At 64.1% G+C, this 56,530-nt stretch carries 53 protein-coding genes, 3 tRNA genes and 2 pseudogenes (1 of these 58 cut by a window edge); 38 read left to right on the top strand and 20 right to left on the bottom strand.

Annotated elements, in window-relative coordinates; translation table 11 throughout:
* Positions 1 to 291: 291 nt before the first annotated feature.
* The gene (locus tag BVH06_RS15810) at positions 292 to 585 is read left to right on the top strand and encodes a hypothetical protein (RefSeq protein WP_075934723.1); all 294 of its coding nucleotides are present in this window, start codon (positions 292 to 294) and stop codon (positions 583 to 585) included.
* A 5-nt stretch (positions 586 to 590) separates the two neighbouring features.
* Here BVH06_RS15810 and BVH06_RS15815 read toward each other — a convergent pair whose 3' ends face one another.
* Positions 591 to 1,478 carry a transglutaminase family protein gene (locus tag BVH06_RS15815; protein WP_075931788.1) on the bottom strand — a complete coding sequence of 296 codons (888 nt, stop codon included), beginning with the start codon at positions 1,476 to 1,478 and terminating at the stop codon, positions 591 to 593.
* A complete protein-coding gene (locus BVH06_RS15820) occupies positions 1,475 to 3,955 on the bottom strand; it encodes a circularly permuted type 2 ATP-grasp protein (protein WP_075934724.1) in 2,481 nt (826 codons plus the stop codon). Before BVH06_RS15820 ends, BVH06_RS15815 begins: the two co-directional genes overlap by 4 nt.
* Positions 3,956 to 4,142: 187 nt before the next feature.
* Between BVH06_RS15820 and BVH06_RS25480 the strand changes: the two genes are divergently transcribed.
* From BVH06_RS25480 to BVH06_RS15885, 14 genes are all read left to right on the top strand, one after another.
* A complete protein-coding gene (locus BVH06_RS25480; RefSeq protein ID WP_042556252.1) occupies positions 4,143 to 4,319 on the top strand; it encodes a hypothetical protein in 177 nt (58 codons plus the stop codon).
* A 51-nt stretch (positions 4,320 to 4,370) separates the two neighbouring features.
* On the top strand, positions 4,371 to 7,325 hold the full coding sequence (locus BVH06_RS15825; protein ID WP_168172917.1) for a sensor histidine kinase: 2,955 nt from the start codon (positions 4,371 to 4,373) through the stop codon (positions 7,323 to 7,325).
* Positions 7,326 to 7,419: 94 nt separating this feature from the next.
* On the top strand, positions 7,420 to 8,841 hold the full coding sequence (locus BVH06_RS15830; protein WP_075931790.1) for a sigma-54 dependent transcriptional regulator: 1,422 nt from the start codon (positions 7,420 to 7,422) through the stop codon (positions 8,839 to 8,841).
* Positions 8,842 to 9,487: 646 nt separating this feature from the next.
* The gene (locus BVH06_RS15835) at positions 9,488 to 10,885 is read left to right on the top strand and encodes a polynucleotide adenylyltransferase PcnB (protein WP_075934725.1); all 1,398 of its coding nucleotides are present in this window, start codon (positions 9,488 to 9,490) and stop codon (positions 10,883 to 10,885) included.
* A gap of 3 nt (positions 10,886 to 10,888) precedes the next feature.
* Positions 10,889 to 11,371, top strand: a complete 483-nt coding sequence (gene folK / locus BVH06_RS15840) for a 2-amino-4-hydroxy-6-hydroxymethyldihydropteridine diphosphokinase (RefSeq protein WP_075931792.1) — start codon at positions 10,889 to 10,891, stop codon at positions 11,369 to 11,371.
* Between the two features lie 209 nt (positions 11,372 to 11,580).
* Positions 11,581 to 12,381, top strand: a complete 801-nt coding sequence (gene panB, locus BVH06_RS15845) for a 3-methyl-2-oxobutanoate hydroxymethyltransferase (protein WP_075934726.1) — start codon at positions 11,581 to 11,583, stop codon at positions 12,379 to 12,381.
* Positions 12,378 to 13,238, top strand: a complete 861-nt coding sequence (panC, locus tag BVH06_RS15850) for a pantoate--beta-alanine ligase (RefSeq protein ID WP_075934727.1) — start codon at positions 12,378 to 12,380, stop codon at positions 13,236 to 13,238. Before panB ends, panC begins: the two co-directional genes overlap by 4 nt.
* Positions 13,239 to 13,334: 96 nt before the next feature.
* Positions 13,335 to 14,999, top strand: coding sequence for a glucose-6-phosphate isomerase (pgi, locus tag BVH06_RS15855; RefSeq protein ID WP_075934728.1), 1,665 nt, complete (start codon positions 13,335 to 13,337; stop codon positions 14,997 to 14,999).
* A gap of 255 nt (positions 15,000 to 15,254) precedes the next feature.
* On the top strand, positions 15,255 to 17,192 hold the full coding sequence (gene acs, locus BVH06_RS15860; RefSeq protein ID WP_075934729.1) for an acetate--CoA ligase: 1,938 nt from the start codon (positions 15,255 to 15,257) through the stop codon (positions 17,190 to 17,192).
* Between the two features lie 142 nt (positions 17,193 to 17,334).
* On the top strand, positions 17,335 to 18,210 hold the full coding sequence (locus tag BVH06_RS15865; RefSeq protein ID WP_075934730.1) for an oxygenase MpaB family protein: 876 nt from the start codon (positions 17,335 to 17,337) through the stop codon (positions 18,208 to 18,210).
* A 121-nt stretch (positions 18,211 to 18,331) separates the two neighbouring features.
* Positions 18,332 to 19,348, top strand: a complete 1,017-nt coding sequence (locus BVH06_RS15870) for a class I SAM-dependent rRNA methyltransferase (protein ID WP_075934731.1) — start codon at positions 18,332 to 18,334, stop codon at positions 19,346 to 19,348.
* 81 nt (positions 19,349 to 19,429) lie between these two features.
* The gene (locus tag BVH06_RS15875; RefSeq protein WP_075934732.1) at positions 19,430 to 22,375 is read left to right on the top strand and encodes a DUF748 domain-containing protein; all 2,946 of its coding nucleotides are present in this window, start codon (positions 19,430 to 19,432) and stop codon (positions 22,373 to 22,375) included.
* 5 nt (positions 22,376 to 22,380) lie between these two features.
* Positions 22,381 to 22,671, top strand: a complete 291-nt coding sequence (locus BVH06_RS15880; RefSeq protein WP_075934733.1) for a DUF2845 domain-containing protein — start codon at positions 22,381 to 22,383, stop codon at positions 22,669 to 22,671.
* A 2-nt stretch (positions 22,672 to 22,673) separates the two neighbouring features.
* Entirely contained in the window at positions 22,674 to 22,976 is a 303-nt protein-coding gene (locus BVH06_RS15885) for a DUF2845 domain-containing protein (RefSeq protein ID WP_256575192.1), read from the top strand.
* Positions 22,977 to 23,276: 300 nt separating this feature from the next.
* Here the strand turns inward: BVH06_RS15885 and BVH06_RS15890 are convergent, their stop codons facing one another.
* On the bottom strand, positions 23,277 to 23,564 hold the full coding sequence (locus tag BVH06_RS15890) for a PA4642 family protein (protein WP_075934735.1): 288 nt from the start codon (positions 23,562 to 23,564) through the stop codon (positions 23,277 to 23,279).
* Between the two features lie 182 nt (positions 23,565 to 23,746).
* On the opposite strand from BVH06_RS15890, the gene dauA reads away from it, so the two are divergent.
* A complete protein-coding gene (gene dauA, locus BVH06_RS15895; RefSeq protein WP_075934736.1) occupies positions 23,747 to 25,453 on the top strand; it encodes a C4-dicarboxylic acid transporter DauA in 1,707 nt (568 codons plus the stop codon).
* A gap of 269 nt (positions 25,454 to 25,722) precedes the next feature.
* Here the strand turns inward: dauA and BVH06_RS15900 are convergent, their stop codons facing one another.
* The gene (locus BVH06_RS15900) at positions 25,723 to 26,280 is read right to left on the bottom strand and encodes a hypoxanthine-guanine phosphoribosyltransferase (RefSeq protein ID WP_075931803.1); all 558 of its coding nucleotides are present in this window, start codon (positions 26,278 to 26,280) and stop codon (positions 25,723 to 25,725) included.
* Between the two features lie 251 nt (positions 26,281 to 26,531).
* Here BVH06_RS15900 and upp point away from each other — a divergent pair, with 251 nt between their 5' ends.
* Together upp and BVH06_RS15910 are read left to right on the top strand one after the other, a co-directional pair.
* The gene (gene upp, locus BVH06_RS15905) at positions 26,532 to 27,170 is read left to right on the top strand and encodes a uracil phosphoribosyltransferase (RefSeq protein WP_075931804.1); all 639 of its coding nucleotides are present in this window, start codon (positions 26,532 to 26,534) and stop codon (positions 27,168 to 27,170) included.
* A 3-nt stretch (positions 27,171 to 27,173) separates the two neighbouring features.
* Complete coding sequence (locus BVH06_RS15910) at positions 27,174 to 28,451, top strand: uracil-xanthine permease family protein (protein ID WP_075931805.1); 1,278 nt, start codon at positions 27,174 to 27,176, stop codon at positions 28,449 to 28,451.
* A gap of 35 nt (positions 28,452 to 28,486) precedes the next feature.
* Here the strand turns inward: BVH06_RS15910 and hemH are convergent, their stop codons facing one another.
* The gene (gene hemH / locus BVH06_RS15915; RefSeq protein WP_075934737.1) at positions 28,487 to 29,509 is read right to left on the bottom strand and encodes a ferrochelatase; all 1,023 of its coding nucleotides are present in this window, start codon (positions 29,507 to 29,509) and stop codon (positions 28,487 to 28,489) included.
* Positions 29,510 to 29,563: 54 nt separating this feature from the next.
* Positions 29,564 to 30,463, bottom strand: a complete 900-nt coding sequence (locus tag BVH06_RS15920) for a TIGR01777 family oxidoreductase (RefSeq protein ID WP_075934738.1) — start codon at positions 30,461 to 30,463, stop codon at positions 29,564 to 29,566.
* A gap of 269 nt (positions 30,464 to 30,732) precedes the next feature.
* Here BVH06_RS15920 and BVH06_RS15925 point away from each other — a divergent pair, with 269 nt between their 5' ends.
* The 8 genes from BVH06_RS15925 (at position 30,733) to BVH06_RS15960 (ending at position 37,151) form a co-directional block, all read left to right on the top strand.
* Positions 30,733 to 31,725, top strand: a complete 993-nt coding sequence (locus BVH06_RS15925; protein WP_075934739.1) for an NAD(P)/FAD-dependent oxidoreductase — start codon at positions 30,733 to 30,735, stop codon at positions 31,723 to 31,725.
* Positions 31,722 to 31,949, top strand: coding sequence for a TIGR02450 family Trp-rich protein (locus BVH06_RS15930; RefSeq protein ID WP_075931809.1), 228 nt, complete (start codon positions 31,722 to 31,724; stop codon positions 31,947 to 31,949). Before BVH06_RS15925 ends, BVH06_RS15930 begins: the two co-directional genes overlap by 4 nt.
* Before the next feature lie 131 nt (positions 31,950 to 32,080).
* Positions 32,081 to 33,049: a DUF523 and DUF1722 domain-containing protein gene (locus BVH06_RS15935; RefSeq protein ID WP_075934740.1), complete on the top strand. Its 969-nt coding sequence runs from the start codon at positions 32,081 to 32,083 to the stop codon at positions 33,047 to 33,049.
* Complete coding sequence (locus BVH06_RS15940; RefSeq protein WP_075934741.1) at positions 33,046 to 33,990, top strand: MerR family transcriptional regulator; 945 nt, start codon at positions 33,046 to 33,048, stop codon at positions 33,988 to 33,990. Before BVH06_RS15935 ends, BVH06_RS15940 begins: the two co-directional genes overlap by 4 nt.
* Before the next feature lie 11 nt (positions 33,991 to 34,001).
* Positions 34,002 to 35,450 (top strand): deoxyribodipyrimidine photo-lyase, encoded by a 1,449-nt coding sequence (gene phrB / locus BVH06_RS15945; protein ID WP_075934773.1) that lies wholly within the window; start codon positions 34,002 to 34,004, stop codon positions 35,448 to 35,450.
* Positions 35,447 to 36,217 (top strand): SDR family oxidoreductase, encoded by a 771-nt coding sequence (locus tag BVH06_RS15950; RefSeq protein WP_075934742.1) that lies wholly within the window; start codon positions 35,447 to 35,449, stop codon positions 36,215 to 36,217. The genes phrB and BVH06_RS15950 overlap by 4 nt, the downstream gene beginning before the upstream one ends.
* A 78-nt stretch (positions 36,218 to 36,295) precedes the next feature.
* On the top strand, positions 36,296 to 36,793 hold the full coding sequence (locus BVH06_RS15955) for a DUF2878 domain-containing protein (RefSeq protein ID WP_075934743.1): 498 nt from the start codon (positions 36,296 to 36,298) through the stop codon (positions 36,791 to 36,793).
* Between the two features lie 40 nt (positions 36,794 to 36,833).
* The gene (locus tag BVH06_RS15960) at positions 36,834 to 37,151 is read left to right on the top strand and encodes a YkgJ family cysteine cluster protein (RefSeq protein ID WP_075934744.1); all 318 of its coding nucleotides are present in this window, start codon (positions 36,834 to 36,836) and stop codon (positions 37,149 to 37,151) included.
* Between the two features lie 72 nt (positions 37,152 to 37,223).
* On the opposite strand, the gene BVH06_RS15965 is transcribed toward BVH06_RS15960, so the two are convergent.
* The 6 genes from BVH06_RS15965 to hemA form a co-directional block, all read right to left on the bottom strand.
* Positions 37,224 to 37,742: an acyloxyacyl hydrolase gene (locus tag BVH06_RS15965; RefSeq protein WP_075934745.1), complete on the bottom strand. Its 519-nt coding sequence runs from the start codon at positions 37,740 to 37,742 to the stop codon at positions 37,224 to 37,226.
* Between the two features lie 117 nt (positions 37,743 to 37,859).
* Positions 37,860 to 38,657: a glutamate racemase gene (gene murI, locus BVH06_RS15970; protein ID WP_075934746.1), complete on the bottom strand. Its 798-nt coding sequence runs from the start codon at positions 38,655 to 38,657 to the stop codon at positions 37,860 to 37,862.
* Complete coding sequence (locus BVH06_RS15975) at positions 38,650 to 39,417, bottom strand: molybdopterin-synthase adenylyltransferase MoeB (protein WP_075934747.1); 768 nt, start codon at positions 39,415 to 39,417, stop codon at positions 38,650 to 38,652. Before BVH06_RS15975 ends, murI begins: the two co-directional genes overlap by 8 nt.
* Positions 39,410 to 40,243 (bottom strand): peptide chain release factor N(5)-glutamine methyltransferase, encoded by an 834-nt coding sequence (gene prmC, locus BVH06_RS15980; protein ID WP_075934748.1) that lies wholly within the window; start codon positions 40,241 to 40,243, stop codon positions 39,410 to 39,412. Before prmC ends, BVH06_RS15975 begins: the two co-directional genes overlap by 8 nt.
* A gap of 87 nt (positions 40,244 to 40,330) precedes the next feature.
* Positions 40,331 to 41,413: a peptide chain release factor 1 gene (gene prfA, locus BVH06_RS15985; protein ID WP_075934749.1), complete on the bottom strand. Its 1,083-nt coding sequence runs from the start codon at positions 41,411 to 41,413 to the stop codon at positions 40,331 to 40,333.
* 10 nt (positions 41,414 to 41,423) lie between these two features.
* Complete coding sequence (gene hemA / locus BVH06_RS15990) at positions 41,424 to 42,704, bottom strand: glutamyl-tRNA reductase (RefSeq protein WP_075931820.1); 1,281 nt, start codon at positions 42,702 to 42,704, stop codon at positions 41,424 to 41,426.
* A gap of 275 nt (positions 42,705 to 42,979) precedes the next feature.
* Between hemA and BVH06_RS15995 the strand changes: the two genes are divergently transcribed.
* From BVH06_RS15995 to BVH06_RS16045, 11 genes are all read left to right on the top strand, one after another.
* Complete coding sequence (locus BVH06_RS15995) at positions 42,980 to 44,710, top strand: lipopolysaccharide assembly protein LapB (RefSeq protein ID WP_075934750.1); 1,731 nt, start codon at positions 42,980 to 42,982, stop codon at positions 44,708 to 44,710.
* Positions 44,710 to 45,330 (top strand): lipoprotein insertase outer membrane protein LolB, encoded by a 621-nt coding sequence (lolB, locus tag BVH06_RS16000; protein ID WP_075934751.1) that lies wholly within the window; start codon positions 44,710 to 44,712, stop codon positions 45,328 to 45,330. The genes BVH06_RS15995 and lolB overlap by 1 nt, the downstream gene beginning before the upstream one ends.
* 168 nt (positions 45,331 to 45,498) lie before the next feature.
* Positions 45,499 to 46,374 (top strand): 4-(cytidine 5'-diphospho)-2-C-methyl-D-erythritol kinase, encoded by an 876-nt coding sequence (ispE, locus tag BVH06_RS16005; RefSeq protein WP_075934752.1) that lies wholly within the window; start codon positions 45,499 to 45,501, stop codon positions 46,372 to 46,374.
* 25 nt (positions 46,375 to 46,399) lie between these two features.
* Positions 46,400 to 46,474 (top strand) — tRNA-Gln (locus tag BVH06_RS16010).
* Between the two features lie 59 nt (positions 46,475 to 46,533).
* Positions 46,534 to 46,608 (top strand) — tRNA-Gln (locus BVH06_RS16015).
* 44 nt (positions 46,609 to 46,652) lie between these two features.
* Entirely contained in the window at positions 46,653 to 47,594 is a 942-nt protein-coding gene (locus tag BVH06_RS16020) for a ribose-phosphate pyrophosphokinase (RefSeq protein ID WP_027906044.1), read from the top strand.
* Positions 47,595 to 47,706: 112 nt separating this feature from the next.
* Positions 47,707 to 48,333, top strand: coding sequence for a 50S ribosomal protein L25/general stress protein Ctc (locus BVH06_RS16025; protein WP_075931824.1), 627 nt, complete (start codon positions 47,707 to 47,709; stop codon positions 48,331 to 48,333).
* A 39-nt stretch (positions 48,334 to 48,372) separates the two neighbouring features.
* Positions 48,373 to 48,963 (top strand): aminoacyl-tRNA hydrolase, encoded by a 591-nt coding sequence (gene pth, locus BVH06_RS16030; protein WP_075934753.1) that lies wholly within the window; start codon positions 48,373 to 48,375, stop codon positions 48,961 to 48,963.
* Positions 48,964 to 48,997: 34 nt separating this feature from the next.
* Positions 48,998 to 50,098 (top strand): redox-regulated ATPase YchF, encoded by a 1,101-nt coding sequence (gene ychF, locus BVH06_RS16035; RefSeq protein WP_075931826.1) that lies wholly within the window; start codon positions 48,998 to 49,000, stop codon positions 50,096 to 50,098.
* A gap of 166 nt (positions 50,099 to 50,264) precedes the next feature.
* Entirely contained in the window at positions 50,265 to 51,977 is a 1,713-nt protein-coding gene (locus BVH06_RS16040; protein WP_075934754.1) for a sensor domain-containing diguanylate cyclase, read from the top strand.
* A 116-nt stretch (positions 51,978 to 52,093) separates the two neighbouring features.
* Positions 52,094 to 52,170: transfer RNA gene (locus tag BVH06_RS16045), tRNA-Met, on the top strand.
* Positions 52,171 to 52,254: 84 nt separating this feature from the next.
* On the opposite strand, the gene BVH06_RS16050 is transcribed toward BVH06_RS16045, so the two are convergent.
* The 8 genes and pseudogenes from BVH06_RS16050 to BVH06_RS16085 form a co-directional block, all read right to left on the bottom strand.
* Positions 52,255 to 52,560 (bottom strand): HigA family addiction module antitoxin, encoded by a 306-nt coding sequence (locus BVH06_RS16050; RefSeq protein WP_070881183.1) that lies wholly within the window; start codon positions 52,558 to 52,560, stop codon positions 52,255 to 52,257.
* A 12-nt stretch (positions 52,561 to 52,572) separates the two neighbouring features.
* Positions 52,573 to 52,851: a type II toxin-antitoxin system RelE/ParE family toxin gene (locus BVH06_RS16055; protein ID WP_075934755.1), complete on the bottom strand. Its 279-nt coding sequence runs from the start codon at positions 52,849 to 52,851 to the stop codon at positions 52,573 to 52,575.
* A gap of 55 nt (positions 52,852 to 52,906) precedes the next feature.
* A pseudogene (locus BVH06_RS16060) lies at positions 52,907 to 53,896 on the bottom strand (tyrosine-type recombinase/integrase).
* Between the two features lie 50 nt (positions 53,897 to 53,946).
* Entirely contained in the window at positions 53,947 to 54,366 is a 420-nt protein-coding gene (locus tag BVH06_RS16065; protein ID WP_075934756.1) for a type II toxin-antitoxin system VapC family toxin, read from the bottom strand.
* On the bottom strand, positions 54,363 to 54,608 hold the full coding sequence (locus BVH06_RS16070; RefSeq protein WP_075934757.1) for a plasmid stabilization protein: 246 nt from the start codon (positions 54,606 to 54,608) through the stop codon (positions 54,363 to 54,365). Before BVH06_RS16070 ends, BVH06_RS16065 begins: the two co-directional genes overlap by 4 nt.
* An 85-nt stretch (positions 54,609 to 54,693) precedes the next feature.
* Positions 54,694 to 55,294 (bottom strand): annotated as a pseudogene (locus BVH06_RS16075) (tyrosine-type recombinase/integrase); the annotation flags it as partial.
* A gap of 122 nt (positions 55,295 to 55,416) precedes the next feature.
* Entirely contained in the window at positions 55,417 to 55,782 is a 366-nt protein-coding gene (locus BVH06_RS16080) for an excalibur calcium-binding domain-containing protein (protein ID WP_075932138.1), read from the bottom strand.
* Positions 55,783 to 55,927: 145 nt separating this feature from the next.
* Complete coding sequence (locus tag BVH06_RS16085) at positions 55,928 to 56,203, bottom strand: hypothetical protein (protein ID WP_075932139.1); 276 nt, start codon at positions 56,201 to 56,203, stop codon at positions 55,928 to 55,930.
* Positions 56,204 to 56,483: 280 nt separating this feature from the next.
* Here BVH06_RS16085 and BVH06_RS16090 point away from each other — a divergent pair, with 280 nt between their 5' ends.
* On the top strand, positions 56,484 to 56,530 hold the 5' end (the start) of the coding sequence (locus tag BVH06_RS16090) for a sensor histidine kinase (RefSeq protein ID WP_075934758.1). The gene runs 2,911 nt beyond the window's last position; 47 of the gene's 2,958 nt are visible here — the first part of the coding sequence; it begins with the start codon at positions 56,484 to 56,486; its stop codon lies beyond the right edge, outside the window.

Raw genomic sequence — 56,530 nt, forward strand, 5'->3', positions numbered from 1 at the left:
GCGGCGAATCGCTCAGGCACCGCCGAAATAGGCAGTCAGGCTGCAATCGTTTCGCCCCGAGGTCGGGGCTCCCACAGGTTGGTTTGAGTGTCTGCTCCTGCCTTGTAGTTGCCGCTTCATGCGCAGATAAGACTTTGAACAGGCTCTAAAAGCCTGCTTACGATCCGCCCCGTGAAAGCTGGCTCCGGCCGGGCGCCCTCGCGCCGGCGTTACTTTGTAACAGCCTACTGCCCAGGCATGCGCCTTTCCTTATACTGCGCTCCCTTCTTCTAGCCTGTGGAGCTTGACCCCGTGAACTTCTCGTCCTGGACACCCAAGGAGCGTCTGATTTGCGCAGCGTTCTTCGCCGTGGCCATTGCTTGCCTGCTGTACGGTTTCGCCTCGGGCGTTGCGCCGATGAGCAGCGAGTTCTTTTCGATGTTCGCCGTGGTTTCGCTAATCATCGGCCTGGCCCTGACCCCACACTTCATGCTGCAACCGCTGAGCGAGAGCCTCGGCAGCAACCTGTCCACCCCGCTGCGCATCGCGCTCGGCTTCTTCTGCGCCTTCCAACTGGTCGCGGTCATCCGTGTGCTTGCAAGCTGAGCAGACTAAAGCGGCGTGACCGTCACCTGCACATCAGGGTCATGATGGCCGCCGCCGAGAATCACCCCGCGCAGGGGTGACACGTCCCCGAAATCACGTCCCCAGGCCAGGGTGATGTGCTCCAGTGCCGGCAGCAGGTTGTTGGTGGGGTCGAAATCCACCCAGCCGTTGTCCGGGCAATACACCGATACCCAGGCGTGGGAAGCATCGGCACCGACCAGCCGCGCCTGCCCCGGCGGTGGCTGGGTCAGCAGGTAGCCGCTGACATAGCGGGCGGCGAGCCCCCGCGAGCGCAGACAGGCGAGCATCAGATGAGCGAAGTCCTGGCACACCCCGCGCCGCTGCTCGAGCACGCTCGCCAGCGGCGTCGCCACCAGGGTGGCGCTGGCGTCGAAGGTGAACTCGCCGTGGATCTTCTGCATCAGCGCCTGCACCGCCTCCAGCAGTGGGCGCTCGGCTGGGAAGCAGTCGGCCGCGAAGGCTTCGAAAGCCGGTTCCAGGCCCACGTAGGGCGAGGCGAATCGGTAGCGCAGCGCCTCCAGCGCCTCTGTAGCCCAGGCGCGTCGCTGGTAGCGCAGGGCCTGGCGTACGGTGGTCCAGGATGGCGAGCCGTGCAGGTCGACCGGACGGCGCGGCAGCACTTCGACGGTCAATTGCGCCCGTACGTGCAGAGCGTCGTGGGGCCGCTCGAAGGCCAGGCGGGTCAGCGGGTTACCGAACACATCGACGCCATCGTGACGCTGGCAGGGCTGCGGACCGACCTGCAGGTCGTGCATCAGGCAGCGCTGCCACGGACAGTCGCGCGGCCACAGATGCGCCAGCTGCTGGGCCAGGGAAACCGGCGCCGCATAGCGGTAATGGGTGTCGTGCAGCACCTGATAACGGCGACTCATGACGACTGGGTTCCCTGGCTGGCAGCCACGTGGGCGAAGAAGCGCAGGCTCAGTTGCTCGGAAACCGCTCCGGCGGCCTGGCCGATGGCATCGAGCAGCCCGACCAGTCCTTCGAGCACCGCGCGAATGCCGCCGCTGCCGAACAACGGGTTCTCCAGGCTGTGGAGATCGAAGGCGCTCAGGCGACGTTCGAGTTGCGCGAGCTCGGGATTGGCCGGGATGTCGAAGCCCTGGGCGAGGCGTTTCAGGGCACGCAGCAGCAGGCGCAGCTGATACAGCACGGCGTGCGGGTTGCGCTCATCGAGCAGCAGCAGGTCGAGCACTGGAATCAGCTGCGCGCTGGCCATGTAGCGCGTGCGGTAAGTGATCGAGCTGTTGCCCAGTTCCAGCAGCCAGTCCAGTGCCGAAGCGTCGTCGCTGGCGCCGATGCGCAGGAAGCCACCGATGCTGTCGCAAAGAAACTGCAGGCGCTCGATACAGCGGCCGATCATCAGGAAGCGCCAGCCGTCATCACGGGTCATGTCATCGAGGGCGAACCCGGACAGCGCAGCCAGCGAGATCATCAGCCGATTGAGTACATCCAGTAGTTGCCCGAGGTCGCCTTCACGGCCCTCCAGGCGTTGCAGGTCGCGCTGCAACTCCACCATGGCCTGCCAGTTGGCCTGGGACAGCTTGCCGCGCACGCTGCCGGCCGTCCATTGCAGGCGCTGCAGGTTGACGCGCACGCTGGCTGGCCACTCGGTGCCGAGCAGCGCCTCACGCAGACGCGCCTCCACGCTGCCGTGAGCTTCATCGGGCAGGGTGCCGAGCTTTTCGGCGAGCTGGAACATCGCCTGCAGCGCACGCGGGTCGTCGTCGTCATCGACGTAGCGCGCCAGCATGATGCGCAACAGCCGCGCATTGTCCTCGCAGCGCTCGCTGTAGCGCCCGAACCAGAACAGGTTTTCCACCACCCGCGACGGGAGGTAGGGATCGCTGCGCACCAGATCGGCAGCGCCCAGGGCGCGCGTGCCCTGCCATTGCTCACTCGGCGCCTGGCGCTCGCCCAACACCCAGGTGTCCTTGCTGACGCCGCCGCGCTGCATCGACACCACCTCGGTATCGGCGGCCACGGCCACCCGGGTCAGGCCGCCAGGCATCACCCGATAGCCGTCGCCGCTGGCCACGGCGAACACGCGCATGCCGATGGTGCGCGGCTGCATGCCCTGCTCGCCGAGCCACACCGGCGCCTGGGACAGTTGCACGGGCGCCTGGACCACATAGGCCTCGGGCTGCTGACGCAGGCGGCTGGCCAGTTGTTCGGCATCAGGGCTGCCGCCGTGCCCAGGCGTCAGACGCTGGGCCGCCGAACAGGGGCGAATCAGCCAGTTCGGCAGGTCTTCGAGCACCTGGGCCAGTACCGGCGCCTCCCCGCACCAGGCACTGGTAATGCCAGGCAACGACAGCGGCTCGCCGAGCCATCGCTCGCTGATCGCCGGCAGGAATGCACTCAAGCCCGGTGCCTCCAGCAGGCCGCAGCCCAGGGCATTGGCCATCAGCACGCGACCCTGGCGTACCACTTCCAGCAACCCGGGCACGCCGAGCGCCGAATCGCTGCGCAGCTCCAGGGGGTCGCAGAAATCGTCATCGAGGCGGCGCAGCACAGCATGCACCCGCTGCAACCCCGCGAGCGTCTTCAGGTAGAGCGTGGCGTCGCGCACGGTCAGGTCGCTGCCTTCCACCAGCGGGTAGCCGAGCTGGCGCGCCAGGTACAGGTGCTCGAAGTAGCTCTCGTTGAAACGCCCGGCGGTCAGCACAACCACCAGCGGCGTGTCGTTGCCGGCCGGCGCCTGGCTGGTCAGGGTGTCCTGCAGAGTGCGAAAGAAACTGGCCAGGTGCTGCACGCCAAGATCGCGATACAGCTCGGGAAAGGCCCGCGAGATGATCTGCCGGTTTTCAAGGGCGAAACCGGCACCGGCCGGCGCCTGGGTGCGATCGGCAATCACCCGCCACTGGCCGTCCGCCGAGCGGGCCAGGTCCACCGCGTACAGATGCAGGTAAGTGCTGCCGGGCGGCTGCACACCCTGGCACGGCCACAGAAAGCTTTCATGGCCGAACACCAGTTCCGGCGGCAGCAACCCATCGGCGAGCAACTGCTGAGGGCCATAAAGGTCGGCCAGCACCTTGTCGAGCAGGCCCGCGCGCTGCGCCACGCCCGCAGCAATGGCCTGCCATTCGGCCGCCGGAATCAGATTGGGCAGCAGGTCCAGCTCCCAGGGCCGATCGGCGCCATCGGGATCGGCGTAGACGTTGTAGGTGACGCCGTTGGCCTGGATCTGCCGGGTGACCATGGCCTGACGCTGCTGCAACTGCGCGGGCGTATTGCGCCGCAGTTGGCTCAGCACAGGCCGCCAGTGCGCGCGCGGCTGCCCGTGGCGGTCGAGCAGTTCGTCATAGGCCGCCTCGTCAGGCAGGTAACAGGCAAGCAGATCAGGCATGAAGATTCCAGTGCAGTGCATCGATGGCGCGGCAACTTCTCGCGCCGTGAAAGCGTAGCCGCTGTGGGCGTCGATCGGCCAGCAAGATATGCGCCAGCGCACTGCCACGCCCCAGCGCCGCACGATGCCCCTTCGCCAGCGCCCTGCGCTTCCGTTACCATCGACACATCCAGTAGCGAGACGCGGCATGTATATCTATCGATTGGTTCTGATTCTGGTAGTCGGCATCTACCTGTTCTCGCCTGCCATCATGGACTGGTGGATCGATCCCAACGGTGCCTGGTACCGCCCCTACATGCTGTGGCTGATCCTCATCGTGGTGACCTTCATCCTGCAGAGCCAGCGCGATGCCGACGAGCTCTGACCCGATGCGCCAGCCAAAACCCGCCGCCGCCCCTGACTCGCCGAGCCGTGAATGCCGATGAACTTTAGCCTCGGTGGGCTGATGCTGATCAGCGCCGCCTACCTGCTGGTGCTTTTCGCCGTCGCCTGGTGCGCCGACCGCGGCCTGATTCCGCGCCGCTTCATCCGTCACCCACTGACCTACACCCTGTCGTTGGGTGTGTACGCCAGCGCCTGGGCCTTCTATGGCAGTGTCGGCCTGGCCTATCAGTACGGCTACGGCTTCCTGGCCAGTTACCTGGGCGTGACCGGCGCCTTCCTGCTCGCCCCGGTGCTGCTCTACCCCATCCTGCGCATCACCCGCACCTATCAGTTGTCGTCGCTGGCCGACCTGTTCGCCTTCCGTTTCCGTAGTACCTGGGCCGGTGCGCTGAGCACCCTGTGCATGCTGATAGCCGTGCTGCCGCTGCTGGCCCTGCAGATCCAGGCGGTGACCGATGCCATCGGCATCCTCACCCGCGAGGCGGTGCAGCCACAGGTCGCCCTGGCGTTCTGCGGGCTGTTCATCCTGGTGACCATCCTGTTCGGTGCGCGTCACCTGGCCACCCGGGAAAAACACGAAGGCCTGGTGTTCGCCATCGCCTTCGAGTCGGTGGTCAAGCTGCTGGCCATGTGCGCCATCGGCCTTTACGCCCTGTATGCGGTATTCGACGGCCCCCGCGAGCTGGAGCAATGGCTGGTGCTCAACCAGGCTGCCCTGGCCAGCCTGCACACGCCCCTGCAGGAAGGCCCATGGCGCACCCTGCTGCTGGTGTTCTTCGCTTCGGCGATCGTCATGCCGCACATGTACCACATGACCTTTACCGAGAACCTCAACCCACGCGCCCTGGTCAGCGCCAGTTGGGGCCTGCCACTGTTCCTGCTGCTGATGAGCCTGGCGGTGCCCCTGGTGCTGTGGGCCGGACTAAGGCTGGGCTCGACCACCAGCCCGGAATATTTCACCCTCGGCCTGGGCATCGCCGTGGACAGCCCAGCGCTCGCGCTGATCGCCTACATCGGCGGCCTTTCGGCTTCCAGCGGGCTGATCATCGTCACCACCCTGGCGCTGTCCGGCATGCTGCTCAACCACGTGGTGCTACCGCTCTATCAGCCGCCAGCCGAAGGCAACATATACCGCTGGCTGAAGTGGACGCGCCGCGCGCTGATCGTCGCCATCATTCTGGCCAGCTACGCCTTCTACAACCTGCTCGACGCCCAGCAGGACCTGGCCAACCTGGGCATCGTCTCCTTCGTCGCCACCCTGCAGTTCCTGCCTGGCGTGCTCTCGGTGCTGTACTGGCCGACCGCCAATCGCCGCGGTTTCATTGCAGGATTGCTGGCCGGTATCGCGGTGTGGGGCGTGAGCATGCTGCTGCCACTGCTCGGCACGCTGCCGGGCCTGTACGTGCCGGTGCTGGATCTGGTCTACGTGCTCGATGACAGCAGCTGGCACCTGGCGGCCATCGCCTCGCTGGCCATCAACGTGCTGGTGTTCACCCTGGTCTCGGTATTCACCGACTCCAGCCCCGAGGAAGACAGCGCCGCCGAAGCCTGCGCAGTGGACAACGTACGCCGCCCGCAACGCCGTGAGCTGCTGGCCCTGTCACCCCAGGAATTCGCCGCCCAGCTGGCCAAACCGCTGGGCGCCAAGACCGCCCAGCGCGAGGTCGAACAGGCCCTGCGCGACCTGCATCTGCCCTTCGACGAGAGCCGACCCTACGCGCTGCGCCGCCTGCGTGATCGCCTGGAGGCCAACCTGTCCGGCCTGATGGGCCCCAGCGTGGCCCAGGACATAATCGAATCCTTCCTGCCCTACAAATCCGGCAGCGAAGGCTATGTGACCGAGGACATCCACTTCATCGAGAGCCGCCTGGAGGATTACCACTCGCGCCTCACCGGCCTTGCCGCCGAGCTCGATGCCCTGCGCCGCTACCACCGCCAGACCCTGCAGGAGTTGCCCATGGGCGTGTGTTCGCTGGCCAAGGATCACGAGATCCTGATGTGGAACAAGGCCATGGAAGAACTCACCGAGATTCCCGCCCAGCGCATCGTCGGCTCGCGCCTGTCGACCCTCGCCGAGCCGTGGCGGGAGTTGCTGCAGAGTTTCACCGAGATTCCCGACGAGCACCTGCACAAACAGCGCCTGGCCCTCGACGGCCAGACCCGCTGGCTGAACCTGCACAAGGCGGCCATCGACGAGCCTCTGGCGCCCGGTAACAGCGGGCTGGTCCTGCTGGTCGAGGACCTCACCGATACGCAGATGCTCGAAGACAAGCTGGTGCACTCCGAGCGCCTGGCCAGCATCGGCCGCCTGGCCGCAGGGGTGGCCCACGAAATCGGCAACCCGATTACCGGCATCGCCTGCCTGGCGCAGAACCTGCGCGAGGAACGCGAGGGCGATCCGGAGCTCACCGAGATCAGCGGGCAGATCCTCGAACAGACCAAACGGGTCACGCGCATCGTTCACTCGCTGATGAACTTCGCCCACTCCGGTAACCACCAGCAGGCGGACGAGCCGGTGTGCCTGGCCGAAGTCGCCCAGGAAGCCATCGGCCTGCTGGCCCTCAACCGGCGCAGCGTCGACGTGCAGTTCTTCAACCTGTGCGACCCCGCACACCGCGCCGGAGGCGACCCCCAGCGCCTGGCCCAGGTGCTCATCAACCTGCTCAGCAATGCCCGCGACGCCTCGCCCGAAGGCGGCGCGATCCGCGTGCGCAGCGAAGCGTCGGAACACACCGTCGACCTGATCGTCGAGGATGAAGGCAGCGGTATTCCCAAAGGTGTGATGGACCGGCTGTTCGAGCCGTTCTTTACCACCAAGGACCCCGGAAAAGGAACCGGACTCGGCCTCGCGCTGGTCTATTCCATCGTGGAAGAGCATTATGGCCAGATAACAATCGACAGCCCGATCGACCCCGAGCAGCAACGTGGCACCCGTATCCGGGTGACGCTGCCGCGGCACATCGAGGCAATGCCACTGGCGAACTAAATTCCGAAGAACCGCATTCACGGGGATGCGCGTGGCCCATCTTGGCCGCAGCACCGGGAAGCAGGTTCCGAGACCGTCGAGAGAATTCGTTTAAATGCCTCATATCCTGATCGTCGAAGACGAAACCATCATCCGCTCCGCCCTGCGTCGCCTACTCGAACGCAATCAGTACCAGGTCAGCGAAGCCGGTTCGGTACAGGAAGCCCAGGAACGTTTCGATATTCCCGGCTTCGATCTGGTGGTCAGTGACCTGCGCCTGCCTGGCGCACCGGGCACCGAACTGATCAAGCTGGCCCAGGGCGCGCCGGTGCTGATCATGACCAGCTATGCGAGCCTGCGCTCGGCGGTCGACTCGATGAAAATGGGCGCCGTCGACTACATCGCCAAGCCCTTCGACCACGACGAAATGCTCCAGGCCGTAGCGCGCATCCTGCGTGATCGCGAAGCGCGCAGCCAGGCCGCCGGCGCACCTGCCGCGGCACGCAGCGCTGACAAGGGCGACAAGGCGGCCACTGGCGAAATCGGCATCATCGGCTCCAGCCCGGCCATGCTGGAGCTGTACAGCAAGATCCGCAAAGTGGCGCCCACCGACTCCAACGTGCTGGTGCAGGGCGAGTCCGGCACCGGCAAGGAGCTGGTCGCCCGCGCCCTGCACAACCTGTCCAAGCGTGCCAAGGCGCCGCTGATTTCGGTCAACTGTGCGGCGATTCCGGAAACCCTGATCGAGTCCGAGCTGTTCGGCCACGAGAAAGGCGCCTTCACTGGGGCCAGCGCCAGCCGCGCCGGCCTGGTGGAAGCGGCCGACGGCGGCACCCTGTTTCTCGACGAAATCGGCGAGCTGCCCCTGGAAGCCCAGGCGCGCCTGCTGCGCGTGCTGCAGGAGGGTGAGATCCGCCGGGTCGGCTCGGTGCAATCGCAAAAGGTCGATGTGCGCCTGATCGCCGCGACCCACCGTGACCTGAAAACCCTTTCGAAGACCGGCCAGTTCCGTGAAGACCTTTACTACCGCCTGCACGTCATCGCCCTGAAGCTGCCGCCGTTGCGCGAGCGCGGCGCCGACGTGCTCGAGATCGCCCGCGCCTTCCTGGCCCGCCAGTCGGCGCGCATGGGCCGCACCGACCTGCACTTCGGCCCGGACGCGGAGCAGGCCATTCATCATTACAGCTGGCCAGGCAACGTGCGTGAACTGGAGAACGCCATCGAGCGTTCGGTGATCCTCTGCGACGGCAGCACCATCAACGCCGACCTGCTGGGTATCGACATCGAGCTGGAGGATCTGGACGAAGACGTGTTCATGGGCCTGGCAACGCAGAGCGCCGCAGTGAATGCGACCAGCCAGGACCCCAGCGAAGACCTGTCACTGGAAGACTACTTCCAGCACTTCGTACTCGAGCATCAGGACCATATGACCGAGACCGAGCTGGCCCGCAAGCTGGGCATCAGCCGCAAATGCCTGTGGGAACGCCGTCAGCGCCTGGGCATTCCGCGCCGCAAATCGGGCGCCGCCAGCGAATAGAGCACCGCGCGGCGCTCTAGAGTGGGTGTTACCGCCGATCATGACAACACGTAACAAAGCCGGGGTTTACGGTAACGGAATCCCGGCTTTTTTCTGCCCATGGAAATGACAAAAATATTAAGATATTGATTTTAAAGGAAAAATAAAAACTGGCACGCTGAATGCTTTATCTCTGGCACAACAACAATAACAAGCATGACCCACGATAATAAAAATAAGACGTAACGACTTCAGCACAATAAGAACAAGATCGCAGAAGGCGCAGCTAACTGATTATTTTGGAGAGGATCGCCTCTCGGCTCCACAGCCAGACAGATAACAACAATAAATGTCGACGGGCATCACCCCTGGGTGAGGTCTCGGGCCTGAGGTAGCGTCAGCATCCAAAATAATCCGTTCGCTCTTGCTCCCACTCGGGAGGTACTCCGGACTCGATCCGGAACAGGCACCCAACAAGAACAACAGCCTGCATAACAAGAACGACGTAACGCACTACTTGAGGGGAGCTTCGGCTCCCCTTGTCGTTTCCCGCCCCGGCCTGCCCCGCCACCCTGCTTACGCCTCTGAGCCACCTGATGCTAGAATCCGCGCTATTTCTGCGCCTTTCCTTTATTCTGGCCGCTCAATTCGTCATACAGTGCCCTCCATGCTGAAAAAGCTGTTCAAGTCCTTTCGCTCGCCGCTGCGCCGTGCGCACCAGCCCCACAGCACACCGCACGTGCTGAACACCAACCAGCACCCGATCCAGCGCGGGCAGATCAGCCGTCACGCCATCAGCGTGGTCGAGCGCCTTCAGAACGCAGGCTACGAGGCTTATCTGGTTGGCGGCTGCGTGCGCGACCTGCTGCTGGGCATCGAGCCCAAGGATTTCGACGTCGCCACCAGCGCCACGCCGGAGCAGGTACGGGCCGAGTTCCGCAATGCCCGGGTGATCGGTCGCCGCTTCAAGCTGGTGCATGTGCACTTCGGCCGCGAGATCATCGAAACCGCCACCTTCCGCGCCAACCATCCGGAAGGCGACGAGCCGGAAAACAGCAACCAGTCCTCGCGCAACGAGAGCGGCCGCATCCTGCGCGACAACGTGTACGGCACCCTGGAAGACGACGCCCAGCGCCGCGATTTCACCATCAATGCGCTTTACTACGATCCGGTTTCCGAGCGGATTCTCGACTACGCCAACGGCATGCACGACATCCGTAACAATCTGGTGCGGCTTATCGGCAACCCGACCCAGCGCTATCAGGAAGACCCGGTGCGCATGCTGCGCGCCGTGCGTTTCGCCGCCAAGCTGGACTTCGACATCGAGAAGCACAGCGCCGACCCGATCCACGACCTGGCGCACCTGCTGGGTGGCATCCCGGCCGCGCGTCTGTTCGATGAAGTGCTCAAGCTGTTCCTCAGCGGCTACGCCATCTACACCTACGATCTGCTGGTCGATTACGGCCTGTTCGGCCAACTGTTCCCGGCCAGTGCCGCGGCGCTGCGCCAGAACCCCGAATACACCGACACGCTGATTCGCAACGCTCTGGACAACACCGACCTGCGCATCCATCAGGGCAAGCCGGTGACTCCGGCCTTCCTGTTCGCTGCCCTGCTCTGGCCCGCTCTGCCTGCGCGGGTGATCCGCCTGCAGGAGCGTGGCATGCCGGCCATCCCGGCCATGCAGGAAGCCGCCCACGAGCTGATCGCCGAGCAGTGCCAGCGCATTGCCGTACCGAAACGTTTCACCTTGCCTATCCGCGAGATCTGGGACATGCAGGAACGCCTGCCACGGCGCAGCGGCAAGCGCGCCGACCTGCTGCTGGAAAACCCGCGCTTTCGAGCCGGTTACGACTTCCTGCTGCTGCGCGAAAGCGCCGGCGAGGAAACCGGCGGCCTGGGCGAGTGGTGGACCGAGTATCAGGACGCCAGTGACAGCGACCGCCGGGTGATGATCCGCAACCTGTCCAGCAAGGACGAGCCCGGCAGCGCGCCGCGCAAACGTCGTCGCAGCGGTGGCGCCAAGCGCAAGCGCGCACCTCAGAACGGCGGCGCCAGCGAGTAAGTGATGGAACGCGTCTATATCGGCCTGGGCAGCAACCTGGCCGACCCCGCCGAACAACTGCGCCAGGCACTGGTGGCACTCGAGCAGTTGCCGCACACGCGCCTGGCCGCAACGTCCTCTTTCTACGCCAGCGACTCGCTGTTGCCCGGCCAGCCCCGTTACACCAATGCCGTCGCGGCGCTGGATACCGGGTTGCAACCGCTGCAGCTACTCGACGCGCTACAGGCCATCGAGCTGGATCAGGGCCGTGAACGCGGCGAGCGCTGGGGGCCGCGCACCCTGGATCTGGACATCGTGCTGTTCGGCCAAAGGCTGATCGACGAGCCGCGCCTGCGCGTGCCGCACTACCACATGCATGCCCGCGCGTTCGTGCTCTATCCCCTGGCGGAGATCGCCAGCGAAGACTTGCAGTTGCCCGACGGCCGCCCACTGAGCGAGCTACTGGCAGCCTGTCCATTCGAGGGCCTGGAGCGCCTGCTGCCCTGATACGCCGAGCACCCGGCCAGCGGTAACGGCGTAACAGCGCGGTAACACATTCGATTGACTTGCGCCCTTGCCATCGGGACTATAGCCACCCATTGCCCCTGCCGGGGCCACATTGAAGCAGCGTCGCTGCCCCTTCGATGCCAACGTGAACCTGCTCCACGAGAGCCTGCCCGAACAGGCCCGCACAGGTTCCGAGTGAGGATACCTTCATGCCTGATGTAACCCTGACCACCCTTCAAGCGCTCAAGCAAAAGGGTGAGAAAATCACCATGCTGACCTGTTACGACGCCACCTTCGCCGATGCCTGCTGCAAGGCGGGCGTCGAAGTGCTGCTGGTCGGTGATTCGCTGGGCATGGTGCTGCAGGGGCACGACAGCACCCTGCCGGTGAGCATGGCCGATTGCGTCTACCACACGGCCAGCGTCAAGCGCGGCAACGCCGGTGCACTGATCGTCGCCGACCTGCCGTTCATGGCCAACGCCACCCTGGAACAGACCCTGCACAACTCGGGCCTGCTGATGCAGGCCGGCGCTCACATGGTCAAGGTCGAAGGCGCCGCGTGGCTGGCCGAGTCGATCACCAAACTGGCTGAACGTGGCGTGCCGGTGTGCGCGCACATGGGCCTGACCCCCCAGGCGGTGAACATCCTTGGTGGCTACAAGGTGCAGGGCCGTGAGCACAACCAGGCACGCCAGATGGTCGCCGATGCCATCGCCCTGGAGCAGGCCGGCGCCGCCATGCTGCTGCTCGAATGCGTTCCGAGCGACCTGGCTGGCGAGATCAGTCGTGCGGTCAAGGTGCCGGTGATCGGCATCGGCGCCGGCCCGCAAACCGACGGCCAGGTGCTGGTGCTGCACGACATGCTCGGTCTTTCACTGAGCGGCCGGGTGGCCAAGTTCGTGAAGAACTTCATGAGCGGCCAGGCGAGCATCCAGGACGCCCTCGCCGCCTACGTCAACGAGGTCAAGGCGGTCAGCTTCCCGGCCGCCGAGCACGGATTCTCCGCATGAACACCGTCAAGACCGTGCGCGAGCTGCGCGCCGCCGTGGCCCAGGCCCGCCAGGAAGGCAAGCAGATCGGCCTGGTGCCGACCATGGGCAACCTGCATGCCGGCCACGCCGCCCTGGTGGAAAAAGCCGCCCAGCGCACCGATTTCGTGGTCGCCAGCATCTTCGTCAACCCGATGCAGTTTGGCCCGGCCGAGGATCTCGACAAGTACCCGCGCACCCTGCAGGCCGACCAGCAGCGCCTGATCGACGCCGGCTGCCACCTGCTGTTTCATCCTGACGTCGAGGAGATGTACCCCGGCGGCATGGGCGAGCAGACGCGCGTCAGCGTGCCCGGCGTTTCCGAAGGCCTGTGCGGCGCCAGTCGCCCGGGGCACTTCGAAGGCGTGGCCACGGTGGTCACCAAGCTGTTCAACATGGTGCAACCGGACCTGGCGGTGTTCGGTCAGAAGGACTTCCAGCAACTGGCGGTGATCCGCACGATGGTGCGCGACCTGAACATGCCGATCCAGATCATCGGCGAGCCGACGGTACGCGCCGAAAGCGGCCTGGCGCTTTCCTCGCGCAACGGCTACCTCAGCGACGAGCAGCGCGACGTCGCCAGCGTGCTCTATCGCTCGCTCAAGCACATCGCCGGGGCCATCCAGGGCGGCGAGCGCGAGCTACCCGAACTGCTTGCCGACGCCCAGCGTCAGCACGCCGCTGCAGGCCTGCGCGCCGATTACCTGGAAGTGCGCGAGGCCCAGAGCCTGCGCGCGGTCAGCCCTGGCGACCGCGAGCTGGTGGTGCTGGTGGCGGCCTACCTGGGTAACACCCGGCTGATCGACAACCTGAGTTTCACCTTGGATCAGGGCTACTGAAATCCCTCTACACGCGTACACTGAAAAGCCCGGACGATCTGCCGGGCTTTTTAATGCCTGAATCACCGCCAACCGAAGCCTCAACAAGGAAGCCCCATGGCGTACCACCGTCAGCCGCTCGATGTTCTCGCTCTTCCCACCTGGCAGGCGCTGCAACAGCACCGCCAGGCCATGCAGCACTTCAGCATGCGCGATGCCTTCGCTGGCAATGCGCGGCGTTTCGAGCAGTTCTCGCTGAGCAGTTGCGGGCTGTTTCTCGACTATTCGAAAAACCTCGCCAGCGACGAGACCATCGCCCTGCTGATGGCCCTGGCCCGTGAAGTCGGCCTGGAGCAGTCGATCCGCGCCATGTTCGACGGCGAGAAACTCAACGCCTCGGAAGGCCGCCCCGCGCTGCACACCGCACTGCGCCGGCCATTGGGCGACAAGGTGCTGGTCGATGGTGTGGACGTGATGCCCCAGGTGCAGCGCGTACTGCAGCAGATGACCGAGCTGGTCGGGCGTATCCACAGCGGCCTGTGGCGCGGTTTCACCGAAAAACCGATCACCGACGTGGTCAATATCGGCATCGGCGGCTCCTTCCTCGGCCCACAGCTGGTCTCCGAGGCGCTGCTGCCGTTCGCCCAGCGCGGCGTGCGCTGCCATTACCTGGCCAATATCGACGGTAGCGAATTCCATGAGCTGTCGGCCAAGTTGCAGGCCGAAACCACCCTGTTCATCGTTTCGTCGAAATCCTTCGGCACCCTGGAAACCCTCAAGAACGCCCAGGCCGCGCGCGGCTGGTACCTGGCCCAGGGCGGTTCGGAAGCCGAGCTGTACCGGCACTTCATCGCCGTGTCGAGCAACCGCGAAGCGGCGGTGGGTTTCGGCATCCGTGAGGAAAACATCTTCCCGATGTGGGACTGGGTCGGCGGGCGTTATTCGCTGTGGTCGGCCATCGGCTTGCCGATCGCCCTGTCCATCGGCATGTCCAACTTCAAAGAGCTGCTGGCCGGGGCCTACAGCATGGACATGCACTTCAAGACCGCGCCGTTCGAGCAGAACATGCCGGTGCTGATGGCCTTGCTGGGCATCTGGTACGGCAATTTCTGGGATGCCCAAAGCCAGGCGATCCTGCCGTACGATCACTACCTGCGCAACATCACCAAGCACCTGCAGCAGCTGGACATGGAATCCAACGGCAAGAGCGTGCGCCAGGACGGCAGCCCGGTCAGCGGCGCCACCGGCCCGGTGATTTGGGGCGGCGTAGGCTGCAACGGCCAGCACGCCTATCATCAGTTGCTGCACCAGGGCACCCAGCTGATCCCGGCGGATTTCATCGTGCCGGTGGTCAGCTTCAACCCGGTCGCCGATCACCACCAGTGGCTGTACGCCAATTGCCTGTCGCAGAGCCAGGCACTGATGCTCGGCAAGTCCCGCGAGGAAGCGCAAGCCGAGCTACGCGCCAAGGGCATGGGCGAGGACGACGTGCAGCGCCTGGCGCCGCACAAGGTGATTCCCGGCAACCGGCCGAGCAACACCCTGGTGCTGGAGCGCATCAGCCCGCGCCGCCTCGGCGCACTGGTGGCGCTGTACGAGCACAAGGTGTTCGCCCAGAGCGCCATCTGGGGCATCAACGCCTTCGACCAGTGGGGTGTGGAGCTCGGCAAAGAGCTGGGCAAGGGCGTCTACTCGCGCATGGTCGGTAGCGAGCCGAGCGCCGCGGAAGACGGCTCGACCCAGGGCCTGATCAACTACTTCCGCGGGCGCCACCGCGGTTGACCAGGATTGCAGGCGCCCGGCGACGGGCGCCTGCAATACGTTGCGCCCTCGCCCTAAAACTTGGCTGCTACCCTTAGTGTCGATTGGGTGTCTCTAAAAACGTTGGCGAGGCAGTCAGCGCAAGGCAAAAACAGGCGAAAAAGCGGAGTGTACGAGCTGTACATGAGCATTTTGAGCCTGTTTTTAACGCCGCGCTGACAACGCAGGTAGTTTTTAGAGGCGCCCATGCGGATATAACAACAAAGGGTACCCGCCATGTCTCTCCCTCACCGCTACCCCGTCAGCGACACCGCCCGCCAGCGTACGCACCTCGACGACGCCGCCTACCAACGCCTCTACCGCCAGTCGGTCGACGACCCGCAGACCTTCTGGGGTGAGCAGGCCAAGGCTTTTCTCGACTGGTTCAAACCCTGGAACGAAGTCTGCAGTGGCAGCCTGAGCAAAGGTGACATCCGCTGGTTCTCCGGCGGCCAGCTGAACATCAGCCACAACTGCATCGACCGCCACCTGGCCAAGCGCGGCGACCAGGTTGCGCTGATCTGGGAAGGCGACGATCCGAGGGATTCGGCCTCCATCACCTACAAGCAGCTGCACGAGCAGGTCTGCCGTCTGGCCAACGTGCTCAAGAAGCGCGGCGTGAAGAAAGGCGACCGGGTGTGCATCTACATGCCGATGGTGCCCGAGGCGGCCTACGCCATGCTCGCCTGCACGCGCATCGGCGCCGTGCATTCGGTGGTATTCGGCGGCTTCTCGCCGGACGCGCTGCGCGACCGCATTCTCGACGCCGACTGCCGTACGGTGATCACCGCCGATGAAGCGGTACGCGGCGGCAAGCTGATCCCGCTCAAGAGCAACGTCGACAAGGCCATGGCGAGCTGCCCCAACGTGTCCACCGTGCTGGTGGTGAAGCGCACCGGAAACGCAGTTGGCTGGGATGAAAAGCGCGACCTCTGGTACGGCGAGGCCGTGCAGCAGGTAGACGCCGACTGCCCCGCCGAGCCGATGGACGCCGAGGATCCGCTGTTCATCCTCTACACCTCGGGCAGCACCGGCAAACCCAAGGGCGTGCTGCACAGTACCGCCGGCTACCTGTTGCAGGCAGCGATGACCCACAAGTACGTGTTCGACTACCACGACGGTGACATCTACTGGTGCACTGCCGATGTCGGCTGGGTAACCGGGCACAGCTACATCGTCTACGGCCCGCTGGCCAACGGCGCCACCAGCCTGATTTTCGAGGGCGTGCCCAACTACCCGGATACCTCGCGCTTCTGGCAGGTGATCGACAAGCATCAGGTGAACATTTTCTACACTGCGCCGACCGCCCTGCGCGCACTGATGCGTGAAGGCGAAGCGCCAGTGAAGAAAACCTCGCGCAGCAGCCTGCGCCTGCTCGGCAGCGTCGGCGAGCCAATCAACCCGGAGGCCTGGGAGTGGTACTTCAAGGTGGTCGGCGAGCAGCGCTGCCCCATCGTCGACACCTGGTGGCAGACCGAAACCGGCGCCATCATGATCACCCCGCTGCCCGGTGCCACCGACCTCAAGCCGGGCTCGGCGACGCGGCCGTTCTTCGGCGTGCAGCCGGTATTGCTCGACGAACAGGGCAAGGAGATCGACGGCCCGGGCGCCGGCGTGCTGGCGATCAAGGCCAGCTGGCCGAGCCAGATCCGCAGCGTGTACGGCGACCACCAGCGCATGCTGGAAACCTACTTCACCGCCTACCCCGGCTACTACTTCAGCGGTGACGGCGCGCGCCGCGACGAGGATGGCTACTGGTGGATAACCGGGCGCATCGACGATGTGATCAACGTCTCCGGCCACCGCATCGGTACCGCCGAGGTGGAAAGCGCCCTGGTGCTGCACGACGCCGTGGCCGAGGCCGCCGTGGTCGGTTACCCCCATGACGTCAAAGGCCAGGGCATCTACGCCTTCGTCACCACCATGAACGGCGTGGAGCCGAGCGATGAACTGAAGAAAGACTTGCTCAGCCTGGTCGGCAAGGAAATCGGCAGCTTCGCCAAGCCGGAGCTGATCCAGTGGGCGCCGGGCCTGCCGAAGACCCGCTCGGGCAAGATCATGCGCCGCATCTTGCGCAAGATCGCCTGCAACGAGCTGGACACCCTGGGCGACACCTCGACCCTGGCCGATCCGGCGGTGGTCGACAGCCTGGTGGCCGAGCGACTCAACACCTGACCAACGCGCCCCGGTATCGCCGCGCTCGTCCACAGGCTACGTCCATCGGTGCTGTAGCCAAGCGGCGAACCCGGTGATAACCGGGGCACTCTCAAACCAACCCTGGCTTGTGGCCGGCATTCGCGCGCATTAGGCTCGCGCCATGGAAATTATCCGCCGCCGTATCGAACGCCAGGTGCTCAGTCTCAGTGGCATCTCCCTCGGCCAGATCGACTTCGAAAACCCCAAGGGCGACCCCGGCCTGTTCGGCCCGGAGGCCGTGTGCTGGCGCATCCATGGTGACTTCACCAGCATGCTGATCGGCGGTATCACCGCCCTGCTGCTGCAAGCCCTGCACCCGCTGGCGCTGGCCGGCGTGTGGGATCACTCCAATTTCCGCGAAGACCTGCTCGGCCGTCTGCGCCGCACCGGCCAGTTCGTATCCGGCACCACCTTCGCCAGCCGAGCCGACGCCGACTGGCTGATCGACAAGGTCAGGCGCATCCACCTGCACGTGGTCGGCACCGCGCCGGATGGCCGCCCGTACAGCGCCAGCGATCCCGAACTGCTGACCTGGGTGCACGTGGCCGAGGTGCACAGCTTTTTGCAGGCCCACCTGCGTTACCTCAACCCGCAAATGAGCGGCGCCGATCAGGATCGCTACTACGCCGAGATCGCCCTGGTGGCCGAGCGGCTGGGCGCGCGCGGCGTACCTCGCAACCGGGTGCAGATGGACAGCTACCTGCAGCGCATGCGAGGCCAGTTGCTGTGCGACGAACGTTCGCGGGAAATCCTGCGCATCCTGCTGGCAGCACCCGCACCCAGCCGGCTGGCCGCACCGGTGGGCAAGCTGTTCATGCAGGCCGGCATCGACTTGCTGCCTGACTGGGCCCAGCAGATGCTCGATCAACCCATGACGCCGCTGCGCAGCCGCCTGGTACGCAGCAGCGTGCATGGCATCGCGCCGATCATTCGCTGGGCGGTGCGCAGTGGTTCGCTGCACCGGTCGCGTGTTCGTATGGGCCTGCCGCCGTATTGAGAATTCGCTCGATGCCCGGCACGCCAGTCAGGCAATCGACACCGCAGCGCCGACGCTCAGCGGGCCTTTAAGCGATTGCGAGGGTGGTAGACTGCGCGCCCCTTTTCTACGAGTCGCTGCCATGCCGTCTCTCGACCAGGCAGTGCGCGCCGCACTCGCCAATCGCCACGCTCTGATCGCCGAGTTGCACGCACAGAGCACCGACTGCTATCGCCTGTTCCATGGCAGCCAGGAAGGCGCCGGCGGCCTGACCGTCGACCGCTACGGCCCGCAACTGATGGTGCAGAGCTTTCACCAGACGCTCGGCCGCGACGAGTTGCTGGCCCTGCACGCGCTCGTCGACGAATTCCTTGGACTGCAGACGGCGCTGGTCTACAACGACCGCTCCAAGGGCAACTCGCGCATCGACCGCAGTGACCCGGTCTACGTCGCCGAAGACGCGGCGCTGGTCGACCTGGTCGGCCAGGAATGGGGCCTCAACTACCGGGTGCGCGGCCGCCACGCAGGGCAGGACCCACTGTTGTTTCTCGACCTGCGCAACGCCCGTGGCTGGGTGCAGCGCCACAGCGCGGGCAAGAGCGTGCTCAACCTGTTCGCCTACACCTGTGGCGTAGGCCTGAATGCCGCCGCAGGCGGTGCGCGCGACGTGGTGAACCTCGACTTCGCCGAAGGCAACCTGGCGGTCGGCCGCGAAAATGGCGCGCTCAACCCGGCTCTGCCGGCCATGCAGTTCGTGCAATCGGATTACTTCCCGGCAATCCGGCAGTGGGCCGGGCTGCCCATCGCCGCGCGCCGTGGCCAGAAGCTGCCGAGCTACCCGCGCCTGGAACAACGCCAGTTCGACCTGGTGTTTCTCGACCCGCCCGCCTGGGCCAAGAGCGCCTTCGGTACCGTCGACCTGCTGCGCGATTACCAGAGCCTGCTCAAGCCGGCGATTCTCGCCACGGCCGAGAACGGCACCCTGGTGTGCTGCAACAACCTGGCGAAAGTGCCCATGGATGAATGGCGTGAACAGGTGCTGCGCTGCGCCAGCAAGCTCGGCCGCCCGGTACGCGAGCACGAGCAGCTGCCACCGGCGACGGACTTTCCCTCTAACGATGGCAATCCTCCGCTAAAGACCCTGGTTCTGCATTTCTGACAGGCCCGCCCCCCCTTCCCGCGGAACCTAGGCTCCATGCCATAATCCAAGGCACTCCCGCCAGGAAGATGAAGCGAAACCATGCCCAAAGGATTGCGCCGCGCCGCCACTGCCCTGTTGATCGCCCTGGGGCTGTATAGCCTGATCGGCTTCCTGATCCTGCCCGGTGTTGCCCTGCGCATCGCCAATCAGCAACTGGAGAACTATGCCACCCAGCCGGCGCGGCTGGATCGCCTGCAGCTCAACCCCTTCACCCTGGAACTGAAATTGTGGGGCCTGCACCTGGGTGAGCCCGGCAAGGAACAGGTGGCCTTCGAACACCTGGCGGTCGACCTGCAGCTGGACAGCCTGTGGAGCGGCGCCCTGCACCTGGCGAACGTCAGCCTGGTCAAGCCGCACACCGAGGTGCGCTTCGACAAGGACGGCACCCTCAACCTGGCGCAGCTGTTCAAGCTGCCGCCCAGCGAGCCCAAGCCCGATGAGCCGAGCGAGCCGTTCCCGCTACGCATCGACCGTATCGAACTGCTGGGCGGCAACCTGCGCTTTCAGGACCTGCGCCCGCAGGATGCGATCGACATCCACTACGACGACCTGAACCTCGAGCTGCACAACCTCAGCACCCTGCCCGACGACAACGCCGACATGACCCTCGTGGCCACCGGCCCGGCTGGCGGGCGCATCGACTGGAGCGGCGAGCTGAGCCTCAGCCCGTTCAGCTCCAGCGGCACCCTGAAGATCACCGACGAGCCCATGCAGGCATTCTGGCCGTACGTACGCGACGCCGTGCCGCTGGTGCTCGAACAGGGCGTGGTCAACCTCAGCACCGACTATCGGCTGGACCTGCGCAAGGGCACCGAGCTGACCCTCAGCAACGCACGCATCAAAGCCGCACCGTTCGCCATGAAAACGCCGGACGGCAAGCCGCTGGTCAAGCTGCAATCGCTGGAGGTCAGCGAAGCCTCGCTGGATCTGGCCAAGCAGCAGGTGGTCATCGGCAAGGTTCGCGGGCAAACGCTGGAAGCCTGGGCGAACCGAGAAAAGGATGGCGAGCTGGACTGGCAGAAGCTGTTCGCCGGCGAGCCACGGCCAGCGCCAGCGCAGGCACCAACGGACGACGGCAAACGACCGAGTGCCGGCGAAAGCGACAGCCAAGCCCAGCCGGCCACCAAGCAGCCGGCCAAGCCCTGGCAGGTGCAGGTCAAGGACGTGCAACTGCGCGACTACCACGCTCACCTGGTGGACCGCGTGCCGGACGAGGAATTGGCCGTCGAACTTGGCCCGCTCGATCTGGACATGCAGAACTTCGACAGCCTGGGCACCTCGCCCTTCACGCTCAAACTGGATACCGGGGTCGGCAAACAGGGCAAGCTGCAGGCCGAGGGCCAGGTGCAACCGAGCCCGACTACCGCCAGCCTGAAGGTCGCCACCCGCAATATCGACATGCGCACGGCCCAGGCTTATATCAGCCCCTTCGTGCACCTGGAGCTGCGCAGCGGCCTGTTGAGCAGCGACCTCGACGTCGCCCTCACCGGCACCGAACCACTGGCGCTGCGCGTACAGGGCAAGGCGCAAGTGACCCAGCTGCATACTCTCGACACCCTCAAGGAACGCGACCTGCTGCGCTGGAAGCAGCTGGATCTGGGTGGCATCGACTACCGCCATGGCGAGCGCCTGGACATCGAGCGGGTGGACCTGGAACAGCCCTACGCGCGCTTCATCATCAACGAAGACCTGACCACCAACGTCAACGAGCTGATCATCAAGCAACCAGCCGGCAATGCCTCGCAGGCGAAGGCGTCTGCAGATGCCTCTGCGGACAAGCCACTGGCGATCCGCATTGGCGAGGTCAGCCTGAAAGATGGCTCGGCCAACTTCGCCGATTTCAGCCTCCGGCCCAACTTCGCCACCGCCGTGCAGCAGCTCAACGGCCGCATCGGCACCCTCGACAGCACCGCCAACAAGGCCGCACCGGTGAACATCACCGGCAAGGTGGATCGCTACGCGCCGGTCAGCATCAAGGGCAGCCTGACGCCGTTCGACCCGCTGCAAAGCCTGGACATCGCCACCCAGTTCCGCCAGGTCGAGCTGACCACCCTGACGCCCTACTCCGGCAAATTCGCCGGCTACCGCATCCGCAAGGGCCGCCTGAACCTGGATCTGCACTACCGCATCAACGACGGCAAGCTCAACGCCGATAACAAGGTGTTGGTCGAGCAATTGCAGTTGGGCGAGAAGGTCGACAGCCCAGACGCCGTCGACCTGCCGATCCGCCTGGCCGTGGCCCTGCTCAAGGACACCCAGGGGCGCATCTCCCTGGAACTGCCGCTGCAGGGCAACCTCAACGACCCGCAGTTCAGCGTCATGCCGATCGTCTGGCAGACCCTGCGCAACCTGGTGCTGCGCGCCGCCCAGGCGCCGTTCAAGTTCATCGGCGGGCTGGTCAGCGGCGGCAGCGACATGGACCTGAGTACCGTGCTGTTCGCCCCCGGTAGCGCCGAGCTGGACGGCCAGGCGCGCCAGGCCCTGGACACCCTGGCCAGCGCCCTGCGGGAGCGCCCGGCCCTGCGCCTGGAAATCGAAGGCGCCGCCGCCCAGAGCAGCGATGGCCCGCTGCTCGCCGAACGGCGGTTGGAGCGCGAGTATCAGAACTACCTGTACCGCATCATGCAGCGCCGCGGTGACCAGGTGCCAGCCAACGCCGAGGCGCTGGTGGTGCCGGATGACGAAAAAGCCCCGCTGCTCGAAGGCATCTATCGCGCGCGTCTCAAGCAGCAGCCACCGGCCGAATGGGCCACACTGGACGATGAGGAGCGCACCGCCAAACTGCACGCGGCGGTGCTCGCCTCCTGGAGCGACAGCCGCGGCCTGCAGCGCCTACTGGCGCAGCAGCGCGCGGCGGCGATCAAGGATTATCTGGTGGACCACGACAAACTGGCGGACGAGCGCATCTATCTGCTCGACGTCAACCTCGGCCAGGCCGAACCCGATGGCCGCGTGGCCACTCCCCTACACTTGGGCAGCGAGTGATAAGCATGAAACGACTGGGCCTGTTGCTGGCGCTTTGCGCCAGCCCGCTGCTAAGCCACGCCGACACGTTGCGCTGCGGCAGCAAGCTGGTGAACCTTGGTGATCGCACCTTCGAAGTGATGCAGAAATGCGGCGAGCCGGCGTTCCGCGACCCCGTCGGCTACACGGTCGGCCCTTACAACCGGCGCGAAACCAGTATCGAGGAATGGGCTTACGAGCCCAGCAACGGCATGTTCACCATCCTGACTTTCGAGGGCAATCGGCTAACACGCATCGAGCGCAAGCGCCGGCAATGACCATGATCAAGACACTGATTTCCTGCGCCCTGCTGGTGCTGCTGGCTGGCACCGCCAATGCCGCGACCTGGCGCTGCGGCAGCGCGATCGCCAGCACTGGCGATACCACCGCCGAAGTACAGGCCAAATGCGGCGAGCCGAACAACCGCGACTTCGTCGGCTACAAAGACCAGACCGACCGCTACGGCTTCACCCATGAGGTGCAGGTCGAGGAATGGAACTACGGCCCACGCAACGGCATGAACTACTTCTTGCGCTTCGAAGGCAATCGCCTGGAGCGGATCGACAGCAAGCGCGGCGATTAGCTTGCTGCTCTGATCAGCGAGGCGATGACGGGAGGTCGCCGCCGGAGAATTCCTGGAACCGGTTCAAAGTCCTCGAGCCCAGGTTCGTCGATTTTGGCAGCTAAGCGTGGCGGGAGCGGCCGTTATCCGATCCATTGTGTGCCGCGACCTCGCGGCGAATCGCTCAGGCACCGCCGAAATAGGCAGTCAGGCTGCAATCGTTTCGCCCCGAGGTCGGGGCTCCCACAGGTTGGTTTGAGTGTCTGCTCCTGCCTTATAGCAGCCTGTTTCATATCGCCTGAGAAGATCCTGAACAGGTTCTTAACCGCGAGCAGCGTTGACTGCCGCGATGTAGGCCTCGGCATTGCGCTGATCCTGGATCAGGGCGATGAAGTCATTGCCGTCGGCGTCCTTGGCCTCGAGGTCATAACCGGCCTCGATGAAGAAACCCAGGAAACGCTCGAAGTCGTGATCACGCAGGCCGCGGTAGGCTTTCACCAGTTTGTGCAGCGACGGCGGCGTGGCATCGGCCGGTTCCACGGCGAGAAACAGTTTGATCTGCTCATCGCTGATGTCGTCGCCAATCACCTGCTTCTTGTCTTTGCGCATCGCTCACTCCAGCTAACCACTTCACGGGGCCGGCAGTGTAACTCCGGCGCTGCACGCACTCAACGAAGGGCGCAGCCGGCGCCTGTAGCATCCACCCCGTGCAAGCGGTACGCGACCTAAGTCAACACCCAGGCTCCAATCGTCGCTCTATACTGGCGGCATTCCTTCCAGGAAGCGCCGCCATGCCCACCCTGTTCGCCGCCTGCCGCCAGAGCCTGCGTAGTGGCTATTCCTGGGCCAGCCTGCGCGGCGACCTGGCCGCCGGCCTCACGGTGGGCATCATCGCCATTCCCCTGGCCATGGCCCTGGCGATCGCCGTTGGCGTGGCGCCGCAACACGGCCTGTACACGGTGCTGGTCGCCGCCCCACTGATCGCCCTGTGCGGCGGTTCGCGCTTCAATATTTCCGGCCCCACGGCGGCTTTCGTGGTGATTCTGCTGCCGATCACCCAGCAGTTCGGTATCGGCGGGCTGTTGCTGTGTACGGTGATGGCCGGTTTGATCCTGATCGCCCTGGGCCTGCTCAAAGCCGGAAGGCTGATCGAGTTCGTGCCTTACCCGGTCACCCTGGGCTTCACGGCCGGCATCGGCATCGTCATCGCTACCCTGCAACTCAAGGATCTGCTCGGCCTGCAACTGGCTGGGCAGCCGAGTCACTACGTGCAACAGATTCAGATGCTCTGGCAAGCCCTTCCCGGCATCCAGCCCGGCGATACCGTGGTGGCGCTGGCCTGCCTCGGCGTGTTGCTGCTGTGGCCGCGGCTGGTGCCGCGGGTGCCCGGGCACCTGGTGGCGCTGACGGTGGGCGCGATACTGGGCCTGGCACTGGAGCGCGGTGGCTTGCCGGTGGCGACGCTGGGCGAGCGCTTCAGCTACAGCGTCGATGGCATCAGTTATCCGGGCATTCCGCCGTTTCTGCCGAGCTTCGCCTGGCCCTGGCAACTGCCAGGCGCCGATGGCCAGCCACTGGTGCTGTCGTTCGAACTGATCCGCCAGTTACTGGCGCCGGCCTTTGCCATCGCCATGCTCGGCGCCATCGAGTCACTGCTTTGCGCAGTAGTGGCCGATGGCATGACCGGCAGCAAGCACGACCCCAACGCCGAATTGCTCGGCCAGGGTATCGGCAACCTGATGGCGCCGCTGTTCGGCGGCATCACCGCCACCGCGGCCATCGCCCGCAGCGCCACCAACGTGAGGGCCGGCGCCCGCTCACCACTGGCCGCGATCATCCATGCCGGCGTGGTGCTGGCGGCGATCCTGTTTCTCGCCCCGCTGTTCAGCTACCTGCCGATGGCCGCGCTGGCCGCTCTGCTGCTGATGGTGGCGTGGAACATGAGCGAAGCCCATCACGTAGCCCATACCCTGCGCATCGCGCCGCCCAGCGACGTGCTGGTGCTGCTCACCTGCCTGCTGCTGACGGTGCTGTTCGACATGGTGCTGGCGGTGGGCGTCGGCCTGCTGCTGGCCGCCGGACTGTTCATCAAGCGCATGAGCGAACTGACCGATGCCAGGCGCCTGCCGCGCAACGGCCATCAGGCCCTGAGCGACCTGCCCGAGCACGTGCTGGCCCTGGCCATCCGCGGACCGCTGTTCTTTGGCGCGGCCCAGCGTACCCTGGAAGCGCTGCGCCGGCTCGACCCGCATATCCGCGTGGTGATTCTGGATGTCAGCGCAGTGCCGATGCTCGACATGACCGCCCTCGCCGCCCTGCACAGCACCGTGCTCGAGTACCGCAAGCAGGGCATCGCCCTGATCGTCAGCGGCGCGTCACCGTCATTGCGCCTGAAGCTGCGTCGGGCCGGCCTGCAACGCACCCACGGGCGCCTCAGCTACGCTCGTGATCTGCACCAGGCGCGAGCGATCTGCGAAAGCTGGCCAAGCGAAGCCTGAATCGCGTGGCAGTTGGCCGTGGGGCTTGGAAGCCATTCACGATCTTTCGGCTCGATTTCAGCGCTTTGCCTGCAAAGTGGCGGGAGCGGTCGTTATCCGATCCAATGTGGGAGCCGCGACCTCGCGGCGAATTGGTCAGGCACCGCCTGATAGGCAGTCAAACTGCAATCGTTTCGCCCCGAAGTCGGGGCTCCCACAGGTTGGTTTGAGCGGCCGCTATTACCTTGTAGCCGTCTCTTCATGTCGCCAAAAAGATCGTGAGCGGGTTCTCAGAGCCCCTTGACCGCGAAGATGCCCGGGGCGTTGCGCCAGTAGCCCTTGTAGTCCATGCCGTAACCGAAGATGTAGCGGTCGATGCACGGCAGGCCGACGTAATCGGCTTTCAGGTCCGGGCGCGCCTTGCGGTCGTGATCCTTGTCGATCAGCACCGCAGTGTGCACGTTGGCGGCACCGGCGTGGTGACAGAAATCGATGATCGCGCCCAGGGTGTGCCCTTCGTCGAGGATGTCATCGATGATCAGCACGTCGCGGTCGATGAACGACACTTCCGGCTTGGCCTTCCAGAACAGCTCGCCGCCGCTGGTCTGGTTGCGGTAGCGGCTGGCGTGCAGGTAGCTGGCTTCCAGGGGAAAGTCGAGCTGGGTCAACAGCTTGCCGGAGAAGATCAGCCCGCCGTTCATCACGCAGAACACCACTGGGTTGCGCTCGGCCAAATCGGCGTTGATGGCGGCGGCGACGCGGGTGATGGCCGCTTCCACGTCGGCTTCGCTGTACAGGCAATCGGCTTCGGCCATGACCTGGCGGATGTGGGCGAGATCGGCAGACATATCGTGTCCTCGTAGGCGGGCCGGCGTGGCGCCGCATGGGTGGCCCCGGCGCAGGAGCTGAACACCGGGTCAGAAAAAAGCCGGCAACGTTACGCATCCGCCCGACGAGGCGCAAGCACCGCCATCGACACGCGACAGGTGGCATAACCGTTGCTCGATGATTATAAAAAGTTCCACATCCGCAGCGCCAAATTGCAACGCAATGCTTTAATCTAGCGTGTTTTTTGCCCATTTTTGCCGGAGACCCTGCAATGCCCGTCCTCGAGATCCGCCACCCGCTGATTCGCCACAAGATCGGCCTCATGCGCCGCGCGGATATCAGTACCAAGAACTTCCGCGAGCTGGCCCAGGAAGTGGGCGCCCTGCTCACTTATGAGGCGACCAAGGATCTGCGCCTGGAAAGCTATGAAATCGAAGGCTGGGCCGGCCCCGTGCAAGTCGAGAAGATCTCCGGCAAGAAGATCACCGTGGTGCCGATCCTGCGCGCCGGCATCGGTATGCTCGACGGCGTGCTCAGCCTGATTCCGGGCGCCAAGGTCAGCGCCGTCGGCGTGGCCCGCAACGAGGAAACCCTGCAGGCGCACACCTATCTGGAAAAACTGGTACCGGAAATCAACGAGCGCCTGGCGATGATCATCGACCCGATGCTCGCCACCGGCAGCTCCATGGTCGCCACCATCGACCTGCTGAAGAAAGCAGGCTGCAAGGAAATCCGCGCCATGGTGCTGGTCGCCGCGCCCGAAGGCATCAAGGCGGTTAACGAGGCGCACCCCGACGTGCAGATCTACACCGCGTCCATCGACCAGTGCCTCAACGAGCACGGCTATATCATCCCGGGGCTGGGTGATGCCGGCGACAAGATCTTCGGCACCAAGCAGAAGGACGCCTGATCGATGCGCGACGAATTCAACGACCCGTTGTGGCGGCAGGTGCTGTCCGGCGCGCAGATGCTCTTCGTAGCCTTTGGCGCGCTGGTGCTGATGCCGCTGATCACCGGCCTGGATCCCAACGTGGCGCTGTTTACCGCGGGCCTGGGCACCATCCTGTTCCAGATCGTCACCGGCCGCCAGGTACCGGTGTTCCTGGCCTCGAGCTTCGCGTTCATCACCCCGATCATTCTCGCCAAGGGCCAGTTCGGCCTGGCGGAAACCATGGGCGGCGTGGTCGCGGCGGGCTTCGTCTACACCTTTCTCGGCCTGGCCGTGAAGATCAAGGGCACCGGTTTCATCGACCGCCTGCTGCCGCCGGTGGTGATCGGCCCGGTGATCATTTCCATCGGCCTGGCCATGGCGCCGATCGCCGCCAACATGGCCATGGGCAAGGCCGGTGACGGCAGCGTGCTGCTGCCCTACAGCACGGCGATGTGGATCTCCATGCCGACCCTGCTGACCACGCTGATCGTCGCCGTGTTCGGCCGTGGCATCTTCCGCCTGGTACCGATCATCTCCGGCATCCTGATGGGCTTCGCTCTGTCGATCTATTTCGGCGCCCTGGACCTGAGCCACGTGGCCGACGCGCCCTGGCTGGCGGTACCGGCGTTCACCGCGCCGGCGTTCAACTGGCAGGCGATCCTGTTCATCGTACCGGTGGCCCTGGCGCCGGCCATCGAACACATCGGCGGGGTGATCGCCGTAGGCAGCGTGACCGGCAAGAACTACCTGAAGAAGCCGGGCCTGCATCGCACCCTGTTCGGCGACGGCCTGGCCACCTCGGCAGCCGGCCTGTTCGGCGGCCCGCCCAATACCACCTACGCCGAAGTCACCGGCGCGGTGATGCTGACCAAGGCCTACAACCCGAAGATCATGACCTGGGCGGCGATCTTCGCCATTACCCTGGCGTTCATCGGCAAGTTCGGCGCGATCCTGCAGAGCATTCCGGTGCCGGTGATGGGCGGCATCCTGTGCCTGCTGTTCGGCTCCATCGCCGCGGTGGGCATGAACACCTTGATCCGCCACAGCGTCGACCTCAGCGAAGCGCGCAACCTGGTGATCGTCTCGGTCACCCTGGTTTTCGGCATCGGCGGCGTGCTGATCGGCACCGGCGACGGCCCGGATGACTTCGGCCTCAAGGGCATCGCCCTGTGCGCCATCGTCGCCATCGCCCTGAACCTGATCCTGCCCGGCAATGACGGCTGGAAGAAGAAAAGTGCCGACGAAGCGCCCGATATCTGAGAAAGAAAAATGCCCGGTTCTAACCGGGCATTTTTTTACAAGCTCTGCGGGGCTCGCTCGCAGAGCCGCTTGAGCGCCGCCGCCCAGCTCGGGTGATCGTTCAGGCAAGGCACCAGCTCGAGGCTCTCACCGCCCGCTTCCTGGAACTGCTCGCGACCACGGTCACCGATTTCCTCCAGGGTCTCGATGCAATCGGCCACGAATGCCGGGCACATGACCAGCAGCTTCTTCACGCCCTGGGCGGCCAGTTCATCGAGACGCGCCTCGGTATAGGGCTCGATCCACTTGTCCTTGCCAAGCCGCGACTGGAACGACACCGACCACTGCTCCGGGCGCAGGCCCATGCGCGTCGCGAAGGCTTCGGCGCTGCGCATGCACTGGGCGCGGTAGCAGGTGGCGAGCACCTCGGGCGACGCCGTGCGACAACAGTCGGGCCCGCGCAGGCAGTGGCCGGTCGGGTCGAGCTTGCGCAAGTGGCGCTCCGGCAATCCGTGGAAGCTCAACAGCAGGTGATCGAAATCCTTTTCCAGATACGGTCGGGCGCTGTCGGCCAGAGCCTCGATGTAATCCGGGTCCTGGAAGAACGGCGGCAGAATCGAGAAGCGGATCGGCATCTTGCGCTCGCGCACCACGCGCTTGGCCTCTTCGATCACCGTGGTGGTGGTGCTGTCGGCGAACTGCGGGTACAGCGGCGCCAGGGTGACCTGGGTGATGCCCTGCCCGGCCAGGCGGGTCAACACGGTATCCAGTGACGGCTCGCCGTAACGCATGGCCAGCTCCACCGGCCCATGGGTCCACTGGCTCTTCATCGCTTCCTGCAGGCGTTTGCTGAGCACGATCAGCGGCGAGCCCTCCGGCCACCAGATCGAGGCATAGGCGTGGGCCGACTGCGCCGGCCGACGGATCAGGATCAGCGAAACCAGCAGGCGCCGCAGTGGCCAGGGCAGGTCGACCACGTAGGGGTCCATCAGGAACTGATTGAGATAACTGCGTACATCGGCGACTTCGGTGGACGCCGGCGAGCCGAGGTTGACCAGAAGTAAGGCGTGATCGGTCATGCAATATCCCTTGAAGGTGCCACGATCAGGACCCACCCGGATCGCGAACAGGTGTTAATGAAGACTCAACAGGTCGACCAGCGCCACATCCAGGCGGGTGAAGCGGAACTCGAAGCCCGCCTCCTGCGCCCTGACCGGCAGCGCATGCTGACCACCGAGCAGCAACAGCGACATTTCCCCCAGGCCAGCGCGCAGGGCAAATGCCGGCAGCACCATGAGGGTCGGCCGGTGCACGGCGTGGCCCAGCTCCTTGACGAATTCGGCGTTGCGCACCGGATGCAGCGAGCAGGCATTATAAGGACCGCGCGCCTGCTCATGCTGCAAGAGAAAATCAATCAGGGCGATTTGGTCAGCGATGTGAATCCACGGCATCCACTGGCGTCCGCTGCCGATGCGCCCACCAAGGCCGAAACGAAATGGCGTGGCCATGCGCTTTAGCATGCCGCCTTCCTTGGCCAGCACCAGGCCGGTGCGCAGCAGCACCACGCGGATGCCCAGCGCCTCGGCCTGCTGGGCACTCTCCTCCCAGGCGATACACAGCTGGGCAGCAAAATCGGCGCCGGGCTTGGCCTGCTCGTCAATGATGTGCTCGCCAGCGTCGCCATACCAGCCGACTGCCGAACCGGACAACAGCACCGCCGGTTTCTGCTCGCGGCCCTGCAGCCAGGTCACCAGGCGTTCGGTAAGCCCGATACGGCTCTCCCACAGCAGTTGCTTGCGTGCCTTACTCCAGGGCCGGTCAGCGATGGGCGCGCCGGCCAGGTTGACCACCGCATCGAGGGGCTCGTCACCGATGTCCTCGAGGCGTGCCACGCCCCGCACGGCGGTGCCGCACAGCACCGGCACCTGCTCGGGTCGCCGGCTCCACACGGTCAGCTGATGGCCCTGTGCAGCCCACTGGTGGCAGAGCGCCTGGCCGATCAGGCCAGTGCCGCCGGTGATCAGAATATGCATGGCAGACTCCTCGTTATGCTGTGTCTAAAAGTTCGACACGTGTCGGGCAACCTTGCTCAAGAACAATCCGCGCCTCGCCCCGCAGCCGACACAAACGGGGGAAACTATTGCCGTGCGCGCCTATTCTGAAGAGTAGATGCCCTGGCTGCAGATACTGCCGGCGCCCATGCATGGACTGTACATTGTCTGGGCAGTGTTCGAGGCGTAGCCTGAGGCCCAGCGAGTCGACGACAGGCAGTCACGGCGACTCGACAGCAGGTGAGGTAAACATGACCAGCACAGCCCCCATCGCCATCATCGGCACCGGTATCGCCGGCCTGTCCGCCGCCGAGGCGCTCCACGCCGCCGGTTACCCCGTGCAACTGTTCGACAAGAGCCGCGGCAGCGGCGGCCGCATGGCCAGCAAACGCAGCGACGCTGGCGCGCTGGACCTCGGCGCCCAGTATTTCACCGCCCGGGATCGGCGCTTCGCCGCCACCGTGGCCCAGTGGCAAACCCGCGGCTGGGTCGAGCAATGGACGCCCAGCCTTTATCAATATGCCAATGGCGTACTCAGCCCGTCGGCCGACGAGCAGGTGCGCTGGGTCGGCAACCCGCGTATGAGCGCCATCACCCGCGCCATGCTCGGCGCCTTGCCGGTGAAGTTTTCCTGCCGCATCACCGAGGTGTTCCGCGGCGAGCAGCACTGGCATCTACTCGATGCCGACGGCGAAAGCCACGGCCCGTTCGCCCAGGTGATCATCGCCACGCCCGCACCGCAGGCCAGCGCACTCCTGGCCACGGCACCGAAGCTGGCAGGTACCGTAGCGGGCGTCAGCATGGAGCCGACCTGGGCGGTCGCCCTGGCGTTCAAAGAGGCATTGAACACGCCGCTCGAAGGCTGCTTCGTGCAGGACGAGGTACTCGACTGGACCGCGCGTAACCGCAGCAAGCCCGGCCGCGACGCTACTCTGGACACTTGGGTGCTGCACGCCAGCAGCAGTTGGAGCCGCCAGCACCTGGACCTGCCCAAGGAGCAGGTGATCGAGCAGCTGCATGGTGCCTTCGCGGAGATGATCGGCTGCGCCGTGCCCGCCCCCGTGTTCAGCCTGGCCCATCGCTGGCTGTATGCGCGCCCGTCCGGCGCCCATCAGCTGGGCGCCTTGGCCGACGCCGACCTGGGCCTCTACGTGTGCGGCGACTGGTGCCTGTCCGGCCGTGTAGAAGGCGCCTGGCTGAGCGGCCAGGAAGCGGCCCGCAAACTGATCGCCCATAACCAATGAACGGCGCGAGACACCGGCTGACGCCGCGCAAATTGCTGCTGTCGAAGTGGACCGCCGCCAGGCCGCAGAACCGCGAAAAGCACTTTCTGGTTACCGAGCTGTTCTGCGATGAAGAAGGCACCGTGCTGCAAGTAGAGTTGCAGGCGGTGCTCAGCAAGCGCTCCCAGCGCCTGGACTGGCGTCAGCTACAGAATGCCGAGCAATGGCTGATGGGATGGCGTTGAACCTGCCGGCGGCGAACGGCTCTATGACTATGACCCTGTACACGAAATTTGACTTGTACAAGATCAGGCTTAAGATGAAATAAACCTGTACATACACAAATTTTTGTACAAGTTCATTTTTAAGGTGTGCCATGCTCCTCAGCCCGCTCCACCGCAGAAAACCCACGCTCGGCGTCAGCGCCTGCCTGCTGGGGGCCGAAGTTCGCTACAACGGCGGGCACAAGGCATCCAGATTGTGCCTGGATCAACTGAGCGAGTACTTCGACTTCGTGCCCTACTGCCCCGAGGTCGCCATCGGCCTGGGCACGCCGCGCGAACCGATTCGCCTGGTGGGCGACCCTGCCGCGCCCCGCGCCATCGGTACCGTTCACCCCGATCAGGATCACACCGACGCCCTGGCAGCCTACGGCGAACAGGTCGCGGCCGAGCTGCCGGCCATCAGCGGCTACATCGTCATGCAGCAGTCGCCGTCGTGCGGGCTGGAGCGGGTCAAGGTCTATCAAGACAATGGCCATCCCAGCGAGCCCAAGGGCCGTGGCATCTTCACCCGGGTGCTCGCCGAACGGCACCCTAACCTGCCGATCGAGGAAGAAGGCCGGCTCAACGACCCGGTCCTACGCGAGAACTTCCTGACCCGCGTGTTCACCTATTCGCAGTGGCAGGTACTGTGCGAATCGGGGCTTACCCGCGGCAAGTTGATCGAATTCCACGCCCGCCACAAGTACCTGCTGATGGCCACCGACCCGCTGCGCTACAAGCGCCTGGGGCGGCTGCTGAGCGATCTCTCCGCGCAGGATCTCGACGAGCTGGCAACCCGCTATATCGCCGAACTGATGACCGCACTCAAGCGCTGCGCCACCCGTGGTACCCACAGCAACGTGCTGCAGCACCTCAGCGGCTACCTCAAGGGCGCCCTCAGCGCTGAAGAAAAGCAGGAAATGCAGCAGTTGATCAGCCAGTATCGAAAGGGCATCGTTCCGCTGGTGGTGCCGCTGACCCTGCTCAAGCACCATTTTCGCCTGCACCCTGATCGCTATATCGCCCAGCAGGTCTACCTGCAACCGCACCCGGAAAACCTCAGCCTGCGAAACGCGCTATGAGCCGCTCGACCTCCAGCGAGCCGGGCGCCAGCACCACGCAGGACCTGGTCGCCGCCGGCTACCGGCCGATTCGCGACGTGGCCAGCATCACCGGCGTCAATCCGGTGACCCTGCGGGCCTGGGAGCGCCGCTACGGGCTGATCGTGCCGCACCGCACCGCCAAGGGCCACCGCCTGTATTCCCCGGAACAGGTGCAGACCATCCAGACGGTACTCGGCTGGCTGAGCCGCGGGGTCTCCGTCGGCCAGGTGAAAAGCCTGCTGCGCGCTGACCAACCGCTGCCCGCCGAACAGGCTTCGCAGTGGCAGGAAAAGCGCGACCGCCTGTGTGATGCCATCCACACCTTGGACGAGCGACAGCTGGACGAACGCTTCAACGCCGAACTCGCGCTCTATCCGGTGCAGATCCTTTGCCAGCACCTTCTGCTGCCGCTCCTGGTGACCCTCGAAGCACGCTGGCCTCAATTGCCCGGCGCGGCTACCGAGCGCCTGTTCCTGCACAGCTGGCTGCGCAGCAAGCTTGGCGCGCGGGTCTACCACGACAACCGCCAGCATCAGGGCCAGCCGCTGATGCTGATCAACCTGTGCCAGTCGCCGATGTCGCCGCAGCTGTGGCTGTGCGCCTGGCTGATCGGCACCGCTGGCTGCCCGGTGGACGCCTTCGACGGGCCGATGCCCCTCGATGAGCTGCCCCTGGCCATCCGTCGCCGTCGCCCGCGCGCCTTGTTGCTGTTCTGCGAGGCCGACTCCAACACCAGCGCCCAATCCACGCTGCAGCAGTGGCTGGGCGACCATGGCGTGCCCTGTGTGCTGATCGGCATCGAGGATCAGCAGGAGGCCGAACAACTGGTCACCCGCGCGCCCGCTTCGGCGGATGTCACCGTGGCCGCCGACCCGCTGGCGGCACTGCAATACCTCGCAGATCGTCATCTGCTCGAATAGGACGTCCCATGCTGCAACTGATGTGGTTTCGAACCGATCTGCGTGTCACCGACAACACCGCTCTGGCCGCCGCCATGCAGGCCGGGCCGACGGTTGCGGTATTCCTGCTCAGCCCTGACCAGTGGCAACGACATGATGATGCGCCGTGCAAGGTGGATTTCTGGCTGCGCAACCTGGCTGAATTGAGCCGCGAGCTGCGGCGCCTCAACGTGCCGCTGCTGGTTCGCGAAGCGGATGACTGGAGCACGGCGCCCAAGGTGCTCGGCAAGCTGGCCAAGGAACTGGGCGCTGCAGCCGTGCACGTGAACGAGGAATACGGGGTCAACGAAAGCCGTCGCGACCAAGCCGTTGGGGCGGCGCTGGACGAGTTGGGGATCAACTTTCACAGCCACCTCGACCGCCTGCTGTTCAAACCGGGCAGCGTACTGACCCGCACCGGCACCTACTTCAAGGTCTATAGCCAGTTTCGTGGCGTCTGTTATCAACGCCTGCACACGACCCTGCCCACCCTGATGGCGCTGCCAAAGGCGCAGGGCAAGCTGGAGATCGCGGCCGACAAGCTGCCCGATCAGGTCAAGGGTTTCGAGGCGCCCAGCCAGACGCTGCGCGATGCCTGGCCTGCCGGTGAACAGGCCGCCCGCGAACGCCTGCAGCGCTTCGCCGACGAGTGGATCGAGGATTACCACGACAACCGCGACTTCCCCATCCGCCCCGGCACCAGCCAACTGTCGGCCTACCTGGCGGCTGGCGTGTTGTCGCCCCGCCAGTGCCTGCACGCAGCGCTGAACGCCAACCGCGGCGAGTTCGAAAGCGGCAGCCAGGGCGCCGTCACCTGGATCAACGAGCTGATCTGGCGCGAGTTCTACGCCCACATTCTGGTCGGCTACCCGCACGTCTCCATGAGCCGTGCCTTCCGCCCGGAAACCGAAGCACTGCCCTGGCGCAACGCCGGCAAGGATCTGCAGGCCTGGCAGGAAGGCCGCACCGGTATTCCGATCATCGACGCAGCCATGCGCCAGTTGCTGGAAACCGGCTGGATGCACAACCGCCTGCGTATGGTGGTGGCGATGTTCCTGACCAAGAACCTGCTGATCGACTGGCGCGAAGGTGAGCGCTTCTTCATGCGCCACCTGATCGATGGCGACCTGGCCGCCAACAACGGCGGCTGGCAGTGGAGCGCCTCGACAGGCACCGACTCGGTGCCCTATTTCCGTATCTTCAACCCGATCAGCCAGTCGCAGCGCTTCGACCCGGACGGTCGCTTCATCCGCCGATGGCTGCCCGAACTGGCCTCGCTGAGTGACAAGGCGATTCACGACCCGCACGCCGGCAGCAAGAGCCAAGCCAGCCTGTTTGGCGGCGGTGTGGATTATCCCAAACCGATCGTCGACCTGCGCGCCAGCCGCCAACGCGCGCTGGATGCCTTCAAGAACCTGCCGTCGGCCAGCAACGCGTCATGAGCGCGTTCAGCCGGCGCATCTGGCTGACTGGGGCCAGCAGTGGCATCGGCCACGCCCTGGCCGAGCGCCTGCTGAACGATGGCCATCGCCTTGCCTTGAGCGCTCGCCGCGAGGAGCCCTTGCAGGCGCTGGCCGAGCGCTTTCCCGGCCGGGTGCTGGTGCTGCCGGGCGACCTGGGTGAAGCCAGCGAAGTGGACGCCATCGCCGCCCAGCTCACCGAACGGTGGGGGGCGCTGGACTGCGCGATACTCAATGCCGGCGTCTACGAGCATGTCGACGCCAGCAACTTCGAGGCCGACGCCCTAGCGCGGGTGATGCGCGGCAACCTGTTCTCGGCCAGCCACTGCATGGTCGCGGCCCTGCCGCTGCTGCGCCGTGGCCAGTCGCCGCACCTGGTCGGCGTCGCCAGCGCGGTCACTTATCTGCCGCTGCCGGGCGCGGGTGCCTTCGGCGCCTCCAAAGCCGCGCTGCGATACCTGCTCGAATCCCTGCGGGTGGATCTCGCCCAGGAAGGCATCGCCGTTACCGTGGTCACGCCGGGCTTCGTCGACACGGCGCAGTCGGAAAGCAGCGGCTTCTCCACCCCCATGCGCTGGTCCGCGCACAAGGCCGCCCGACATATCGCCAAGCGGCTCGATGCCCGGCCACTGGAAATCGCCTTTCCAGGTCCGTTCATCGCTGCACTCGGCCTGCTGGGAAGGCTACCCGCTCGCCTGCAACTGGCCCTGGGCAGGCGCCTGGTCCGTGGCGAGCGGGACATGTCCTGACACGCCCATGGGTTGCGCCGGCATTACCCGCCAAGGCAACATCGGCGCCCTTTGTCTACCGCCACCGGATGCCGCCCTGTGTCTAGAAACCTCCTCAACGCCCTGCTGTTCATCGCTGGCTGGCTTGCCTGCCTGCTTGGCGGCGGCCTGTGGCTGTGGGGCGTAGCGACGGCACTGCTGGCGCACCTGATCTGGATCGGTAACTGGCAGCGCGAAGGCAAACTGCTGATGAGCGCCTTGTTGTTCGGCAGCGCGGTGGAGAGTTTTCTGCTGCAGCTTGGGATGTTCGACTTCGGCGAGCCGCGCCAGTTGATTCCGCTTCGGCAGGCGCTCATCTGGCTGCTGATCGGCACCACCCTGTGCCATTGCCTGGCCTGGACGGCTCGCCCCTGGTGGCGCGCCAGCCTGCTCGGCGCCACACTGGCGCTGCTCACCTACAGCGCCAGCCTGTGGCTTGGCCTGGTTCGCCTGCCCTACGGCAATGCCGCCACCCTGGCGCTACTTGCGGCAATCTGGGCAGCCATGCTGCCGCTGCTGCACGGCTTTGCCAGCTTGTATACCGACCGCCCGGCTTGAAATCCCTCGGTGGCGAGCCCGCCTGGCGTAGACTAGGCGGATGAGTAACGCGCTCCATATCCCCCACACCCGGCTCGCCGACGATGCCCCCGTCACGTGCAGCACCTGTGCAGCCTGCTGCTGCCAGCTGGAAGTGATGCTGATCACCGATACCGGTGTGCCCGGACGTTTCATCGACAGCGACGAATGGGGCGCAGAGGTGATGCGCCGCCTCGACGACGGCTGGTGCGCCGCGCTGGATCGCGACACCATGCGCTGTACCATTTATGAAGTACGGCCATTGATTTGTCGCGAGTTTGAAATGGGCGCGCCCGAATGCCTGGAAGAGCGCCGCGGCCTCGACACGATATATCGCTAAGTACACTTATACATACATGAAGCCATGCATAAAAAAACCGGGCCAACGCCCGGTTCTTTTGATGCGCCTAACTTAGAAGTTGAGGCGATAGTGTAGCGAGTAAGCTTCGACGCCATCGTTGGGCTGCTTGATACCGGCGTTGGAATAGTGGATCGCACGGATACCCACTTCATGCCCACCGGCGAAACGCAGGCCAGCACCGATGCGGTCTTCGAACTGGAACGACGAACCCAGATCGTTGGACTCCAGGCGCGTGCTGGAGAATGCCGCGACCCCGATACCCGCTTCCAGATAGGGTTTGACGGTCTGCCCGGCGAATTCGTAAACGAATACCGGTGCGAACGAAACGCTGTGATTGGAGGCGGTATCGTCGCCCTGCCAGTAGGTGTAACCGGCATCCCAGTAGCCACCGAGATGACCGACGCTGCTTTCAAACCAGCGGCTGTTGAAATCGAATTGCGCACCAAGGCGATAAACCATGGTGGAATCACCAGACTGACCCACGGAAAAGGTCAGCCCCGTTGCCTGAGCGGCTGTAACCGATCCAAGAGACAACGCAACTGCAGCGGCCAAGCCCATCAGCTTCTTCATTGGAGCATCCTTGTAGAGGAACTTATTAGTTTTTTAAGTGCGGCATTGTGAAACTCATCGTTACAGACTTTAGACAAGTTCCGTTGGTTCTAGAAATATTTAATAGCGTATGGCCGATTAAATATTCTCGACCAATCCACTCACCTGCTCGGCGCTGCCCCACAGCTGCGGTAATACACCTTGCATGGCCAATGGCTCACCGCTGCACCAGAACCCATCGGCACCACGCGGCCCGGCAGCCAGCAAATCGCGCCTGGCCAGCAGCCGTTGCAGCTGCCGGGCGACCGCCGCGCCGGTGTCGATCAGGCTGATCGACGGATCCAGCCACTGTTCGAGCAGCGGCCGCAGGAAGGGATAGTGAGTGCAACCGAGAATAAGCGTGTCGCAACCCTCGGCCAGCAAAGGCTCGACGTAACCACGCAGCAGCGCGTGCAGGGCCGGATCGTTCAGATCTCCGGCCTCGATCAGCTCGACCAGCCCCGGGCAAGGCTGCGTGACCACCCGCACATCGCTGGCGAACTGATCGAGCAAGGCGGCGAAGCGCGCACTCTTCAGCGTACCGGTGGTGGCCAGCACGCCGACCACGCCGGAGCGCGTCGCTGCCGCAGCTGGTTTCACCGCCGGCTCCATGGCCACGATCGGCAGTTGCGGATACAGCATGCGCAGTTCGCCGACCCCCGCCACCGTCGCGGTGTTGCAGGCCAGCACCAGCGCCTTGGCGCCGCGCGCGAGTAGAAAGGCAGCGATGACCCGACAGCGCTCGCGAATGTACTCGGGGCTTTTCTCCCCATAGGGCACGTGGCCGCTGTCGGCCACGTAGAACAGCCGTTCATCGGGGAGCAAGGCGCGAATTTCCCGCAGTACCGTGAGCCCGCCAACGCCGGAATCGAACACTCCGATCGGCGCGTCACGCATCGGCGGCACTCCCGCATACGGCGCAAGCCGGGTCGCGCCTGACCCGCAGCTCACGGAAGCGCGAGCCGAAGGCGTCGATCAACAGCAAGCGGCCGACCAGGGGCTCGCCGAAGCCGGCAAGCAGTTTCAGCGCTTCCAGCGCCTGCAGGCTGCCGACCAGGCCGACCAGCGGCCCGACCACGCCGGCTTCGCTGCAGGTCAGCTCGGCTTCGCTGCCATGGCCGTACAGGCAATGGTAGCAGGGGCTGTCTTCGCGGCGCGGATCGAATACCGACAACTGGCCTTCCAGGCGGATCGCCGCGCCACTGACCAGCGGCCTACGCGCAGCCACGCAAGCAGCGTTGACGGCTTCGCGGGTGGTGAAGTTGTCCGAGCAGTCGAGCACCAGGTCGACCGTCGCCACGGCAGCGGCCAAAGAATCGGCATCCAGGGCCTGACGATGGGCGCGCAGCGTGACCTGGGGGTTGAGCGCGCCGAGTCGCGCCAGTGCCGAATCGACCTTGCTCTGGCCGATGCTCGCGGTGTCGTGGGCGACCTGGCGCTGCAGGTTGCTGAGATCGACGCTGTCGAAGTCCGCCAGGTGCAGCTCGCCCACCCCGGCCGCCGCCAGGTACAGGGCCACGGGCGAGCCTAGGCCACCAAGGCCGACGATCAGCACGTGGCTGCTCTTGAGGCGCAGTTGGCCGTCTACATCGATCTGCGAGAGCAGAATCTGCCGGCTGTAACGCAGCAGTTCCTCGTCGCTCAGGTGTTCATTCATGTGGCCACCGCCCCAGGCTGATGCGCTCATGATCGGCGAGATCACGGCGGCTGTGAACCTCGACGAAGCCGCGCCGGCTCAACAATTCGCGCACCGACTCGGCCTGATCGAAACCGTGTTCGAGCAGCAGCCAGCCGGGCGCGGCCATATACGCCGGCGCCTGATCAATGATCAGGCGGATATCGTCCAGCCCGTCGACGCCGGAGACCAGCGCACTACTCGGCTCGAACCGCACGTCGCCTTCGCCCAGATGATGATCGTCGCTGGCGATATAGGGCGGGTTGCTGACGATCAGCCCATAGCGCTCGCCAGCCAGCGCCGCGAACCAGTGGCTCGGGCGGAACGAAGCATTCGCCAGGCCCAGCCGGGCGCGATTTCCGTCGGCCAGCGCCACGGCTTCATCCACCCGGTCGACGCCGGTGACCTGCCAGGCCGGCCGTTCGCTGGCCAACGCCAGGGCGATGGCGCCGGTGCCGGTGCCCAGGTCGAGCACCCTGGCCGGGCCACCGGGCAGCAGCGCCAGCGAGATTTCCACCAGCAGCTCGGTGTCCGGGCGCGGGATCAGGGTGTGGGGCGCGACGTCCAGATCCAGGCTCCAGAACCCCTGACGACCGAGGATATAGGCGACCGGCTCACCGTTACGTCGACGCGCCAGGCTGGCGTTGAATGCATCGGCGGCTACGCCTTCCACCTCATGGTCGGCCCAGGTGCGCAGGTAACTGCGCGATTTGCCCAGGGCGTGGGCCAGCAGCAGCTCGGCGTCCAGGCGTGGCGTGGGCGAGTCGGGCAGCGCGACGCTATTGAGCAGGGATTCGATAGTGGCCATGGCTAGCTTCCTGGACGGTCGGGGCGCTGGCAGCGTGGGTGGATGAGAAGCGGGCAGCGACGTGCCCCGCTCCACCCAACTTTCCGATCAATCGCTCAACGCGGCCAGTTGATCGGCCTGGTACTCGGCGAGCAGCGGCTCGATCACCGCATCGACGCCGCCGGCGATCACTTCACCCAGGGAATACAGGGTCAGGTTGATGCGGTGGTCGGTCACTCGCCCTTGCGGAAAGTTGTAGGTGCGAATGCGCTCGGAGCGATCACCCGAGCCGACCAGCAGCTTGCGGGTGTCGGAGATTTCCTTGTGGGCGGCCGCGTCCTGCTGATCCTTGAGCTTGGCCGCCAGCCAGGCCATGGCCTTGGCGCGGTTCTTGTGCTGGGAGCGCTCTTCCTGGCACTCGACCACGGTGCCGGTGGGAATGTGGGTGATGCGAATCGCCGAGTCGGTGGTGTTGACGTGCTGACCGCCGGCGCCGGAGCTGCGGTAGGTGTCGACACGCAAGTCTGCCGGATTGATCTCGATGGCCATCTGCTCGTCCGGCTCGGGCAACACCGCGACGGTGCACGCCGAGGTGTGGATACGGCCTTGGGACTCGGTTTCCGGCACACGCTGCACACGATGTGCGCCGGACTCGAACTTGAGCTTGCCGAACACGTTATCACCCTCGACCCGGGCGATCACTTCCTTGAAGCCGCCGTGCTCGCCTTCGTTGGCCGACAGCACCTCGACGCGCCAGCCCTGCTTCTCGGCGTAACGCGAATACATGCGAAACAGATCGCCAGCGAAGATCGCCGCCTCGTCGCCACCGGTACCGGCGCGTACTTCGAGGAACACGTTGCGTCCGTCGTTGGGGTCCTTGGGCAGCAGCATGCGTTGCAGGCTGTCTTCCAGCTCGGCGAGGCGCGCACGGGCGGTGTCGACTTCCTCCTCGGCCATTTCGCGCATGTCGGGGTCGCTGTCCTTGAGCAGCGCCAGGGCGCCCTCGAGATCGGCCTGCACCTTGCGAAACTCGCGAAACGCCACGATCACCGGCTCGATCTCGGCGTATTCCTTGGAGTAGGCGCGGAACTGGGTCTGGTTGGTGATCACCTCGGCGTCGCCGAGCAGCGCCGTGACCTCTTCGAAGCGGTCCTGCAGCAGGTCGAGTTTATTGATCAGCGAAGCTTTCATTGCATGCCTTCTATTTATTGACCAAGCCGGATGACGCGCCTTCGTCGAGGGCGAACAGCTCCTGAGCCACGCCCAACGCATCGATGCGCCCGGTGGCGGAGAATTTCTTCAGTTGCACGCTGGGTGCGTGCAGCAGCTTATTGGTCAGGCCCCGGGCCAGCTGGGCCAGTACGTCTTCGGCGGCGGCGCCATTGGCGAGCATGCGCTGGGCCCGAGCCAGTTCGTCGTCGCGCAGGCGCTCGGCCTGCTGGCGATAAGCGCGGAGCACATCGACGGCGGCCAGCTCGCGCAGGCGCGCCATGAAATCGTCGGTGCCGGCGGCGACCAGTTCCTCGGCGGCCTGGGCCGCGCCCTGGCGACTCTTGAGGTTTTCGGCGATGACTTCGTGCAGGTCATCGACGGTATAAAGGTACACGTCATCCAGCTCGCCGACCTGGGGCTCGATGTCACGCGGCACGGCGATGTCGACCATGAAGATCGGCTTGTGCTTGCGCTGCTTGAGGGCGCTTTCCACCGCGCCCTTGCCGAGGATCGGCAGTTGGCTGGCGGTGGAGCTGATGACGATATCGCTGTGCACCAGTTCCTGGGGAATGTCGGACAGCAGCACGGCGTGGGCGCCGAACTGCTCGGCCAGGCTGCTGGCGCGCTCCAGGGTGCGGTTGGCGACCACGATGCGCTTGATGCCTTGGTCGTGCAGGTGGCGGGCCACCAGGCTGATGGTCTCGCCGGCGCCGATCAGCAGCGCCTGGCTGCGGTGCAGGTCGGCGAAGATCTGCTTGGCCAGGCTGACGGCGGCAAAGGCCACCGACACCGGGTTCTCGCCGATGGCGGTATCGGTGCGCACGGTCTTGGCGGTGCTGAAAGTGGCCTGGAACAGGCGCCCCAGCAGCGGGCCCAGGGTGCCGGCCTCGCGGGCCACGGCGAAAGCGGACTTCATCTGACCAAGAATCTGCGGCTCGCCGAGCACCATGGAATCGAGGCCGGAGGCCACGCGCATCATGTGACGAACGGCCGCATCGTCTTCGTGAATATAAGCGCAGGCACGCAGCTCTTCGACGCTCACATGGTGGTAATCGGCCAGCCAGCCGAGTACCGCCTCGACGCCTGGGCCGTCCTGTTCGAGGTACAGCTCGCTGCGGTTGCAGGTCGACAGGATCGCCGCTTCGCGGCTCGGCGTATCACGGCAAAGCAGCTGCAACGCCTCTACGAGCTGCTCTGGAGTAAAAGCCACGCGCTCGCGAACATCCACCGAAGCGGTCTTGTGGTTGATACCGAGGGCGATAAAGGCCATGCACGTCGCTGACAGGGGGTTGGAAGCCGACAATTGTCCTACTTCGGCCGGTGCAGGACAACCATCGCACCGTGCATCGCGCCGATAGCCATGACCGATGACCGACGATGAGAACGACTTTTCCGGCACCACAAGCGTGCGCCTGGATTGGATGCAACCCACCCAGGCTTCGGCAGTCCAACCTCACATCGCCAGGACACACGGGCTGCCCCATGGGCTTGCCCAACGGCTTGTGTCATGATGGCCAAAACCGCAGGTTAGTCGCATTTCCTCTTATGAATAGACCCATCGCGTTGCTCACCGCCCTGGCCTTGCTGGGTGGTTGTCAGACTTTTGCGCCGTCCGCACCGAACGGCAGCGTTCCCGTTGAGGAACCGGGCACCGAGGCAACCGCCAAGGCGCCGGAAACCTACGGCTCGTTCAGTCAGGAAACCCTGCTGGCGCTGCTGACCGCCGAGCTGGCCGGCCAGCGCAACCGCTTCGACATCGCCCTGAGCAACTACGTGCAGCAGGCCAATGCGACCCAGGATGCCGGCGTCGCCGAGCGCGGCTTCCGCATCGCCGAATACCTGGGCGCCGAGCAGGAAGCCCTGGAGACCTCACTGGTGTGGGCGAAGAACGCACCCGATGAGGTCGATGCCCAGCGCGCCGCCGCCGTGCAGCTGGCTCGCGCCGGCCGCTACGACGAAGCCATGACCTACATGGAGCGCGTGCGCCAGCGCCAGGGCAACACCCATTTCGACTTCCTCGCGCTGTCCGCTGCGGAAACCGACCCCGACACTCGTGCCGGCCTACTGCAAAGCTTCGACCGCCTGCTCGGCAAGTACCCGAACGACGGCCAGTTGCTGTTCGGCAAAGCACTGTTGCTGCAGCAGGACGGCCGCGCCGAGGAAGCCCTCAAACTGCTGGAGACCAGCGAAGCCAAGCAGGATCAGTCCGCCCCGCTGCTGCTGCGAGCGCGCCTGCTGCAAAGCCTCGGTCGCGGTGAAGAAGCACTCCCGCTGCTCAAAAAGGGTATGGAACGCAACCCGAGCGACAAACGCCTGCGCCTGACCTACGCCCGGCAACTGGTCGAGCTGGGCCGCATGGACGAAGCCCGCGGCGAGTTCTCATCGCTGCTGCAGCAATTCCCCGAAGATGACGACCTGCGTTTTTCTCTGGCCTTGGTATGCCTGGAGGCCGAAGCCTGGCGCGAAGCCATCGTCTACCTGGAAGAACTGATCCAGCGCGACGCCCATGTGGATCCCGCCCAGTACAACCTCGGTCGCGCTCACGAAGCCCTCGGTGAAGTGGACGAAGCGCTGCTCGCCTACTCGATGGTCGGCGGCGGCACCGACTACCTGCCCGCCCAGGCGCGCATGACCGATCTGCTGGTCGCCAATGGCCGCGGCGCCGAGGCCTCCCGGCATCTGGCCGAAGCTCGTGACAGCGAGCCGGACTACGCCCTGCAGCTTTACCTGATCGAAGCCGAGTCGTTGTCCAAGCAAAACAAGCCCGACCAGGCCTGGGATCTCATCCAGCAGGCGCTCAAGCAGTACCCGGGTGACATCAACCTGCTTTACACCCGCGCCATGCTGGCCGAGCCGCGCGGCGACCTGAAGCAGCTGGAGCGCGATCTGCGCCTGATCCTCGAGCGCGAGCCGGACAACGCCATGGCCCTCAACGCCCTGGGTTACACCCTGGTCGACCGCACCGATCGCCATCAGGAAGGTCTGGAGCTGATCCAGAAAGCCCATGACATCAATCCGGAAGATCCGGCCATCCTCGACAGCCTGGGCTGGGCCAACTATCGCCTCGGCAACCTGGCCGACGCGGAGAAGTGGCTGCGCCAGGCATTCGAACGCTTCCCGGACCACGAAGTCGCCGCCCACCTGGGTGAAGCGCTGTGGGCCCAGGGCAAACAGCGCGAAGCCCGCAAGGTTTGGCGCGACGCCCTGAAAGAACAACCCGAGAGTGAAATTCTGCGCAGCACCGTGCAGCGCCTGACCGGATCGGAGAAACCCTGATGTCGCTTCGCCCCCTTCTCATACTCGCCCTGATCACCCTGCTGGCTGGCTGTTCCGGTCTGTCCACCCGCGAGGCGGTGGAACAGGGCCTTGGCGACCCGGCTCGCTGGCAGGCGCACAAGCAACAGATCGGCACCCTCGATGGCTGGCAGATCAACGGCAAGGTCGGCATCCGCGCCCCGCGTGACTCGGGCAGCGGCACGCTGTTCTGGCTGCAGCGCCAGGATTACGCCGATATCCGCCTCTCCGGCCCGCTCGGCCGCGGCGCGGCGCGCCTGACCGGTCGCCCCGGCAAGGTCGAGCTGGAGGTCGCCAACCAGGGGCGCTACCAGGCCGAATCCCCGGAAGAGTTGCTGCAGCAAAGGCTGGGCCTCAACCTGCCCGTCTCGCATCTGCTGTGGTGGATTCGCGGACTGCCTGCACCGGACAGCAAGAGCCGCATCACCCTGGATGCCGACAGCCGCCTGGCGCAATTGAGCCAGGATGGCTGGGAAGTCAGTTACACCCGCTACGCCGAGCAAGACGGCTACTGGCTCCCCGAGCGCCTGCGCCTGGAAGGTCACGATATCCAGGTGACCCTGGTGATCAAGGACTGGCAGCCGCGCCACCTCGGTCAGTAATCGCTCCCGTATCGCGCGACTTTCACACTCGCAATTCCCGCGCCGCAACCTGCGGTTGAGCGCAGCGATACCCAGGACCAAACTCCCGGGTGTCGCTGTGCTCGACCCGGGCTACGGGCTGCGCTAGCCTGCGCGACTCTCTTATCCCCTCTTGCCAGCCATTGCCCCATGACGACTCACGCCATTCCTGCTGACGCCGAGCTGACTCTGCCGGCACCGGCCAAGCTCAACCTGATGTTGCACATTCTCGGGCGCCGCGACGACGGCTATCACGAGCTGCAGACCCTGTTTCAGTTTCTCGATCACGGAGACGAACTGGGCTTCAGGAGTCGCGAGGACGGCGTGATCCGCCTGCATACCGCAATCGACGGCGTGCCCCACGACAGCAACCTGATCGTGCGCGCCGCCAAACAGTTGCAGCAGCAGAGCGGCACTCGCCTGGGTGCGGACATCTGGCTGAACAAGCGCCTGCCCATGGGCGGCGGCATCGGCGGTGGCAGCTCGGATGCGGCGACCACCCTGCTCGGCCTCGATCACCTGTGGCAACTGGGCTGGGGCGAGGATCGCCTGGCGGCCCTGGGCCTCGGCCTGGGCGCCGACGTACCGGTCTTCGTGCGCGGCCGCGCGGCCTTCGCCGAAGGTGTTGGCGAAAAACTCACACCGGTCGAGCTGCCGGAGCCCTGGTTTCTCGTCGCCGTACCGCAAGTGCTTGTCAGCACAGCAGAAGTTTTCTCCGACCCTGAGTTGACACGCGATACGCCGCCCATTAAAGTTCGCAGCCTTCTTGAGGGGGGTGGTCGTAACGACTGCCAGCCGGTCGTCGAGAAGCGTTACTCAGCTGTTCGTAACGCGCTGATCTTGCTGAACAAATTTGTTCCGACAAGATTGACCGGCACTGGAGCTTGTGTGTTTGGGAGCTTCCCAAACCGGGACGATGCTGATAAAGTCGCCCGCCAACTTCCAGCCACACTGCCAAGTTTTGTTGCGCAGGGTGCCAACGTTTCGATGTTGCACCGCAAGCTGCAAGAACTGGCCAGGAAGTGAATGCGTAGCATCGGTTATACGTTACAGGGGCGTCGCCAAGCGGTAAGGCACCAGGTTTTGATCCTGGCATGCGTTGGTTCGAATCCAGCCGCCCCTGCCATAACCACCCAAGGGTGGCTCGTACTACCGAATTGAGCAGCATTGCGTCACACACGATACAGGGGCGTCGCCAAGCGGTAAGGCACCAGGTTTTGATCCTGGCATGCGTTGGTTCGAATCCAGCCGCCCCTGCCATTTTTATACTCATCCAGGTTACCCTCAGCCGGCAGGTACTGCGCGTGTCCAAGATGATGGTCTTTACGGGGAACGCTAACCCCGATCTGGCGCGACGTATCGTTCGTCAGCTGCACATTCCCCTCGGTGATGCCTCGGTCGGTAAATTCTCCGACGGCGAAATCATGATCGAAATCAACGAGAACGTCCGCGGTAAGGACGTTTTCCTGATTCAGCCGACGTGCGCGCCAACCAATGACAACCTGATGGAACTGGTCGTGATGGCAGATGCCTTCCGCCGTTCCTCAGCGACTCGAATCACTGCAGTCATCCCCTACTTCGGCTATGCCCGCCAGGATCGCCGCCCGCGCTCCGCTCGCGTGGCAATCAGCGCCAAGGTCGTGGCCGACATGCTCACCGTGGTAGGCATCGACCGGGTTCTCACCGTCGACCTGCACGCGGATCAGATTCAAGGCTTCTTCGATATTCCCGTCGACAACATCTACGGCTCGCCCGTACTGGTCGACGACATCGAAGATCAACGCTTCGACAATCTCATGATCGTATCCCCGGACATCGGCGGCGTGGTGCGTGCTCGCGCCGTGGCCAAAAGCCTGGGCGTCGATCTGGCGATCATCGACAAGCGTCGTGAAAAGGCCAACCACTCCGAAGTGATGCACATCATCGGTGACGTTGAAGGTCGCACCTGCATCCTGGTCGACGACATGGTCGACACCGCCGGCACCCTGTGCCACGCGGCCAAGGCTCTGAAGGAACACGGCGCTGCCAAGGTGTACGCCTATGCCACGCACCCGGTGCTGTCGGGTCGTGCCATCGAGAACATCGAGAACTCGGTACTGGACGAACTGGTGGTGACCAACACCATCCCGCTGTCCGCCGCCGCGCAATCCTGTTCGCGTATTCGTCAACTGGACATCGCGCCGGTTGTGGCTGAAGCGGTACGCCGCATCAGCAATGAAGAATCGATCAGTGCGATGTTCCGCTAACCCGGAACGCCCCTGACGAAACATGCCTGGCCACCTGGCCAGGCCTTTCACCGAACCGCCCCGCCGCTGGTCGCAAGCGTAACGGGCGGTTTGGTTATTCTGGAGAAGTGAAATGACTGCTGAATTTACCCTGAATGCCGAAGCGCGTTCCGACCTGGGGAAAGGTGCGAGCCGCCGCCTGCGTCGTAACGCCAGCCTGGTTCCTGCCGTGATCTACGGTGGCGACAAGGCTCCCCTGTCCATCAGCCTGGTTGCCAAGGATTTCGCCAAGCTGCTGGAAAACGAAGCTGCGTTCAGCCACGTGCTGAACCTGACCGTTGACGGCAAGAAAGAAAACGTTCTGATCAAAGCCCTGCAGCGCCACCCGGCCAAAGGCTTCGTTCTGCACGCTGACTTCATCCGCGTGGTGGCCGGCCAGAAACTGACCGCACACGTTCCGCTGCACTTCATCAACGAAGCTACCTCCGTTGGCGTGAAGCAGAAAGGCGGTGAAGTTCTGCACTCGCTGAACGAAGTTGAAGTCTCCTGCCTGCCGAAAGACCTGCCGGAGTTCATCGAAGTCGACTTCGCCAACGTTGATCTGGACCAGACCGTTCACCTGTCCGACATCAAACTGCCGAAAGGCGTTGAGCTGGTTGCTCTGGCCCACGGTAGCGATCTGCCGGTTGCCAGCGTTCACCTGCCGCGCGTTCGTGCAGAAGACGCAGCTGAAGGCGAAGGCGAAAGCACCGCCGAGTAATTCCGGCTCGCTACGCCTGCTTCAAGAAAGGGCTCCTGTATGACTGCCGTACAACTGATCGTTGGCCTGGGTAACCCGGGCCCCGAATACGACCAGACCCGGCACAATGCAGGGGCCCTTTTCGTTGGGCGCCTGGCGGACAGCCTGCGCGTCAATCTCAGCGTTGATCGCAAGTATTTTGGCCTGGTGGGCAAGTTCAATCACCAGGGCCGCGAAGTTCGTCTGCTCATCCCCACCACCTTCATGAACCGCAGCGGCCAGTCCGTGGCGGCGTTGGCGAATTTCTTCAAGCTCAAACCCGAAGAAATCCTGGTGGCCCACGACGAACTCGACATGCCTCCCGGCGTCGCCAAACTCAAACAGGGTGGCGGGCACGGCGGGCATAACGGGCTGCGCGACATCATTGCCCAGCTCGGCAACCAGAACAATTTCCACCGCCTGCGGCTTGGCATCGGCCACCCCGGGCACGCCAGCATGGTCTCCAACTTCGTACTCGGCCGCGCGCCGCGTGGCGAGCAGGAGCTACTGGATACCAGCATCGACTTCGCCCTGGGCGTCCTCCCGGAAATACTCGCCGGTGACTGGACGGTAGCGATGCGCAAGCTGCACAGCCAGAAAGCCACTCTCTAATTTCATCTACCGCCATTGGCGCGAGGGATACACCATGGGATTCAACTGCGGCATCGTCGGCCTGCCCAACGTCGGCAAGTCCACCCTGTTCAATGCCCTCACCAAGTCCGGCATCGCCGCTGAGAACTTCCCGTTCTGCACCATCGAGCCGAACAGCGGCATCGTGCCAATGCCCGACCCACGCCTCGACGCACTGGCCGAGATCGTCAAGCCCGAGCGCGTGATCCCCACCACCATGGAGTTCGTCGACATCGCCGGCCTGGTCGCCGGCGCCTCGAAAGGTGAAGGCCTGGGCAACAAGTTCCTCGCCAACATCCGCGAGACCGACGCCATCGCCCATGTGGTGCGTTGCTTCGAAGACGAGAACGTCATCCACGTCGCCAACAGCGTCGACCCCAAGCGCGACATCGAGATCATCGACCTCGAGCTGATCATGGCCGACCTCGACAGCTGCGAGAAGCAACTGCAGCGCGTCGCCCGTACCGCCAAGGGCGGCGACAAGGAAGCCGTGGCGCAGAAGGCGCTGCTGGAAAAGCTCATCCCGCACTTCACCGAAGGCAAGCCGGCGCGCAGCCTGCTCAAGAACCTGGGTGACGACGAGAAGCGCCTGGCCAAGACCTTCCACCTGCTGACCACCAAGCCGGTGATGTACATCGCCAACGTCGCCGAAGACGGTTTCGAGAACAACCCGCACCTGGACGTGGTGAAAGCGATCGCCGAGGAAGAAGGCGCCATCGTCGTGCCGGTGTGCAACAAGATCGAAGCCGAGATCGCCGAACTGGACGATCTGGAAGAGATGCAGATGTTCCTGGAAACCATGGGCATGACCGAGCCCGGCCTGAACCGCGTGATCCGCGCCGGTTACTCGCTGCTCAACCTGCAGACCTACTTCACCGCCGGAGTGAAGGAAGTGCGCGCCTGGACCGTCAAGGTCGGCGCCACCGCCCCGCAGTCCGCTGCCGCCATTCACACCGACTTCGAGAAAGGCTTCATCCGTGCCGAAGTCATCGCCTACGACGACTTCATCCAGTACAAGGGCGAAGCCGGTGCCAAGGAAGCGGGCAAATGGCGCCTGGAAGGCAAGGAATACATCGTCAAGGACGGCGACGTGATGCACTTCCGCTTCAACGTCTAAGCCTCTGCCGTAACGAACGAAGCCGCGCGAACAACGCGGCTTCGTTGTTTCTGCAGTACGAGAGTTGTACATCGCGGCCTGCGATACGGCTTTTTGCCAGCATCGCCCTATGCATCGCGCCGCGCAGCAGTATACTGACCCTGCCCTCCCCAGCAGGCGCTGTACCGTGAAACCCGACACCCCGTGTTCTGCTTCGGTCAGCCTTCCATCAGCGCGATTCGCTGCGCTGCTGCGCCTTGCCGGCCGCCTGAGCGGCTTCGGCCTCTGCGGCATCGCCACAGGCGATGACACCCTGCAACTCGACCCACCGCAGCCCGCTGCCCTGCAGCAGGCCCTGCAGCCTCTGCTCATCCGCACGCGACTCGGCCAGTCACCACTCATCGTGCCAGACGCACGCCTGGGCCTATCTCATCCGCATCATTCGCTCGGCTGCTTTATCGGCTACCCGCTACGTGTCGATGCCGGCGACTGCCTCGGCGTGCTCTACGTGGCCGATGCGGCGGCCCAGGCGATCGACACCATCTTGCAGAGCACACTGCAGGACATCGCCGACAGCGCTGCCCGGTTGCTCACCCAAACGCCGACCGACGACGCCTCGCTGGAAGAAAACCGCATGGCCCTGGCCATTCAGGGCAGCGGCACCGGCATCTGGGATCGAGACCTGCTCAGTGGGAAAATCCACTATTCCACCGCCTGGAAAGCCATGCTCGGCTATGCCGAAGACGAGATCAGCACGCGCATCGAGGACAGCTACGCTCGCGTTCACCCCGACGAACTGGAGCATGTGCAGCAAGCGATGCAGGCGCACTTCAGCGGGCAGACCGAGCAGTACCAGGTGGAGCATCGCCTGCGCTGCCGCGATGGCAGCTACAAATGGGTGTGCAGCCGCGGCAAGGTGGTCGCCCGCGACGCGCAAGGCAATGCCCTGCGCATGCTCGGCACCACTACCGATATCAGCAACCTGCGATCACTCGCCGAGCGCCTGCAGCACAGCGTTGAACTGGTCACCCGGCTGACCGACCAGGTACCCGGCGTGGTCTTCCAATACCGCAGCTACCGCGACGGCAGTGGCTGCTTCACCTACGTCAGCGCCGGCGTGCGCGATATCTTCGAAGTCACCCCGGAGCAACTGCTGCACGACCCGGAAATCATCCATCACTGCGTGCACCCCGACGACCTCGCCGTCTACAACACCGCGCGCAAGGAGGCCGAGCGAGCCTTCTCCAACTGGCACGTCGAATACCGCGTGCAGTTGCCTCGGCAGGGCCTGCGCTGGCGCCTGGGGGAAGCGCGACCACAGCGCGAAGCGGACGGCAGCATCGCCTGGCACGGCGTGGTCACCGACATCACCGAACGCAAGCGCTTCGAACGCGAACTGCACGAATTCGCCTCCATGGATGCCCTCACCCAACTGGCCAACCGGCGCGTGTTCATGGCCTACCTGGGCAGCGAACTGGCGCGCATCCAGCGTCGGGATATGAGCGTGTCGAGCCTGCTGATGTGCGATCTCGACCACTTCAAACTGGTCAACGACCGCTGGGGCCACGGCATCGGCGACCGCGCCCTACGCCATTTCAGCGACATCCTGCGCAGCCAACTGCGCACCAGCGACCTGGCCGGCCGCGTCGGCGGCGAAGAGTTCGCCGTGCTGCTCAGCGGCGCCGGCAGCTTCCCGGCGCGCGACTTCGCCTGCCGCGTGCAACACGCCCTGGCCAGCCAGCCGCTGCGCGTCGACGGTGGGGAAATCCACCTGACCCTGAGCATCGGCCTCACCCAACTGACGCCACAGGACTCCACCCCAGACACCGCCTTCAGCCGCGCCGACAAAGCGCTCTACCGCGCCAAGCAGAATGGTCGCAATCGCATGGAGATCAATTGAGGGAGCCGCAGCAGGAGAAAAACCGGGCCAGGCGCCTAAGCGGTTGAAAGTTCGTAAATTTATTCTGCCTGAGGGCTTGACACCCCACCGACAGATAAGGAAAATGCGCGCCACTCGGCTACGTAGCTCAGCTGGTTAGAGCATAGCATTCATAATGCTGGGGTCCGGGGTTCAAGTCCCTGCGTAGCCACCAAACAAATCAAGGGTTTACCGAAAGGTAAGCCCTTTTTTGTTTATGGGGCAGACTACAAACAGACTACACCCAGACCACCGAGCCTCATGCCTGGGCACGCAGTGGCTCAATCTCGTGCTCAATCTCTTCGCCATTGGCGGCAAAAGTCGTTGCTAGCGAATAGTCGGTTTGCAGGTTCATCCAGAACTGCGCAGACGTATCGAAATAGCGCCCAAGACGAATAGCCATATCTGCAGTCACCCCACGTCGCTCACGCACGATTTCATTCACCGTGGGAGCAGATACGTGGAGCGCACGCGCCAGTGCGGCCGGGGAAATATCCAGCGGCTCTAGAAACTCTTCGCGAAGGATTTCGCCCGGATGGATGGGGCGCATACCGTTAATTGCCATGGTGCGACCTCCTTAGTGATAGTCGACGATTTCAACGTTCGTTGGGCCGGCGTCCGACCACTCGAAACAAATGCGGAATTGATCATTGATTCTGATGCTGTACTGACCAGCCCGATTTCCTCGCAATGCCTCAAGTCGATTGCCGGGTGGAGACCGTAAGTCTCGAAGCTCAGTGGCCGCGTGCAGCATGGTTAACTTGCGGGTGGCAACATTAAGGATATTCTTCCACCGCCGCGAATCGCCGGCTTCGAACAGAGCCTGGGTCTCTGGACACTTGAAGCTCAAAATCACGCCTTAACCATTAACGTTAAGCGTTATAGACATACTACACCATTGACCCGGATCTTCAAGTGAACGCATGCCCGCTCTGCTGCAAGGGCGAGAGCCTCAGAGCTGACTCCAGGTGGTCAGGCGATAGATGCGCATAGCGCATGGTCATGGCGATCGAGGAATGCCCCAGGATACGCTGCAGGCTGAGAATATCCCCTCCCCCCATCATGTAGTGACTGGCGACGGTGTGCCGCAGGATATGGGTTAGCTGTCCCGGCGTATGGAAGCCGCAGCGCTGATAGGCACCACGGAACGCAGCCCTGCAAGGCATGAACAAACGGCTAGACCCCGGCATTGCCACCGATAGCGCAGCTTGCTCGACTTCCTTGGGGATTGGCACCGACCGAGACTGACGATTCTTCGTCCTGTGGAAATGGGCCTTGCCACCGAACAACGCCGCACGACTCAGACTTTCGGCCTCATCCCAACGTGCACCAGTAGCCAAGCAGATCAGGGCGACGGGATAGGTGTGGTTGTTGGTGGACTTCCGGCACTCATCGAGCAGCACACCGACTAGATTGAGGGTCAGAAAAGTCAGCTCGGTCTGGTCGGTCTTGATCTGGCGGATTTTGGCCAGCGGGTTGATGCCATGTCATGCGCCGAGGTGGATCAGCTCGGAGAAAACAGCCGATAGGTAGCGCTGTTCATGATTGACGGCATGTGGAGAAACGTCCTTCAGACGAGCCTGCCGGTAACGAGCCCAGGCGAGTGCATCGAACTGACAGGCTAGCGGGTTACCAAGGCGTTCAACGACAGCCAGGGTACGGGAGAGTCGGCCCTTCACGTCCATCAGGCTACTGCCGTGCAGCGAGTGCCAAAGGGTCACCAGATCGGACAGGCGATCATCAATTGGCCTGCCGGTATCCTGCAGCGAGGCGAAGTAATCCGACTCATAGCGTTGAGCAGCCGACTTGGTCAAAAAACCGTACTTTCTGATTCGACGACCAGAACGACCGTTTTCGTAGAAGTCTGCCGTCCACGTTTTGCCTTCCTTACGAGCCGTCATACCGCCCTGCCCCATCGCACATGGCGTTGACCACGGCGTGTCCACTACGATCAATCCACCCAAGGGTTTATAACGCTAACCCCCAGGTGATCGAAGTGCCGAACATTACGCGTAGCGACAGGCGCATCGTATAAAGCCGCAATGGCAGCGATCTGCGCATCGACCATATCTGCCACTCTTCCCTTCGCCTCACTGGCGGCAGCCAAACTGGCATAGCGAATCGCCGCATCGGTATCGAACGGCAGAATTCGTCCCGCAAAATCTTCATCAAACATCAGCTTCGCCAGATCGGCGAAAGCAGTCTTGCGCTTTCCATCCGGCAATCGAGCGATGCCATAGAGGATTTCAGCCACGGTGATGGAGCTTATGTAAAGCTGCCCTGCAGGCTGCTGGTCGATCCATGACAGAACTTCCACCGCTGGCTTCGCTTTCATCAGCTCCGAAAGCACGTTGGTATCAATCAGGATCATTCGTCGAAGCTCGCAGCCCTGGCTTTAGTGTTTCGCTCAGGCACTTCAAGGTCGGCACCACCCAGTGCAGAAAAACGGGCATGGATGCGACTACCTAAGCCACCTTTCTTATCTTGCTTGGTCAGCGCTTGGCGAATGATCAGTCTCGCCTCTTCTTCCATGGAGCGCCCGTGGCTGGCGGCAACGACGCGCAGCATGGCCTTGAGGTCATCATCCAGATTTCGAATCGTGATAGTTGCCATGAGGCCCTCCAAATGAAATCAATGCAGTCATTGCTATCATACGTGCATGCATGTGGACATGCACACATGTTTACAGGCCAATGGCCTAGCTGCTCTGCTGCAGCGGCGACAGTCGAAGGGCCGAGGCCAAGTGATCAGGCGATAGGTGCGCATATCTCATAGTCATTGCAATGGACGAGTGCCCCAGGATGCGCTGCAGGCTGAGAATATCCCCTCCCCCCATCATGTAATGACTGGCGAACGTGTGCCGCAGAATGTGGGTTAGCTGGCCCGGCGTATGAAAGCCGCAGCGCTGATAGGCACTACGGAAGGCAGCCCTGCAGGGCATGAACAGTCGGCCAGATCCTGGCATCGCAACCGATAGCGCAGCTTGCTCGACTTCCTTGGGGATCGGCACCGACCGGGACTTCCGGTTCTTTATCCGGTGAAAGTGCGCCTTGCCGCCGAACAGGCTAACGCGAGTCAGGCTTTCGGCTTCATCCCCACGGGCACCGGTTGCCAAGCAGATCAGAGCGACCGGATAGGCAATGGTTGTTGGAAGACTTGCGGCACTCATCGAGCAGCAGGCCGACCTGATTCAGGGGCAGAAACGTCTGGTCGGTCTTGATCTGGCGGATCTTGGCCAGCGGGTTGACGCTATGCCATGCGCCGAGGCGGATCAGCTCGGAGAAAACTGCCGCGAAATAGCACGCCTAAAAGCACTGCTTAAAACACAGATAAAAGCTCATTCAGCTCAAATAATTAGATTGAGCGGGGCGTCGTCGGCTGGCTCGTTTCAGCACTATGTGCAGATATTTAGCGGGGTCAACTATCGGCACCACTGCGTCTCACAGGGCACCCCATCGTTATTGCCGTCCATCTTCACGCCTGGGCAGTTGCGCAGAAAGAAAGTCGCTTCTTCGCAGGAGCGCATTTGCGAGCAATAGGTGCGGCCATCGCAGCGATAGCTGGCGGTGGGCTTGGGCGCAGAGCTGGGACGCGGAGAGGTTTCGCTGCTGGCGAACGTGGGGATGAAGCGTTCGAGGGAGAATGTCGGCGCCGGCTGTTCGATAACGGGGTTGCTGAGTACGGCGCCATCGGCGCCGATATTGGTGATCACCGGGCTGGCGGGAGGCTTGAGATAGAAGTGCCAGAAGGCAAAGCCCAGTGCCGCTATCACGATCAGTTTTTTCATCGCTGCATTCCATTGCCCGCAGACGGTCGCCTGCCTGATTGCGTGCAGCATAACCTGCAGTCACCGCATTGAATGAGTGCGACCAGGCGCATAACGCAAAAATGCTTATCACCCGATAAGCCTTTTCGTCGTGAATGCGTTGTATCTAGATCACCAAAAACCCCGCCACGATCAGCGCCGCGACGGTCACCACACCGAGAATAAGCAGTATCCGGCTGGTCCTGGTGTTTTCACGGCTATCGATCAGCGGCTGGGCTGGCAGTTGCAGGTAGGAAGGTATGGTGCTGAGCTTGAGGGGGCGTTGGATGCGCAGGACGTTGCCGCCCTTGGGGTCGGGCTTGGCGCTGAAGTTGTCCCATGAGGCGTTGTGCCCCTGCTGTCGGCGGCCTTCGCGCCACCACTCTCGGTCTTCCGGTCCCATGATTCGCCCTCCTGGCTGGTGTCTATCTGATCAATCAGAGCTGCATTGGCAGTTGCAAGTTCAGTGTACGCCCGTAAACCATTTCGCGTGGGTGATATATGCACCGTCAATCGGCTGATATCAGGCGGTGGCGCTGGCACGCTGGCGGGCACGGCTGCACAATCCGCTTTTCCCTGCACGCCCGACTTGCGCCGTGACTGCCCTCACCTCCCCTTACCTTCGCCGCCAGCCCTTATGGGTATGGGGCTGTTGCGTCTGGTTTCTGGCAGGCGTGCTGGGCATGCCGGTACAAGCCGAGCCATTGGCCCAGCGCGAGCACCACCGCTG

The sequence above is a fragment of the Pseudomonas sp. PA27(2017) genome (genome assembly GCF_001945445.1).
In the GTDB taxonomy this organism is placed as follows: domain Bacteria; phylum Pseudomonadota; class Gammaproteobacteria; order Pseudomonadales; family Pseudomonadaceae; genus Aquipseudomonas.

Bases quoted from the DNA above. Each gene is read 5' to 3' on its own strand.
- BVH06_RS15815 (WP_075931788.1), bottom strand. From the start codon at position 1,478: ATGAGTCGCCGTTATCAGGTGCTGCACGACACCCATTACCGCTATGCG.
- BVH06_RS15820 (WP_075934724.1), bottom strand. From the start codon at position 3,955: ATGCCTGATCTGCTTGCCTGTTACCTGCCTGACGAGGCGGCCTATGAC.
- BVH06_RS25480 (WP_042556252.1), top strand. From the start codon at position 4,143: ATGTATATCTATCGATTGGTTCTGATTCTGGTAGTCGGCATCTACCTG.
- BVH06_RS15825 (WP_168172917.1), top strand. From the start codon at position 4,371: ATGCCGATGAACTTTAGCCTCGGTGGGCTGATGCTGATCAGCGCCGCC.
- BVH06_RS15830 (WP_075931790.1), top strand. From the start codon at position 7,420: ATGCCTCATATCCTGATCGTCGAAGACGAAACCATCATCCGCTCCGCC.
- BVH06_RS15835 (WP_075934725.1), top strand. From the start codon at position 9,488: ATGCTGAAAAAGCTGTTCAAGTCCTTTCGCTCGCCGCTGCGCCGTGCG.
- folK (WP_075931792.1), top strand. From the start codon at position 10,889: ATGGAACGCGTCTATATCGGCCTGGGCAGCAACCTGGCCGACCCCGCC.
- panB (WP_075934726.1), top strand. From the start codon at position 11,581: ATGCCTGATGTAACCCTGACCACCCTTCAAGCGCTCAAGCAAAAGGGT.
- panC (WP_075934727.1), top strand. From the start codon at position 12,378: ATGAACACCGTCAAGACCGTGCGCGAGCTGCGCGCCGCCGTGGCCCAG.
- pgi (WP_075934728.1), top strand. From the start codon at position 13,335: ATGGCGTACCACCGTCAGCCGCTCGATGTTCTCGCTCTTCCCACCTGG.
- acs (WP_075934729.1), top strand. From the start codon at position 15,255: ATGTCTCTCCCTCACCGCTACCCCGTCAGCGACACCGCCCGCCAGCGT.
- BVH06_RS15865 (WP_075934730.1), top strand. From the start codon at position 17,335: ATGGAAATTATCCGCCGCCGTATCGAACGCCAGGTGCTCAGTCTCAGT.
- BVH06_RS15870 (WP_075934731.1), top strand. From the start codon at position 18,332: ATGCCGTCTCTCGACCAGGCAGTGCGCGCCGCACTCGCCAATCGCCAC.
- BVH06_RS15875 (WP_075934732.1), top strand. From the start codon at position 19,430: ATGCCCAAAGGATTGCGCCGCGCCGCCACTGCCCTGTTGATCGCCCTG.
- BVH06_RS15880 (WP_075934733.1), top strand. From the start codon at position 22,381: ATGAAACGACTGGGCCTGTTGCTGGCGCTTTGCGCCAGCCCGCTGCTA.
- BVH06_RS15885 (WP_256575192.1), top strand. From the start codon at position 22,674: ATGATCAAGACACTGATTTCCTGCGCCCTGCTGGTGCTGCTGGCTGGC.
- BVH06_RS15890 (WP_075934735.1), bottom strand. From the start codon at position 23,564: ATGCGCAAAGACAAGAAGCAGGTGATTGGCGACGACATCAGCGATGAG.
- dauA (WP_075934736.1), top strand. From the start codon at position 23,747: ATGCCCACCCTGTTCGCCGCCTGCCGCCAGAGCCTGCGTAGTGGCTAT.
- BVH06_RS15900 (WP_075931803.1), bottom strand. From the start codon at position 26,280: ATGTCTGCCGATCTCGCCCACATCCGCCAGGTCATGGCCGAAGCCGAT.
- upp (WP_075931804.1), top strand. From the start codon at position 26,532: ATGCCCGTCCTCGAGATCCGCCACCCGCTGATTCGCCACAAGATCGGC.
- BVH06_RS15910 (WP_075931805.1), top strand. From the start codon at position 27,174: ATGCGCGACGAATTCAACGACCCGTTGTGGCGGCAGGTGCTGTCCGGC.
- hemH (WP_075934737.1), bottom strand. From the start codon at position 29,509: ATGACCGATCACGCCTTACTTCTGGTCAACCTCGGCTCGCCGGCGTCC.
- BVH06_RS15920 (WP_075934738.1), bottom strand. From the start codon at position 30,463: ATGCATATTCTGATCACCGGCGGCACTGGCCTGATCGGCCAGGCGCTC.
- BVH06_RS15925 (WP_075934739.1), top strand. From the start codon at position 30,733: ATGACCAGCACAGCCCCCATCGCCATCATCGGCACCGGTATCGCCGGC.
- BVH06_RS15930 (WP_075931809.1), top strand. From the start codon at position 31,722: ATGAACGGCGCGAGACACCGGCTGACGCCGCGCAAATTGCTGCTGTCG.
- BVH06_RS15935 (WP_075934740.1), top strand. From the start codon at position 32,081: ATGCTCCTCAGCCCGCTCCACCGCAGAAAACCCACGCTCGGCGTCAGC.
- BVH06_RS15940 (WP_075934741.1), top strand. From the start codon at position 33,046: ATGAGCCGCTCGACCTCCAGCGAGCCGGGCGCCAGCACCACGCAGGAC.
- BVH06_RS15950 (WP_075934742.1), top strand. From the start codon at position 35,447: ATGAGCGCGTTCAGCCGGCGCATCTGGCTGACTGGGGCCAGCAGTGGC.
- BVH06_RS15960 (WP_075934744.1), top strand. From the start codon at position 36,834: ATGAGTAACGCGCTCCATATCCCCCACACCCGGCTCGCCGACGATGCC.
- BVH06_RS15965 (WP_075934745.1), bottom strand. From the start codon at position 37,742: ATGAAGAAGCTGATGGGCTTGGCCGCTGCAGTTGCGTTGTCTCTTGGA.
- murI (WP_075934746.1), bottom strand. From the start codon at position 38,657: ATGCGTGACGCGCCGATCGGAGTGTTCGATTCCGGCGTTGGCGGGCTC.
- BVH06_RS15975 (WP_075934747.1), bottom strand. From the start codon at position 39,417: ATGAATGAACACCTGAGCGACGAGGAACTGCTGCGTTACAGCCGGCAG.
- prmC (WP_075934748.1), bottom strand. From the start codon at position 40,243: ATGGCCACTATCGAATCCCTGCTCAATAGCGTCGCGCTGCCCGACTCG.
- prfA (WP_075934749.1), bottom strand. From the start codon at position 41,413: ATGAAAGCTTCGCTGATCAATAAACTCGACCTGCTGCAGGACCGCTTC.
- hemA (WP_075931820.1), bottom strand. From the start codon at position 42,704: ATGGCCTTTATCGCCCTCGGTATCAACCACAAGACCGCTTCGGTGGAT.
- BVH06_RS15995 (WP_075934750.1), top strand. From the start codon at position 42,980: ATGAATAGACCCATCGCGTTGCTCACCGCCCTGGCCTTGCTGGGTGGT.
- lolB (WP_075934751.1), top strand. From the start codon at position 44,710: ATGTCGCTTCGCCCCCTTCTCATACTCGCCCTGATCACCCTGCTGGCT.
- ispE (WP_075934752.1), top strand. From the start codon at position 45,499: ATGACGACTCACGCCATTCCTGCTGACGCCGAGCTGACTCTGCCGGCA.
- BVH06_RS16025 (WP_075931824.1), top strand. From the start codon at position 47,707: ATGACTGCTGAATTTACCCTGAATGCCGAAGCGCGTTCCGACCTGGGG.
- pth (WP_075934753.1), top strand. From the start codon at position 48,373: ATGACTGCCGTACAACTGATCGTTGGCCTGGGTAACCCGGGCCCCGAA.
- ychF (WP_075931826.1), top strand. From the start codon at position 48,998: ATGGGATTCAACTGCGGCATCGTCGGCCTGCCCAACGTCGGCAAGTCC.
- BVH06_RS16050 (WP_070881183.1), bottom strand. From the start codon at position 52,560: ATGGCAATTAACGGTATGCGCCCCATCCATCCGGGCGAAATCCTTCGC.
- BVH06_RS16065 (WP_075934756.1), bottom strand. From the start codon at position 54,366: ATGATCCTGATTGATACCAACGTGCTTTCGGAGCTGATGAAAGCGAAG.
- BVH06_RS16070 (WP_075934757.1), bottom strand. From the start codon at position 54,608: ATGGCAACTATCACGATTCGAAATCTGGATGATGACCTCAAGGCCATG.
- BVH06_RS16080 (WP_075932138.1), bottom strand. From the start codon at position 55,782: ATGAAAAAACTGATCGTGATAGCGGCACTGGGCTTTGCCTTCTGGCAC.
- BVH06_RS16085 (WP_075932139.1), bottom strand. From the start codon at position 56,203: ATGGGACCGGAAGACCGAGAGTGGTGGCGCGAAGGCCGCCGACAGCAG.